This is a genomic window from Streptomyces sp. NPDC006516 (genome assembly GCF_040611875.1).
Classification (GTDB): Bacteria; Actinomycetota; Actinomycetes; order Streptomycetales; family Streptomycetaceae; genus Streptomyces.
Genome location: NZ_JBEXPD010000011.1, coordinates 51,093 through 108,763, shown reverse-complemented (window position 1 = coordinate 108,763; position 57,671 = coordinate 51,093). Strand labels below are relative to the sequence as shown.

Below are 57,671 nucleotides of genomic sequence, written 5' to 3'. Positions count from 1 at the left end.
CCCGGGCACTCAGGAATCGGCCCCGTCCAGGAACGCTGGTGGGACGGGAGCCGCTGGACCGACCAGCTGCGGCCGTCGCCCGCGACGGTCAGACGCCGCCGCATACGCATCGGGGCGGGCATAGCCGCCGGTGTCGTCCTGCTCGCCGCCGTCGGTGGCGGCGCGTACGTGCTGGGCGACAGCTCCGACGACCGGGGCGGCAGCTCGGCGGACGCCCCCGCAGGCCCTTCCGGGCCCTCCGCGAGCCCTCGCGTTCCGGGCGCACCGGGCGGCGGGGAGGACGGCGGCCAGGGTGGGGAGGACGGCCAGGGGCAGGGCCCCGGCCAGGAGATACCGTCCGAGGACGGCTTCGCCACCGACGCGGCCAGCGGGATCAGCATCCCCGTCCCCGACGGGTGGACCGGCCAGTCCGGCCCCATCGGCGCCGGCCTGACGACCGGTGAGTACGCCTGCCCGGGCGACGAGAGCCAGACCTGTGTGCGCGGCGGGGTGTTCTCCGCCCCGGCGCAGGCCCTGAAGGTCGAGGCGACCACGGCGAAGGCCGCGGCCGAGGCCGACATCGAGGCCAACGCCGAGGAGTCGTACGGGGAGAAGGTCTACGGCGGGATCACCTCGCACAAGGAGCTCAAGTCCGAGGCGGTCACCGTGGCGGGCCAGAAGGGCTACCGGGTGCGCTGGAAGGTGGTGACGAAGAACGGCGACGACGGCTACGTCGAGTCGCTCGCCTTCCCCTCCCCCCGCTCCGCGGACATGCTGGTCGTCGTCCGCTCCGGTTTCGACGTCCACGACAAGGCGCCGAAGCTGTCGGTGCTGGACGACATCACCGAGGGCATCAAGAAGGCCGCGTCGACCGGCTCGGGCCGGACCACCTGAGCCGGCCCCACACGGCCGCTGTCCAGGGCCGGGGCGTGGAACCTGTTCCACCCCGGCCCTGGCCCGCGCCCGGGTCACGGGCGCGCACCGGCTCGCACAGACCCTCACGCGCTCGCCGAATCCTCAGTCCTCTGCGGTATCGACGCCCAGCGCACGCGCTGCGCTGGGGGGTCCTGGGGCAGACCCGACCCCACCGGCTACGCCGCTCTCGCCGTCCTCACCGGCGTGAACAGCCTTTTTGGACGGCCACGACCGGCCCCGGATCCCTTCACTTGATCCGGGGCTCTCGCGTGCGTCAGGCCGCTGCAAAGCGGGCGCCGGCCCGTGCGAAGCCGCCTCGTGGGGTGCTCCGGACGCCGGACGGCCCAGGCCTCCAGAGGAAATCCGCACCCTGCCTTACTTCCCCGCGTATTTTTTATTTCCCGCGAACTTGCGGAACCAGGTATCTTGCATCGCATGGAACCAGGTGATTCGACCAAGCAGGCCAGGGCAGCCGCCCAGCTGCGTAAGGGCGTCCTGGAGTACTGCGTGCTCGCCCTGATGCGGGACCGCCCCCGCTACGGCGTGGAACTCCTGCACTCCTTGGAGGAGTCCGGCGCTCTGGCCACCAGCCAGGGCACGGTCTATCCGCTGCTCTCCCGGCTGCGCCGCGACGATCTGGTCACCACCACCTGGCAGGAGTCCGCATCGGGCCCTCCCCGCCGTTACTACGCACTCACCGACAGCGGCCGGGCCGCACTCGACGAGTTCACCCGCGTCTGGCCCGGCTTTCGCGACGCGGTCGACACTTTCCTGAACACCCAGCCCCCCTCCGACGGAGACCTCGCATGAAGACCTCTTCCGATCTCGTACGCGACTACCTCTCCACCGTCGAGCGCGAGGCCTCCGCACTCCCCGCCGACCGCCGGCAGGAACTCCTCGCCGACCTCACCGAACACATAGAGGTGACCCGGGCCGAACGCCCCAGCACCGCGATCGGTGACATCCTCTCGGAGTTGGGCGATCCCCGCACGATCGCGGCGACGGCGCTGTCCGAGTCGGGGAACGGGACCGCCGGGGTAGGGACCGGCGCCGGCGCACCGATCCGTCGCGCCAAGGTGCACCCCTTGGTCCCGCTGCTGATGCTCACTCTCGCGCTGCCGTTCGCCATGGTCTTCCCCGACCTCCCCGGGCCGGTGTTCGCCTTCGTGTTCCGCATCAGTGGCGCGGTACTCCTCTGCACCTCCGTGCACTGGACCACTGTCCAGAAGACCACCGGCGTACTGATCACCGCCGTCCTGCCGACTGCCGTCATCGCCGCCTGGAACCTGTCCGGCGGCGGCCCGGAGGGCGACACCCCGGCCCTCCTGGCCAACGTGGCAATGCTCGCCCTGCTCGTCGGCACGGCGGCATGGCTCTGGCGCACCCGCCGCGCCTGAGGCGCCGTGCCTGGTGTGCTGGCCCCCCGGAAACGGGCCCTCGTCTTGCCGTTCGTCGGCTGGCTGCCGTTCGACGTCTGCGCTGCCAGGAGGTCAGTCGAGCCAGATCACCATCGCGTGATCGGCGGAGGCTGCGGCCTCGAAAAACTCCGTCAGAGGGGTGAAGAGGTCGCGGGCCCATTCCAGCGAGGTCGGTGAGTCCCAGATCTGGGGATAGACCTCGGCTGCGGCGAGCTCGGCGTGGCCGACGCCCTGGATCAGCTCGTCGTAGGTCATCCCGCGCAATCTGCCGGCGGCGAGCCGTACCCGGTCGACGGTCAGATATCGCGGCGGCTCGTAACCCCAGTCGTCGGCCTCGGGGATGAGTTCCTCGCCGAAGATGACCCGCTGACCCGGTCGAGGTCGCCGGATCCCCACTGGTCCCCAGAAACGATCAAGGGCCGGTCTCGGATTTCTCCGAGACCGGCCCTGACCTACGACTCTCACGAGTCGGGACGACAGGATTTGAACCTGCGACCCCTTGACCCCCAGTCAAGTGCGCTACCAAGCTGCGCCACGTCCCGCTGTCCGTCTGACCTGGGCTTTCGCCCTGGCCGAACGCGCATGAGAACAATACCGCACTTGCACCGGTGCTCACGAACCCATTCCGGCGACTTGACCTCAACCTCGATTGAGGTTGAACGCTGGGGCGCATGACAGCCACGATTCCCGCGCCGCCCCACGGATACGACGACCTGGGCCGGCTCATGAGCCTCATGACGGGCGACGAGAAGCACGGTCCCGCCGCCACCTCCACCCTGGACGCCCTCTGGGTGCTCTACGACCGGGTGCTCCGGGTCTCGCCCGGCACCGTCGACGCACCCGGCCGTGACCGGTTCCTGCTGTCCAAGGGACACGGCCCCATGGCGTACTACGCCGTGCTGGCCGCCCGTGGCTTCTTCGGCGAGGAGCTGCTCCCGGGCTTCGGGGCGTACGACTCGCCTCTCGGGCACCATCCCGACCGGCTCCTGGTGCCGGGAGCGGAGATCGGCAGTGGATCGCTCGGGCACGGGCTCCCCCTCGCCGTGGGCAGCGCGCTGGGACTGCGGGCGCAAGGGCTCACGGACCCGCGGGTGTGGGTGCTGACCGGCGATGCGGAGTTGGACGAGGGCAGCAACCACGAGGCGATCGCCTTCGCCGGCCCGGCCGGCCTCGATCAGCTGCACACCGTGGTGATCGACAACGCCTCGGCCACGCACGGCAGGCGCGGCGGAATCGCGGCCCGGTTCGAGGCGGCGGGCTGGTCGGTCCGCACCGTGGACGGCCGGGACCACGAGGCGCTCTGCACCGCCTTCACCGCACCGCACCCCGGCCGGCCCCATGCGGTGATCGCATGCGTGGCGCCCAAGGGCTGACCAGCGCAGAGCACAGCGCACCTGTCGCATGACACCACGGAGGACACCGAACATGGACACCATGCGTGACCGCTTCATCGCCACCACCACACGACTGCTGGAGGAGGACCCCCGCCTGGCCCTGCTGCTGGCCGAGATCAGCCGGGACGGATTCGAAGGCGCCGCGAGGGCCCACCCCGACCGGGTGATCAACGTCGGGATCAGGGAGCAACTGCTCATCGGCGCGGGGGCCGGAATGGCCCTGACCGGGATGCGGCCCTTCATGCACACGTTCGCCAGCTTCCTCGTCGAGCGGCCGTTCGAGCAGGTGAAGCTGGACCTCGGTCACCAGGGAGTGGGTGGCGTCCTGGTCAGCGCCGGCGGCTCGTACGACTGGCCGGCCGGCGGCTTCACCCACATGGCACCGGGCGACGTCGCGCTCCTCGACACGCTCGACGGCTGGACGGTGCACGTGCCGGGCCACCCCGACGAGGCCGAGACGCTCCTGCGGCAGGCCGCCGCCGGGGACGACCGCGTCTACGTGCGGCTCTCCCTCCAGTCGAACCGTAGGGCCCGCCCGGTCGGCCCGGCTCTCAGCACGCTGCGCCAGGGGGCGGGCGGGGTGGTGATCGCCGTCGGGCCGATGCTCGACGACGTACTCACGGCGACGGACGGCCTGGACGTGACCGTGCTGTACGCGGCGACCGTGCGCCCCTTCGACGCGGCGGGACTCCGCCGCGCGGCCGGTGCGTCCGGCAACGCGGACGTGGTGATCGTCGAGCCCTACCTGGCGGGTACGTCGACCGCCGAGGCGAACGACGCCCTGGCGGACATCCCCCACCGTGTGCTCGGGCTCGGCGTGGGCCGGGCCGAGCTGCGCCGGTACGGGCAGATGGCGGACCATCTCGCGGCCCACGGGCTCGACGCGCGCACCCTGCGGCAGCGGATCGCGGGCTTCATGACCCTGTGACTCCTCAGCCGCCCTCGGAAGGCGGCCGCGCCGCCCCCGGGTGCGCCGAGTGGAGCCGGCGAGGGGCGGCCTGACGCCAGGAGTCGACGAGCACCGCCGTCAGCTCGGCGGTGTCGTCGAGGGCGGCCAGCCGCACCCGCAGCCAGGCGTAGGCGTCGTCGTGGCCCGGCCGCACGAAGAACTTCTGCGGTTCCGAGGCGATCAGCTCGGCCCGGTCCTCGATGGGGCATTTCACACCCATCGTCGCGTCGTCGTCACCGAGCGCGGCGAAGATCTTGCCGGCCACCCGGAAGGTGGGCTGCCCCCATGCGAGCTTCTCCGAGGTCTCGGGGAGGGAAAGCGCGATCGAGCGGACGTCGGCGGCGGTGGTGGGCATGCCCGGTCTCCCGTCTGACTCAGCGGTCACTCCGACGGTAGTCCGCAGCAACGAGGTTCGTGCACCGACGCGGGAGCCCATCGGGGCATTGACCCGACCATGCCATGAATTTACTCTGAACCACGCACCGGAGAAAGCGCTTTCCACACCTGTCGGCCCTCACCCGCACCGGGAGCGCCCTCATGAGCAGCAGCCCGTTACGCAGCAGCCCTGAGCTCCAGGCGTCCTCCCCGTCGTCGATCGCCCTCGTCACGCTCGTCACGATCCTGGCGCTGATCGTGGGTTCGGTGACGGGTGCCGCACTCCCGACGGATTTCCCGGCCGACTTCCGCGTGCTGGTGTTCTCCGGAAGGTCCGCGGCGACGACTCCGGACCCGGTCCCCGCCGCAGTCGCGGCGCTGCGGAAGCTCGGCGCCGAGAACGGGTTCGGGGTCGAGGCGACGGACGATCCAGCCGTCTTCGACGACGAGGATCTGGCGCGTTTCGGCACCGTCGTCTTCAACAACACCACCTCGGCGCAGAACGGCGCGCTCGACGCGGGCGAGCGTGCCGCCCTGCGGAGATACGTCCGGGCGGGCGGCGGGTGGGTCGGCATGCATGACGCCTCCGCGGGCACGGGCGACTGGGACTGGGACTGGTACGAGGGGCTGGTCGGCGCGGAACTCGACCGCGCCACACCGCCGCAGACGGGTCGGATCAGGGTCCTGGACCACGCGCATCCCTCCACGGTGACGCTTCCCGACCTCTGGGAGCGCACGGAGGAGTGGCCCAGCTGGCGGACCGACCCGGACACCACGGTGCACACCCTCGCCCGTATCCGGGTGCGCGACGGCGTCACCGGGCCGGGCGAGGGTGTGGATCACCCTTGGTCCTGGTGCCAGAACTACGACGGCGGGCGTTCCTGGTTCACGGCGGGCGGGTCCGTACCGTCGGCCTTCGAGGACGAGAGCTTCCTCGCCCACCTGCTGGGCGGCATCGAATGGGCGGCGGGCGCGGCGGAGGGCGACTGCACCGCGACACGGGCCGGCGCCTTCCGGCGGGCGGCCCTCGCGGCCGGGGGCCTGACCGATCCGGTCGACGTCGCCGTGGCCCCCGACCGCCGGGTGTTCGTCGCCGAACGCACGGGCGAGCTCAGGGTCATCGACCCGCGCACGGCCCGGATCTCCACCGCCCTCGACCTCGCCCACACGCCGGAGGCGGCCGCACGCTCCGACGGTCTGATCGCCCTCGCGCTGGATCCGGACTTCGAGGAGAACGGCCGGCTCTACCTGCTGCGTTCCGACACGACGGCGAGCCGGCTGCATCTCTCGCGGTTCACGATGCGCGGGGCCAGGGTCGATCCGGCATCGGAGAAGCGTCTGCTCTCCCTCCCGGGCCGTCGCTCCACGCGTGGTGGTGTCCCCGCCTCCTCCGGGTCGCTCGCCTTCGACGCGGCCGGTCACCTGTACGCCGCGACGGGCGACAGCACGCTTCCCTCCGCATCGGCGGCTTCGGCGGACCTGCGTGGGGCGATCCTCCGGATCACGCCTCAGGACGACGGCACCTACACCGTGCCGGAGGGGAATCTCTTCGCTCCGGGCACGGACGGGACCGCCCCCGAGATCTATGCGACAGGCATGCGAAACTCCTACCGCTTCACCGTGGACCCGAAGGGCGGCGCCCTGCTGATCGCCCACGACGGCGCGGACGGAGTGGTGGGGTACTCCCGGATCACCGCAGCTGGACGGATGGGCCGGCCGTACTGCGCCGGCGGTGCTCCCAGGGATCCGGTCTGCGCGCCCCGGGCCGCCGGTTCGCCCGGCGCCACGGACCAGGCCCTCGCCGCCGCTGCGATGAGCGGGCCCGTCTACAGCTACGATCCGGGCAACCTCTACCGGACCCGGTTCCCCGAGTACTTCGCCGGGAAGTGGCTGACGTACGACCGGACCGCCCGGCGTTTCCAGACACTCTCCTTCCAGCGCTCGGACCAGGTGTTCCCCTCCGGATTCCCGACGGCCGAAGCGGGTGAACTCCGTTCCGTGGACGGGGTGTTCGCGGACATGGAGTGGGGACGCCCGGCCGCTGCGGCCTTCGGCCCGGACGGCGCCCTGTACGTCATCGACGCGGGGCTCGGCAGTGGCACGGACGGTGAGGGCGGCAGCGAGGGTGCCGGCGTCTTCCGGATCGACTACGTCGGCGACGGCCGGCCGCCGGAGGCCGGCATCACCTCCGACCGCGACAACGGCTCCGCCCCGCTCACGGTGGCCTTCACGGGAAGGGCCACCAGTACGGGCACGGCCACGAGCGCGGGCACAGAGGCAAGCGGGCGTCCAGAGGCAAGCGGGCGCACCGGCGCGGGCACAGACGCAGGCGCGGATCCGGGTTCCCGCCCCGCAGCGGCAGAACGGGTGACGTACGCCTGGGACTTCGACGGTGACGGCGCCACCGACTCGACGGAGGCGGACCCTTCGTACACGTACCGCACGGCCGGGCTGTACACGGCGCGGCTCACGGTGACCGGGCCCGGGGGCACGTCGGCGACGGCAGGCCGGGAGATCGCCGTCGGCAACACGCGGCCCCGTGTGTCCGTCCGGCGGCCGTCGGACGGGGGCCTGTTCCGCTTCGGCGACACCATCGGATTCACCGTGGACGTACTGGACGAGGAGGACGCTGGTGGCCCCGAGCGCGGAGCGCGCGCCGGCGTCGACTGCTCACGGATCCTCGTACGATCACCCCTCGGCCACCCCACCAGGCTCCTGCCCCGTGCGGGCTCCTCGGGCTGCCACGGCTCGATCGCCACGAAGTCCGGGGCGGACACAGGTGCCGGGACCCACCGGGTGACGGTGGAGTACACGGACGAGGGCGCTCGTGGCGCGCCCGAACTCACCGGCTCCGCCTCCCTCACCCTGCGCACCGCTTTCCAGGAGGCGGAACGGTTCACGACGACCGGAGGCGTCCATGGCGGCGCCGTGGCCGGCAGCCGCGCGGGCTCCTCGGGCGGCAGGGCGCTGACCGAGATCGAGGACGGCGACTGGATCGCCTTCGCTCCGGTGCACCTGGCGGGGGTCCACTCGGTGACGGTCCGTGCGACGCCGTGCGGCCTGGGCGGCACCGTCCAGTTCCGGTCGGGCTCCCCGAGCGGCCCCCTGCTCGGTTCGCTGTCGGTGCCGGCCGCCGCGAAGGGTGGGGGTGCCACGAGCGAGGGCGGAGGCGTGTCACGTACGGCGGCCCTGAGGAGCCCCGGCGGTGACGCACGGCTCTACATGGTGTTCGTCAACTCCCGCTGGACGAGCGAGGCGCCGGACCTGTTCACGGTCGACTGGTTGCGGTTCGACGGGCCGCGCACCGGCTGACACTTCCGTGGCCGGTGCCGGAGCTGATGCCTGGAACGGCCCGGGGCCGGCAGCCCCGCGAGGTGGATCAGGGGCGGTGGTGGGTCTCCCGGTGCTCGATCTGCGCGACGATCTCCCGGGCGAGCAGCTTGATGACCTCCAGTCCCGCCCGTCCCCACGGCCGTGGCACGGTGTCCACGGCACAGACCGTGCCGAGCGCGACGCCCGTCCGGTCGATGAGCGGTGCGCCAAGGTAGGACCGGATGCCTATGTCGTCGACCACGGGATTGCCCGCGAACCGCGGGTAGTCGCAGACGTCCTCCAGCACCAGGGCCTTGCGCCGTTCCAGGACGTGCGGGCAGTAGCCGTGGTCCCGGGCCATGTAGCGCCTGCGGCTTCCGCCGGCCGCGGCAGCCGCACCGAGGTCCGCCCCGCGTGCCGTTCCGGAGGGAGTGTGCAGCCCTGCGAAGAACTGCCGGTTCTCGTCGATGAAGTTGACCATCGAGAACGGGGTCGCGGTCACCTCGGCCACCCGGTCGGCGAAGGCGTCGAAGCAGTCGTACGACGCGTCCGCCCGCTCCCCCAGCCCCAGCCTCCGCAGCCGCGCGCTCCGGCGGGGAGCGTCCTGGTCGACGGGGGTGAGCAACGGCCGGCCTTCCCCGTACGGAGTCACGGACGGGCCCCGAACCCCGAGAGCGGCGCGGGCGCCGTGGCGTTGATGAGGTGCTGGACGAGGGTGACCAGCGCGCCCGTGCCCGAACTGGCGATGCGGGCGTCGCACAGGACGACGGGCACCTCGGGCCCCAGGTCGAGCGCCGCCCTCACCTCTTCCGGCTCGTAGCGGTAGGCGCCGTCGAATTCGTTGACGGCGACGATGAACCCGATGCCCCGGCGCTCGAAGAAGTCGACGGCCGCGAAGCACTCCGCCAGCCGCCGGGTGTCCGCGAGCACGACGGCGCCGAGTGCCCCCTTGGAGAGCTCGTCCCACATGAACCAGAACCGCTCCTGGCCGGGCGTGCCGAACAGGTAGAGCACGTGCTGCGCGGACAGCGTGATCCGGCCGAAGTCCATGGCCACGGTGGTCGCCGTCTTGGACTCGATGCCTTCGAGGCTGTCCGTCGCGACGCTGACCTGTGTCAGGAGCTCCTCGGTGCTCAGCGGAGCGATCTCACTGACGGCACCCACGAACGTGGTCTTGCCGACGCCGAACCCGCCCGCGACCAGGACCTTGAGCGCGACGGGAAAGAACTCGGAGCTGTCAGAGCTGTCGTCGTAGACCATCGAGCACTGCCTCCAGCAGGGATCGGTCGGTGGGCATGTCATGGAATGCGGGAGCGTGCGCGGTGACCGCACCGCAGTCCACCAGGTCGGACAGGAGGACCTTGGTGATGACCGCGGGCAGTCTGAGATGGGCGGCGATCTCCGCGACGGACGTGGGGCCGTCGCAGAGTTCCAGGGCCACGGTGTGTTCGGGTCCCAGGTGGCCCTGTGGCCGCCTGCCCGTGGCCATCACCAGGGAGAGCAGATCGAGCACGGTCGTCGGCCTCGTCCGGCCGTTGCTCACGGTGTACGGGCGGATGAGCCGGCCGGCCGCGTCGTCGAGCAGGGGCCCGTCCTGCGGGGCCGGCATCCTCACAGCCCCGGGGTGAACGGCGCTCCGGCCGGCTGCCGGAGGGGCGTCATCAGGTAGGGCCGCACGCTCTTGACCAGCATGGCCATCTCGTACCCCAGTACGGCGGCGTCCGCCTCGCGCCCCGCGAGGACGGCGAGACAGGTGCCGGAGCCCGCGGTCGAGACGAACAGGAGCGTCGAGTCGAGCTCGACGACGACCTGCCGCACGTCACCGTTGTCGCCGAAGCGAGCGCCCGCACTGCGGCCGAGGGAGTACAGCCCGGCGGCCAGGGCCGCCATGTGATCGGCGCTGTCGGCGTCCATGCCATGGACGGATTTCACCAGGCCGTCCGCCGAGAGGAGGACCGCGCTGCGCGTGTAGGGCACGCGCTGGACCAGGCCGCTCAGCAGCCAGTCGAGGTCCGAGACCTGACCGGACGGCATTTCGCTCGTCATGTGGCATCTACTCCTTGAAGTTCTCGGTTCGTGGATCCGGTTCGGAGGGCCGGGGCCCGGGGTGGCCCGGGACCGGGCGCCCCGTGCCGGGAGTCGCGGTGGTGCCGCGGAACGGCAGCGGGGCGAGGCCGGGCGACCTCTGTGCCCCGAGGTCCGCTGTGGGAGCGGGGCTCCCTGCGGGCACGGTGTCCGGTGCGCCCCAGGCGGTCCCGGGGTCCTCCTCCGCCGTCTGCGCCTCGGCCAGGTCGACCCCCCTCCGGAAGGCGGCCATCAGCCCCGGGTCGTGCAATGCGTTCTCGTCCTCGGCCCGTTGTACGGGTGCGGCCCTGAGCTGCGGGGCCAGATGCTCCTGGTTGCTGCGCCTGGGCAGCTGGGGCCGGGCGTGGCCGGAGGGAGCTGCGGGGGTGGCCGGTGTTTCGGCGGGACGGCCGTGCTCCGCCTGGGCAGGCACGGGCGCGGGCGCGGCGGGCTCGGGGGAGGTGACCGCCTCGGCGGGCGCCACCGGCGCGACGGGGGCGGGCGGGGCGGGCCGCGCGGCGGGCGGGGATGCGGCGAGGTTGGGACGGTCGACCCGCTCGGCGCGCAGCGGCAGGGGCGGCCCCTGGTCCTGGCGCCGGGACTGGCGGGGTGGCTGGTCCAGCCGCAGAGGGGGCTGCGCCGAGGGGGCCTGCTTCTCGTCGTCGGCGGGCGGGCGGTGTACGGGGCCGGGGGTCGGCACCGGCGCCGCGCCGGGTTCCGTGGTGGTGTCGATGTCGATGCCCAGGAGTACCTCGGGCAGGACCAGCACCGCCTGCGTGCCCCCGTAGATGTTGCTCTGGAGCCGCACGGCGATGCCGTGCCTGCGCGCCAGGGAGGCGACGACGAACAGGCCGATGCGGCCGTCCTGCAGCAGGTGGGCGACATTGACCTGGTCGGGGTCGGCGAGCAGCGTGTTCATCCGCTTCTGCTCGGGGCCCGGCATGCCGAGTCCTCGGTCCTCGACCTCCAGCGCGAGCCCGGCGGTCACGCGCTGTGCGCGCAGCAGGACCTGGGTGTGGGGTGCCGAGAACACCGTCGCGTTCTCGACGAGTTCGGCGAGGAGGTGGATCACGTCGGCGACGGCATGTCCGCGCAGCGTGCCGTCGATCGGCGGTACGAGCTTGACGCGTGGGTACTGCTCGACCTCCGCGATCGCCGAGCGGAGCACCTCCGTCATGGAGACGGGGTTGCTCCACTGCCGCCGGGACACGGCGCCGCCCAGTACGGCGAGGTTCTCCGCGTGCCTGCGGATGCGGGTGGCGAGATGGTCGACGTGGAAGAGACCCTTGAGCAGGTCGGGGTCCTCGACCTCGTGCTCCAGTTCGTCGAGGATCTGGATCTCACGGTGCACGAGGGACTGGAGCCGCCGGGCGAGGTTGACGAAGACCTCGACCTTCTGTTCGTTCCCGTTGCCGCGGAACAACTGCGAGGCCTGGACGACCGCGGCCACCGCGTCGTTCTGCGCCCGGCCCATCTCGTGCGCGAGGAGGTCGAAGGCGTCGGCGTCGGGGGCGGCTCCGGGTACGGCCCGCCGGGCCGGCACGGGTTCGCCTTCACGCAACTGCTCGACGACGTGCTGGAGCTCGGCGTTGTGCTGGGCGCTGGCGCGCCGCAGCGCGAGGCAGCGGTCGAGCACGCCGCCGGCGACACGGCTGGCCCCCAGGTAGGCGGCGGCCACGGCCGCCACGGCCAGCGCCCCGGATCCTCCGAGGGCCGCCAGAAGACTGCCGGACGGGCGCACGCCGGAGGCCCGGATGGTGAAGATGACCGCCGCGGCGCCGCTGAGCACGGCTGCCACCGTGGGCAGGAGGGCGGTGCGCAGTACCTGGGGCCGCAGACGTGCGTCGGGGACGGGCCGTGCGGTGCGCGGCCGGTTCTGGGCCGAGTGCGAACGGCCACCCGGACGGCCGTGCCGTCCGCCTTCGCGGCGTTCCGGTCGCGCGGTGGGTGCGCGAAGTTGAGACATCATCGTCCTCGGTACGTGGGGCACCAGGAATCGGCATTCGTGTGGTGACACCTACGGTGGTCGGTCAGGCCCGGGTCAACGGCTGGGGCAGGCTCGACCGATATGAGCCCACCGTTGATCACCGGCCACACACGGTAGTCGTCAATCGTCCGTGCCCGGCGTGCAGTTGTCGAAGTTGCCCGCCATGCGTCCCGCTCTGGTATGACACCTCGCACGGGCAGCCGAATACCTCCGCACGCCGCTCCGGACGCACAGCCGAGTCCCGAACTCCTGCACGAATCGCGGGCGGGGCGACGCCCCGGCGGCCCACAGCACGCAGGAGGAGCGGGACCCCCGGACGGTCCGGGGTTCCCGCTCCTCATCACTCCGTACGCGCGCTCGGTCCGGACGCGGCACGGGCACCTGGAAGAAGTCGGTGCCTGACGCCGGGTAGCTGGGCTGGTTCTAGGTGGTCTGCTGCCGGACCCCCTCCACCCGGAGCAGGGAGGCGAGCAAGGTCGCGGTTCTCCGGCGGGTGGGTGGGGTGCGCCTCATCGAGGGTCTCTCCTCCGGCGGGGCGGGGTGGTGGCCGGGCGACGCCCGGTGGTCCGGGGCGGTTCAGTCACGGCGCAGGCCGAGGTCTTCCATGCGGACCAGGCGTCCGGTGGCCAGGGACGCGTAGACGCCGACGCCTGCGGAGCCGCTGCGCGGTCCGTCGGGCATAGCCCTCCCGGCGGGGCAGGGGTTCGCGTCCGGAGCTCTCGCGTCCGGCATTGCGGGGCGGGGCTCACTGCTGCCTCCATCGATACGGGTGGGGACTGCCGGTCGGCGGTGCGCCCTGCTCCGCCGGTGCGTTCAGCGCTCGTGCACGACCACGGACTCCAGCGGTGGCACCGTGACGCGCCCCACCGCGTCCTGTCCGCTCAGGAGTTCACGTCCCTCGGCGGGTACCTCGACGGCGCGTTCGGTGTGGTTGATGACGAAGAGGAAGCTGCTGCCGTCGTCGGCGTGCCGCCGTACCGCCTCGACGCCCTCCGGGAGACCGGCGACGACAGGGGCGACACCGGCCTCGGCGAGACAAGCGCCGATGATTCCGGCGACGCCCTCATCGTCCGGGCGTGTGGCGACGTACCAGGCGCTGCCCCGGCCGGCGTCGTTCCGGGTGACGGCCGGCAGACCCGCGAGAGGCCCGTCGGCCCAGGTGCGCAGCGCCTCGGCACCTTCGAGGTGCGTCTTCTCGCTCCAGAGATCGGCGCGCGTTCCGTCGTCCAGGGTCAGCACTTCGCCCTCCTGGAGCGGGTAGAACTCCTCGGTGCGCACGCCGAGGAGTTCACGGAACGCGCCGGGGTAACCGCCGAGCCGGACGTGGTCGTGTTCGTCGACGATTCCGCTGAAGAAGGTGACGAGCACAACGGCGCCCGCGTGCGCGGCCCCGGCGATGCGTGCGGCGTCCTCGTCGGAGACGGTGTGGAGCGTGGGGACGACCAAGGCCTTGTACGCCGACGCGTCGGTCGCGGCGGAGACGATGTCGACGGCGATGCCGCGCTGCCAGAGTGCGCGGTACCAGCGCATCACCTCCTCCATGTAGCCGAGGGCCTGGGTGGGGCCGCCCTCGGCCTCCGTACTCCACCAGGAGGGGTAGTCGACGACGAGCGCGACGTCCGCCCTGACACGGCTCCCCTTCACCGGGGCCAGCGTCTTGAGGATCCGGCCCAGCTCCACGGTGTTGCGCCACACGTCGGTGTCCCGGCCGGCGTGCGGGAGCATGGCGGAGTGGTACTTCTCGGCGCCGGCGGCCGACTGCCGCCACTGGAAGAACATCACGGCGTCCGCGCCGCGCGCCACGTGGGAGAGGGAGTTGCGCAGCATCTCCCCGGCACGCTTGGCACTGTTGCGCGGCTGCCAGTTGACGGCCGAGGTCGAGTGTTCCATCAGCATCCACGGCGCCCCTCCGGCGACGCCCCGGCTGAGGTCGGCGCTGAAGGCGAGCCCGATGTGGGCCTCCGGATCGCTTGCGACCAGGTAGTGGTCGTTGGCGACCACGTCCATGTGCTGCGACCAGGAGAAGTAGTCCACCCACTTGTTCGCGGTGGTCATCATGAAGTTCGTCGTGGTCGGCACGTGCGGGGTGACCTCGCGCAGCACCTCGCACAGCGCCCTGTAGTGGACGAGCTGTTCGTCGGAGGAGAACCGGGCGAAGTCGAGCCGCTGGGTGGGATTGACGAAGGTGGGAGAAGCCCTCGGCGGGAGGATCTCCTCGAAGGAGTCGTAGCGCTGCGACCAGAAGGCCGTCCCCCAGGCGGCGTTGAGCCCTGCGATCGTGCCGTAGCGGTTCTCGAGCCAGCCGCGGAACGCCTCGGCGGCGGCGTCCGAGTGGTCGTGCGGCACGTGACAGCCGAGTTCGTTGTCGACGTGCCACAGAGCCAGTGCGGGGTGCTCACCGTAACGCTCGGCCATCCGGCGGGTCATCCGCACGGCGTAGTCGCGGAACACCGGCGAGGAGACCGCGTAGGACTGCCTGGACCCCTGGTGGAGCACGGTGCCGTCGGCGAGTTCGGGCAGGATCTCGGGGTGTGTGCGTGTCAGCCACGGCGGCGGTGAGGCGGTGGCGGTGGCGAGAGCGACGCGTATGCCTCCGGCGTGCAGCCGGTCCAGCACCTCGTCCAGCCAGCCGAAGTCGAACTCTCCCTCGCGTGGCTCCAGTTGTGCCCAGGAGAAGATCGCGAGGCTGACGAGGCCGACGCCGGCCTCCCGCATCAGCTCCACGTCCTCCACCTGCACGTCCAGGGGCCATTGCTCGGGGTTGTAGTCACCTCCGTAGGCGATGCCGGCGGTGTGCAGGGGCCAGGGGCGTTCGGTCGGCATGCCGGTCGTTCCTCTCGCGGGCACGCGGTGCCCGTTCCGGTGTGAGTGATCTGTCGAAGCGGCGGTATGAAACGATTCACAAACGCGCTGCAAGACACGACACGTAGTTTCGATCGGTGACTGCGGCCGTCCCCTCACGGCCTTCGCACTTCGACGCGGCAACGGCCGGTCCCCTCCGGCCGGCCCGGGCCGCCCTCGAGGCGCGGGCCCTGCTCACAAGCCTTCCACGGAGAGCGATCCGCGGCTGGAAGGGCGTTCCTCCGTCGTCACGTCGGCCGCATCCCGCTTCGGCAGGAGCCTAGGCAGGGCGCTGTGTTGACGTCAACATGCGTGCACCGGGTCATGAGGTCCCCCCGACGGGAAGGCGCATGTGCGCGGTGTGGAAGGACTGCTGTCCACGTGAAGTCATGCCGCTCACGGTCCACTTCACCTGCTCCGGCGCAGCCCGTAACCGGGGCGGGGGTCCGCACGACCGGTGCTCGCCGGTCCCGCGTACCCCTCGCATACCCTGGCGGGATCACTCAGTACTCGGCACGGGCGCCCGGGAGAAGCCATGGACGGCGTGGAAGCAGAACTTGGGCGCGTCCGGCCGCGCCGACGTGACGCGTCCATCGACGACGTGGCACGGCACGCGGGCGTCTCCGGCCAGACCGTGTCCCGCGTGGCGAACGGCCGCAGCAATGTGGGAGCGGCCACCCGGGAGCGGGTGCTGGCGGCGATGCGGGAGCTGGGGTACCGCCCCAACAGCGCGGCCAGGGCGCTGCGCTCGGGACAGTTCCGGAGTATCGGCGTCATCGTCTTCACGCTCACCTCGTACGGGAATCTGCGCACCCTGGAGGCGGTGGCGGCGGCGGCCACGGAGCAGCGGTACACGATCACTCTGATGCCGCTGGAGCGCCCCACCCATGCCGATGTGGACGTGGCTCTCGACCGGCTCGGCGAACAGGCCGTCGACGGGGTCATCGTGCTCATCGAGTCACATCTGATCGGCGCGGCCGAGGCACAGCTGCGCCGCGGGATCCCGGTGGTGACGGTGGACGCGCGGGTGGCCGGCCACTCCCCCGTCGTCGACACCGGCCAGGTGGCGGGCGCGCGGCTGGCGACCGAGCACCTTCTGGGGCTCGGTCACGAAACGGTGTGGCACGTCGCCGGGCCCCGGGACTCCGACCCCGCCGGCCTGCGCCTGCGGGGCTGGCGCGAGACCTTGCGCGCCCATGGCCGGCCGGTACCCCGGCCTCTCCACGGCGACTGGTACTCGGATTCCGGTTACGCGGCGGGGCGCCGGCTGGCCGCCGAGCCGGGGGTGACAGCCGTCTTCGCGGCCAACGACCAGATGGCTCTGGGAGTGCTGCGCGCGTTGACGGAGGCGCGCCTGCGCATACCCGAGGACGTGAGCGTCGCCGGCTTCGACGACATGCCGGAGGCCGGGAACTTCATTCCTCCCTTGACGACCGTCCACCAGGATTTCGCCGCCATCGGCCGGACCGCCGTGCACGCGCTGGTCCAGGAGATCGAGGGCGGTCCCTACGCGGAGTACCGAGGGATCAGTCCGCGTCTGACGGTCCGGAGCAGCACCACCGGGCCCGCCGCCCACCGGATCGCCGGCGGGCCCGTGCCCCTCTGACCGGTGGCACGAGGAGCCGGGACGCGCTCCGAGCACCGGTGCTGCCCACGCGGCCGACGGTGTGGCCGGGCGGGCGGTGGTGCCGAGGGCGGTTACGGCGGCCCGCCGTGACCGGGAAGCGTGGTGCTTCCGGCAGGTGCCTGTTCTCGATATGCCGACGACATGCGGCGGCTCGTAGCATCGGACCATGCGTGTGCTGATCGTCGAGGACGAGCCCTATCTGGCGGAAGCGATCCGCGACGGCCTGCGCCTGGAAGCCATCGCGGCCGACCTCGCGGGGGACGGCGACACCGCTCTGGAGCTGCTGAGCGTCAACACGTACGACATCGCCGTCCTCGACCGCGACATCCCTGGACCGTCAGGTGACGAGATCGCCGCACGCATCGTCGCGTCCGGCAGCGGGCTGCCGATCCTGATGCTCACTGCCGCCGACCGTCTCGACGACAAGGCCTCCGGCTTCGGGATCGGCGCCGACGACTACCTCACGAAGCCGTTCGAACTGCGGGAACTGGCACTCAGGCTCAGAGCGCTCGACCGCAGGCGCGCCCACGTCAGGCCGCCTGTGCGGGAGATCGCGGGTCTGCGGCTGGACCCGTTCCGTCGCGAGGTCCACCGCGACGGCCGCCACATCGCGCTGACCCGGAAACAGTTCGCCGTACTCGAGGTCCTCGTCGGCGCCGAAGGCGGTGTCGTCAGCGCCGAGGAGTTGCTGGAGCGGGCGTGGGACGAGAACGCCGACCCCTTCACCAACGCCGTGCGCATCACCGTCTCGGCCCTCCGCAAGCGCCTCGGCGAACCCTGGGTCATCGCCACCGTGCCGGGCGTTGGCTACCGCATCGACACCCATCCGCAGGCCGGACACGAGGGCGGAGACCGTGGATAGGAGGCCTGGACCGAGCGTCCGCTTCAAACTCACCCTCAGCTACGCGGGATTCCTCATGCTGGCCGGCGTCCTGCTGCTGGCGGCGGTGTGGGTGTTCCTCCTGCGGTACGTCCCCGAGCGGGCGATGCTCATCAACCCCGATGACCGGCCCACGAACGGCGTCTTCCCCGTCCGGTCGAACCTCCTGGACGTCTTCGCGCCGAGGGCGGCCGCAGTCCTGGCCTTCCTCCTGGTGATCGGCCTCGTGGGAGGGTGGATCCTCGCGGGCCGCATGCTCGCCCCGCTGACCCGCATCACCGAGGCCACACGCACCGCCACGAGCGGATCGCTCTCGCACCGCATCCGGCTGCCGGGCCGCGAGGACGAGTTCCGTGAACTCGCCGACGCCTTCGACGCCATGCTCGAACAACTGGAAGCACACGTCGCCGAACAGCGGAGGTTCGCGGCCAACGCCTCCCATGAGCTGCGCACCCCGCTCGCGGTCTCGAAGACCCTCCTCGATGTGGCCCGCGCGGATCCCACCAGCGATGCCCACGACATCATCGAGCGTCTGCACTCCGTCAACAGCCGGGCGATCGACCTCACCGAGGCACTGCTCCTGCTCAGCCGCGCCGATCAGCGCTCCTTCTCCCGGGAAGCCGTCGACCTGTCGTTGCTGGCGGAGGAGGCCACCGAGACGCTTCTCCCGCTCGCCGAGAGGCGGGGCGTGACGATCGAGACCTCCGGGGACCTCGCCGGCACCATGGGCTCGCCCACGCTCCTGTTGCAGCTGACCATGAACCTCGTACACAACGCGGTCGTCCACAACCTGCCCGAGCTGGGCACCGTGTGGGTGAGCACGGGCGTCCGCCCCGGCACCGTGGTGCTCACCGTCGAGAACACAGGGGAGAGAATCGCCTCGCAGCTGGTCCCGACCCTCACCGAGCCCTTCCAGCGGGGCACCGAGCGTGTGCACACCGACCACGCGGGCATCGGCCTCGGCCTCGCGATCGTCGAACGTGTCACCCAGGCACATGACGGCACACTCACCCTCACGCCCCGCTCGGAGGGCGGGCTCCGCATCACCGTGGAACTGCCGGCAGCGCCCCCACGCTCCGGCGGGTGACGCACCCGCCCCTTTCTCGCAAACCCGTGCGATTCCGAGGTGCCAACGCGGGGTAATGCGCCCTCTGACGGATGGCCGAGAGGGCGGGGGCGTCGCATGGGACGGACAGGCCGGACGTGGTGGTGGCGGGTGCTCGGCGGGCTCGCCGTCCTGTGGCTCGCTGCGGGCCTGACCGCGGTCTGGCTGCTGTTCGGCATGCGGCTCGCCGCGCTGACCGGCATCCCTGGGCCGACGGGCACCTTCGTGATCTCCGGCTGCTACGAAGGGATCGACGACACCGACATCAGCTGCCGGGGCAGTTACACACCGTCCTCCGCGTCCTCGGCCACCGGGGCTCCGGCGGCCCGGCCGCTGGTGCTCCGCTCCGCCTCCGGCGAACTCCGCCCGGGCACCCGGCGCGATGTACGGCTCGTCGGGGACGCGGTCTTCGCACCCTCGCCGCTGGGCGCGTCCGAGTACCTCACCTTCGCCGGGTGGACGGCCGTCACCCTCGGCCTGCCGGGCCACTGGCTGCTCACCTCGGCCCGGCGAGGGAAGCTTCGTGACGGTGATGCTTACGTCTTCGTCTGGTTGTTCTCCTTGATGGGAGTCATCGCACTCGGCATCCTCGCGCTGCCGGTGTTCTGGTTCCTGACGCTCTTCCAGGGATAAACATCGAGCACGGGGCCTACGAGGAACTGATCGAAGCGGGCGGCCTGTTCGCGGAACTCGTCACCCTGGCCAAGGACCGGTAGGGAGCGGGCCGACCCTCGCGCAAGGCCGGCTGACCGCGCGGCTGCGGCCTCGCGCAAGGCCGGCTGACCGCGCGGGCCGTCGGCCTCCGTGAACGGCCGGCGGCGCCGCACTCCTCCCTCTCCCGGGTCAGGACGAGGCGTCGAGTGCGGCACGCCAGGCGGGGCTGTCGACGTAGTGGTTGTCGAAGCGCCGGGCGGACTCGGCGATCTCCTTGGGGTCCGCCTCGCCGCGCATGACCCTGCCGAGCAGCCGCAGGTAGGCGAACCGGTCCATGGCTCGGTCGAACACGAACAGGACCTCCGCGGTGGAGCCGGGGGCAGCGGCGAACGCGTGCGGGGTGTGGGGCGGCACCGCGAGGAAGTCGCCCTCCCGGAGGACCGTCACTTCTTCTCCCACGAGGACGCTCAGGGCGCCGTCGAGCACGAAGAAGAGTTCCGTCGCCTTGGTGTGGAAGTGCGCCGGGGCACCCACCGCCCCTTCGGCGAAGGTGGAACGGTAGCTCGTGAAGCCGCTCTCCGTGTTGCCGCCCTCACCGAGCAGGCGCATCACACTGCTCGGGTCCGCGCAGGTCTCGGCTTCGGCGTGGCGGGTGAGAACAGGGGCGAAGGTGTTCGTGTGGTCCGTCATGAGATCAACCCTAGGGCCCAACAGGCCCACTCTCCTGGGCCATTGAGGCTCTGGTCCACTGGGCCGATTCAGCGTGTGCGGAGACGGTGGAGCGCCTCGCGGCCCCCCAGCGCGCGCGCTCGGACTCACGCTCCGGCGCACTCCGCACACCCCGCGGTGCCTACCCGGACACCGTTACGGCCGCCACTGTCACCTTCTACGGTGGGACGGTTGGACGGCGCACGCCGCCGACCGCCGGCATCACCTACGGGACAGGGAACGGCCGGCGCGGCGCGTGGCACCACCGCACTGTCTGCCGCAGAGAGGGTGCTCTTGAGCAGCTACGACCAGACGGTCCTGTCGGACGAACCAGTGCTGTTCCTCGGACTCGGCGGAGCCGGGACCGAGGTCTCCCCGGGGGGACCGATCGCGACGTACCACGGCTCCCCCGGGCACACTCACCTGCCCAACGGCGACACGGCCACCTTGTTCGACGGCACCTCCGGCCAGTACGTCGAGGTACCGGACAGCGACGTACTGTCCGTCTCCACCACGGGGGCGCTGACCATCGAGGCGTGGTTACGCCCGGACGTACTCGTCTTCCCGCGTCCGGAGGGCTCCGGTTACGTCCACTGGCTCGGCAAGCTCACCTACGCCACCGTCAACCAGTGTGAATGGGCCGCGCGTATCTACTCCGCGGACAACACCGAGGGCCGCGCCAACCGTGTCTCCGGTTACGCCTTCAACCCGCCGGGCGGGCTGGGCGCGGGCTCGTACTTCCAGGATCCCTTGAGGCCCGGTGAATGGATCCACTACGCCCTGGTCATCACGACCGCACCGGACGGCCCGGCCGAGCCTCCGGGCCACACCAAGCTGTACCGGGACGGACGGCTGCGGGACCGCGACGCGCTGGCCGACTACAACATCGTCCCGGGCAACACGACGTCGCCACTACGCATCGGCAGCGCGGCGCTGCGCTCCTACTTCCTCGGCGGCATCGGCAAGGTCGCCGTCTACCCCCGGGAACTGTCCGCGGAGCGCCTCGCCGCCCATCACGCCGCCATGACCGCAGGCTGACGGTCAGGAAGTATCCGTGGCCGGCCCTGCGGGAACCGACGAACCGGGGAAGGCACGTTCCTCCTTCCGCCCCACCGGTCGGGGGCCGTCCACGCACCGGCTCCTCCACTACTCGGAAGCTGCCGGCGAAGGCGCCTCCGGTGCCTCCGCCGCTGCCCGCACAGCCTCGGCGAGCCCATCGGTGGCCAGCACCATGCTGACCGGGCCCGAACTGTTCAGGCACAGGCTGTGGCCCGCAGGGATACGGCCGAGCAGATCCGCGAACGGCACCTGTTCGGAGCCCAGCCGCCCGGCGGCCTGGAGGTAGCGCGGGGAGGTGAACACGGGGACCACCGCTGTGCCGTCTGGCGCCGCCGCGCTGACCGGCTCGCCGTCCGCCGTGACCAGTACGGCGACCTCCGCCACGGCCAGGGCGGCGACGACGTCCTCCGCCGGGCCGTAGCCCGTGGTGGCGAGCTGGACGGCGCGGTCCACGGCGTCGGCCGGCTCGGGCCAGCCCATGGCCTCGGGCGAGGGCCGGTACTCCTCGTTGTCCTCCCACTCGACGATCACGCCGCGGGAGTCGGAACGCCACTGACCGGCCACCGCCCAGGCCGGGGGCGGGCCCTCTCCCCGCCATGCGGGATCGGGCAGGTAGAGCCAGTGGTCCGGCGCCAGTTCGGCCGCCCGCACGAACTCCTCGGGAGGCACCGGGTCCACGGGAACGGCGGCAGTCACGGCACCCGAATCACTCATCTTGTCCTCGCTCACTGGGGATACCTGAGTCGCTGTCGTGACGTCCGTCCCGGGCCTGGGGCCGCATAGGGGTTCCTCCCACCGCGGTCTCCTGCGGTGCCCTCATGTCGCCCTCCGCCCGCAGTTCGTCGGCCGGGACGAGCACGGCGGCCGGGGCGGACGGACTGAGGAGCATCACGTCCCGGCCGGGCGGCAGCCGGTCGAGGAGGACGGGGAGCGCCATCACCACATGCGCGGGCAGGCGGTCCGGGTGCGCGCGGCCTGCCACCGGGAAGACGGGTACCGCGTGTGCGCCGCCCGGCGCCCGCGTCCACGTCGGCTCCCCGTCCTCGTCCACGCACACGGCGACCTCCCCGGCCTCGGCGAGCGCCTCGGCGACATCCGCGTCCGGCCCGTATCCCGTGGCGGCCAGGTGCAGGGCGGCGTCGGCGTCACTGACGGGCCGCGCCCAGCCGAGCGCCGCGGGCGAGGGGCGGTAGTCCTCGTTGGTCTCCCACTCGACGATCTCGCCGTCCGCATCACTGCGCCACCGGCCGAGCACGGCCCAGGGGGGCGCGGGCTCGCCGTCGGTCCCGCCGAGCCAGTGCCGGTCGGTCAACGACAGCCAGTGGTCGGGGGCGGTGCGGGCCGCCGCCACGATGTCTTCGGGTGGCACCGGGAAGTCCGGCTCGCCGCGCGGGACTCTGACGGCCGGACCCGCGGACACGAGCGACCCCGCGGGTACAGGCCGATGCGCGTGCCCGGGCCCGGCTGTTTCCGGGGCTGCTCCTCCGGAGACGCCCGGACCGGGGACGGTCGGTCCTCCGACGCCGGACGCCGCGGCCCTAGCGGGTGTCGGCCCGTGGGTGCCCTCCGGCGGGCCGCTATCGGTCGGCATGGGGTGCACTCCTGACAGTCACGCCGCGCGGATGCCCGGCTCGCGGAGGAGGGAGCGTGGACATCTCATCACCCGTGCGCATCGCCACCGTTCCCCGCCCCTCCTCCGGTACCGGGGGCCGGACGGCTCCATTCGGCCGTTCCGGCGTCCGGCTCGGCCCGCAACGCCCGTGCGTGCTCGTCCGGGAACAGCCCGTCGCGGGCGACGAAGGTGCGCAGCTCGTCCTCGGTCAGCGGGTACACGTCCCAGTACCGGCCCCAGTTGTTCACGTACACGGAGGCCGACGAGCGGTCGATCTCGTCCAAGGCGTGCTGGGCGCCGGTCATCACTTCGTGGAAGCTGTGGTGGCCTACACCCACCAGCACGCTCAGCAGTCCGGCTCTGATCAGACCGAGGTCCACGGGCACTCCGGCGAGCCGGCGCAGCCGGGCCACATGCGTGAGGATCCGGTATGCGCTGCCGGAGGTGCCGGTCAGCACCAGACCGGCGGAGTCCTCGGAGCGTGCCTGGAAGTCGGCGGACATCGGCAGCGTGTGCAGCAGGCCCGCGGGTGACCAGAGCAGGGTGCCCTCCCGTACCGCGAGGCGCCGTTCTGCAGGGCTGAGCGCCGGCCGGACCTCATGGGGCAGCAGCGGTGTCCGCAGCATCGCCTCCAGGTCCTCCATCCTCTGCGCCTCGTCCTCGGGGTCCAGCTCGGCCGCGAGGAGTTCGGCCTGCTGCTGCTCGAAGCGTTCGAGCTGCTCGCTCGTGTGCCGGTCACGGCGCTCCAGCGCGATCACCGGGTGCTGAGGCTCGACGCCGCCCATGAGGTAGGGGACGAGGTCCCTGGCCACTCCGTTGAACAGGAACGTCACCCGCTCGCGCAGGTTGCCGGACTCCACGACCCGGGCGAGGCTCTCGTACGAGGTGCCGACGGCGCCGCCGTCCTCCCCGCTGTCGCTGCCGAACAGCCGGTAGTCCGTGCGGTTGTGCAGGGCGATCAGCCAGAGCGCCCGCGCGACCTTGCCGAACTCCGCGTTGATCTGCTCATGGTCGCCCAGGTACGCGGCCAGCCGCTGCTCGAAGTACAGCGCCTCTTGTGCGTACCGGACACGTGCCAGGACCCAGTCCGGCGCGGCGAGTGGCCCTGGGGCAGCTTCCGGCTCGTCGGCCGGCTCCGGCTCCGGCTCCGAGTCGGTATCCGGGTCCAGGGACAGTGCCGGGAAGGATTCGAGCACGTCGGCGGCGCGCTCCGCCGGGCCGGCGAAGTCCGCGTCCGCGACGGGCGCCTGACCGCTGCCGCTGCCGACGACGGGGGACGGTGCGAAGTGCGGGTTGGCGACGTACGGACCGAGCGGCATGCCGTACGCCATCGGCTGCGCGCCCCGGATGTACCGGCGGTGGACGCCTCCGGGGAAGAGCACCTCTTGCTGGTCGGGGAAGGGCGATGCCAGGCCCAGGGTGGCGTTCACGTCGATGCCGCCGGGGACCTCCAGGTCGTAGCGCCAGCGGTAGCGGTGGTGGAGGGCGGGGGCGCTCATCGGGTTCGCGCGGGCGCTGTCACGGACGTAGTGACGGTTCGCTGTCGTGCTCGCGAAGACGGTGTGGGGGACGAGCGCACTGCCGCCGTAGACATGGTCGACGAGGTGCACCATGTCGGGGCCGTACGGCTTGAGTCCGTCGCGGAACACCTGCTCGGGCCCGTCGGGACTGAAGCGGTGGAGCGGGCCGTCGTGGTCCCGCCACAGCGCCTCGGGAAGCGTGCTGCCCGCCAGCGCCGCCGGATCCGCGGCGACGGTGGCCGGGGCGACGGGCGGGGTCGGGCTCACCGGTCCAGTGGCGGGCCAGCCGACCGGTACGGGCGAGGCGTCCGGCGTGCCATGGACCTGCGGCGCCGTCAGCAGACGGGAGGAAGCGACGAGTCCGCGGCCGGGCAGGTACCAGTCCCAGGCCGGGCCGTCGGGGTGCAGTCGCCCGGCCATGTCGGTGACGTTCCCCGCGGACGGGCCGTCCGGGTTGTACTCACCCCGCAGGCCGAGCTGCGGCATCTCGGCCACGAACACGTGCAGGTCCGGGTCGTCCTGACCGTAGCCCCACACCGTGTGCCGATCGGAGGACGCGGCGACGGGGAAGGCCTCGACCGTCTCGGCGAACCGCTGGTCGAACCGTCCGTCCGCCGAGTACGGCCGCTCCGCGAGCGGCTGAGTCGGGCCTCCGGTGCCCGCGTTCCACTCGGCGGTGTCCGCCGTGCGCACCGGAGGCCCTGGTACGGCAGGACGCGGTCCCGTCCTGCGCCATCCCCCGCCCCCCGGACGGGCAAGGGTGGTCACACGGCCCGGTCGCGTGGCACCTCCCCCGGACACGGTGACCGGGCCGTCGTAGCTCCACACGGTCCGGTCGTTCCTGAGCGAGTGCCGCTGCTGCGCACTCGACGGTCCCGCGCCCATCCCGGACACCAGCAGGACCAGGGGCCGTCGAGGGCTCATCAGCGAGTGGTCGGGGTCGGACTCCAGGAGTGCGAAGAACTCGCTCACGGGGACCTGCACGGTGCCGCCCGGCAACCGCAGGACCACGGCGCCGTCGGCGTTCGTCTCCGCGTAGACGAGATAGGGGACCGCGGCGCCCTCCTGGGTCCAGGGGGCGAACTCCGCTGCGGACGCGCTTCCGTCGGGGCCCGCTCCGGCCACGTACAGACGTGAGGAGTCCAGTCCGCCGGGCGTCGGCGTGGGGCCCCAGTTCCGGCCCTGGAGAATTCCGCCGGGGGTGCGGATCCGGCCCTCTTCGCCGAACGCCCCCAGCGTCTCCAGGTGGAAGACGGCCAGCTCGCCCGGGTGGCCCCCATCCCGTCCTGCGGCGACGGCCTGTTCGGCGAGCTCCCGCAGCCGGGCCTCGGCCGAGGCGTCCCACGGGGCGCCGGCGGGCAGGTGCAGCGCCGCGCGTCCCATGTGCTCCCGCGCCGCCGGGGGCATGGCGTCCAGCAGCGTGGAGGCCCTGGTCATCGCCCACAGCGCGCGGGCGTACCCGCGCGGTGCGGGCGGACCCGCCGTCGTCCGCAGCACGGCGAGCACCTCCGCGTCGCCGCCCCCGGTGATCCGGTCCAGGGCGGTCCGCAGCGCGGGCACGTCCCATACGGCGGTGAGCGCGGCGTCCCGGGGGGCGGCGAGGGCCTGGTCGAGTACGGCCTCGTAGTGGGCCGGTCCGGGGGCCTCGTGGTCGTCAGGCCGCTGCCTTTCGTCACCCTCCGGCCGCGCTGACTCGCGCTCGCCCGCCCGCTGCCCCTCGCCCTCGCCGGGTCGCTCAGCGGATTCACCGTACTGCGTGGCGAGGAGTTGCCAGAGCTCCATGCGCAGCGGGGTGAGCGCGCTCAGCGCCGGGTCGTTCGCCCGCAGCGTCTCCAGGGCGCCGATCCCGCGCAGGAGTCGCTCGTGACGGCCGCCGGGCACGCCGCGGTCGGCTTCCACCTCGTTGCCGAAGACCTGACGCAGCGCCCGTACCAGCCGCAAGGCGCGCGGCCCCTCGTCGTCCCAGGCGGGGAGGCCCGTGGGATACGGGAGGGGGCGCAGACCGGCCGCTTCGGTGACTTCGGCCGTGGCGGCCACCGGTTCGGGTACGAAGGTCTCGATGCGGGCCAGGGTGCCGTCGGGCGTCGCGGCGAGCAGTCGCACGGTGTCGTTGTAGCCGGTTCGGCCGGTGGCCGCGGTGGTGATCCGGCCGCTGTGGTTGGCGGTGTGCTGCGCGAGCGCGACCTCCTCCAGCGGATCCTCGACGAGCGGTGCGGGCCGGACGAGGGACTGCTCGCGCAGCGGGTCGCCGGCCACACCTCCGTAGCAACTGGCGACGTGGAGTTCGTCCCCGGCTGCCCGTGCGACCACCTCGGGCAGTCCGCCGATGTACCGGCCCCCGTCCTCGGCACCGAGCAGCAGGACCCGGCCGCGCCTGTCGGCGAGCTTCAGCCCGCCGGGTACGCCGTGGGCGTGGAACGTGTAGACCGAGGCCTCCGGATCGGGGGTGGTCTCCTCGGTGCCGACGGTGTGGAAGGTGTCGCCGAGGCGGAGCACGTGCGCACGCTCCCGCATGTCCCGGTACAGCCTCAGCCGTCGTTCCCTCAGCCGCCTCCGGCCGTCGTCGGGCATCGACTCGCGGCCCTCGAAGCGGTGGTCGCTCCCGACCAGCGGTCGGGTGTCCACGTCGCTGTCGCGGAAACGGATGCCGTCGACCGTGACCCATTCCCGGTCCGCGGACTCCCCGGGCCGCCGGGCCCCGTCCGCCGGCGGATCGAACGGCACCCAGTCGCCGTACGCGTCGCCGGGATCGGTGTCGAGGAGCGACGGCACGTGCGGGAGGGATCGGGCGGCGGTGACGTCGGCCGGGGCTTGCGCCGAGGCCGGGTCGCTCTCTGTGGCGGTGAGAGTGGTCCCTGTGAGACGCCCGTCGCCGCTCGGCGCCCAGACCCTACGGCCCAGTCGCTCCGCCACCGCCCGTGCCGAACGGCCGTACTGGGCGCCCGCGTACGGGCTGACCAGGACCACAGGGACGTCGCGCGGGAGCAGCGTCAGCACGGGATCTGCCGCGAGCAGGTCGGCCACCGTCTCCGGATCCAGCTCCCGGCCTTCGGCGACCACGGACTCGTCGTAGCCGCCGTCCGCTGCCACCACATAGGCCCCTGCCCCCCAGGGTGCCGCCTCGTCCGCGACCGTGCGGAACTCGCCGTCCCGCAGCTCGTGGAGCTGCACCCGCGAGGTGTCGACGTTCCTGATGCCCGAGCCGGTCCAGTCCCGCCCGCGTGGGGTGCCTCGGTCGTCGGTCATCAGCGTGGCGTCCGACAGCAGCGGGTCCGCCGCCGGGCCGGCCGCATCGGCGGGTGGCAATGAGCCGGGGGACCACGATCGGGGCGCGGAAGAGAAGGAGGAGGGGGCGGGTGACGGCGGTGTAGCCGAGGCCGGGGCGGACGACGTGGCGAAGGCCCACTGGGCGTCCGCTCCGGACGCACCGCCCAGGGGGGCCGCCGGCAGCGGTGGCTCGACGGGGCGCGGTCCTTCCTGGGTCCCGGCCGGGTCGACAGGACGTGCTTCCCTCCAGTCGGCGGACGTCGGGCTCGTCATGGTGACCAGCGAGTCGACGAGCGTGGGCACCTGGGTGCCCGTGTCGTCGGTCCCGGAGAGGTCCGCCGGGAAGGGACTCCACCACACGCTCCGTCCCAGCCTCCGGGCGATCACGTCCGCGAGCCCCGGCGGCGGCCCGCCGACACCGGTCAGCACCAGAAGAAGGGGAGTCGTCAGATCCTTGCGGCTCAACACGGGGTCTGCTGCCAGCAGTTCGGCGAACTCCGCAGGGCCGACCGAGTAGGAGGCGCCGCCGAAGGCCACCTGGAGCTGGTCACTGTCCTGGAAGTCCACGTACGCCAGGACCAGGTGCGGAACGGGCCGGTCCTTGCCGTACGCGTCCTGTCCGGCCCACGGAGCGCCGGTGAGCCCGCTCGGCGTCCGGAAGGTGCCCAGCTCGGACAGGAGCGCCGTTCCGTTCTGCCAGTCCCGGCCGCTGCCCATGGCGGGGCCCACCATCGTGAGCGTGGCCTGCCGGCCGAAGGCTCCCCGCGTCTCCAGGTCGTACGCGGCGGCGACGTCCGGGTCCCTCATGTCCCGGCCCGCCGCGAACCCCCGGGTGAGCAGCGTGAGCGCCTCGCCGCGCAGCGCGTCGTCCACCTCGACGGCGGGGTCGAGGTGCAGCACCCTCGCGGCGTGGGCGTCCGCGCCCGGGTGCACGGCGGCCCGGGCCTCCTCGGCCTCGACCCGCGCCCGGAACATCCGCGCACGCTCGGCCGGGCCCACGTCGCCGTGGCCGGAGAGGTTCAGCGCGGCGACGGCCGCGTCGTCCACCGCAGCCGTGTCCTGGAGCCATCGTGCGGCCGAGTGCAGCACCGGCAGATCCACGAACCGGCTCACGGGCAGGGAGGCCCCGGACTGCCACGCGTGTGCCGCCGCCGCCAGCACCCGCCGGATGACCTGACGGTCCACCCCGGACGCGGCCTCCGGATGCGCGGCGACCACCCGGCGCAGCAGGTCCGGCGAGATCGGGCCGGTCCGCCCGAGGTCCGGGTCGGCCTGCCACATGCTGACGAGCGCGCCGGCTCCGCTGATCAGGTCCACGAAGTCGGCGGCGTCCTCCACGTCGTGCCCGAGGAGCAGCTTCAGTGCCCGCACCAGGCGCAACAGCTCGGTCCGGCTCCGCGGCGACGGCTCGCCCGGGAACCCTGCGCGCGCCGCCAGCCGGTCGAGTTCCGCGTCCGTGGGCTCCGGACGGCTGGTCTCCCACCACCACCGGCGTCCGCGCGCGTCGGTGAACAGCACCCGCACGGGGTCGCCCTGGTAGTTGAACACCCCTTGCAGGGCGTAGGACAGACGCACCGTGCGCCTGGTGACGTTCGCCAGATGCTGGCCGAGGGAGAGGGCGTCGTCCGCGAGCGGATCGGCTGCGAACGGTACGGGGAACGAGTCGCCGGCCTGCGTGAGGTCCTGCGCGGCGCTGTCCTGCGGGGTCGAGGAGTAGCAGACCACCATGTCGATCCAGTGGTCCTCGGGCATGCTCGAGAGGCTCTTGCGCCGCCGGAGCCACTCCCCCGCCTCGTGCCGGTCGGCCGACCTCGATCCGCCGCCGGCCAGCGGCAGCACCAGGCGGCCCGGCAGACCGTGGCCCGCCAGGTGGTACGCCTTGTCCTTCGGTCCGGGATCGTCCAGCGGAAGGGTGGCGGAGTAGGTGCCGGTGGCGCGGTTGTAGTGGACGTACAGCGTCATCTGGTCGAGACGGCTGAAGTTGTCCTCGCGGCTCCCGGCGAGTTCACCGGGCTCGTGCAGGCTGCGGCCGATCTGCCGGCCGGTCAGGGCACTGATGATGGGCTGCGTGAGCACATCGCGGTGCCAGGCCGGGGCACCGTCCTGGGCGTCCGGCGCGAGGCCGGGCCGGACCGGGACCCAGGAGCCGTGCGGGAGCCCGTCCTGCCGGATCACGGCGACGGTGCTCGGGGCGGCCGGATCGGGGTGGCGCCGCGCCAGGCCGCTGTGGACCCACACGGTGCGGCCGGTGCGCTGCGCGAGTGTCCGGGGCAGTTCCAGGTAGCGGTCGCCGGCGAAGGGTACGGCCATCACGATCGGGGTTTCGTCCGGCAGCCCTTGCCACGCCGGGTCGTTCGCGACCAGCTCGGCGAACTCGTCGGGGCCGAGGTCCCGCGTCGTTCCGTCGGGCAGTCGCGCCGTCACCGTGTCGTGGCGCCCCTCGGCCAGGACTGCGTACGGGGTCACGTCCCACGGCCACGGGGAGAGGTCCAGCATGCCGTTCTGTGTGGACCCGCCGGCCTCGTCGGGCTGGAGCTCCTCCACGGACATGCTGTTCAGCTCGGCAACCTCGGACCCGGTCCAGTTCAGGCCCGGCACCCGCGTTCCGTTCGCGGACACGTACCGGGCACGGTCGGCGGCGAGGACGCCCTCCTCCTCCATGGCGAACGCCTTGAGGGCGGCCAGGCTGTTCGCCCGCCCGGCGGCAAGCGCCCTCTCGACCTTCCCGTAGAGGTCCCTGAGCGTCTCCGGGTCGACGAGGGCGAAGGGGCCGAGGTGGAGAACGCTCCGGGCGACCGTGGCCGCGTCGAACGGCCCGGCCCGCAGGGCCGGTTCGTCGCGCCGCAGCGTGTCCAGGGTCTCGACCGCGGCCGCGTGCCCCGGGGACGTGACGGCGATGGTGGCCTGGCGGCCAAGGTCCGCGCGGTTGGCCGTGCCCGGCAGGCCGGTCGTGACGGCCTGGCCGGACAGGCGCGCCCGGCCACGCGAGGTGATCTTGAAGTCCCTGGCGTTCAGCCTCCTCTGTCCCGCCGCCGGGTTCTCCTGGAGGACGCCCAGCGCGTGGTCCAGCCTGCGTACGAACAGTTCGTGCGCGGCCCGCGCGCGCTGATCGCCCCTCCTGCGGGCGGCCTGCTCCCGCTCCTGCGCGGTGCCCGCTCCGCGGGCGTCGGCGCCGTACCCGGCGATGTCGGCCCTCGGCAGCGGCACTCGTGCGCGCAGGTTGCGCAGTCCGGCCCCGGCGACCTGGAACGCCAGCCGGTCTACGCTCTCCTGCGCCTCGGCCGACGGTCGTGTCTGCCCCTGGGCGTACGCGACGAGGCTCAGCCGGGGCAGCGGGCCCAGCGGACGGTCCGGTGCGGTGGCCGCCGGGGCGGCGAACACCGGACGCCCGCCGCCCGTGTCCAGCGACGTCATGTCCGAGGCGGGCACGACCGAGCGGGTCATGTCCAGGCCGGTCATGTCCAAGTCGGTCGCGTCCAGGCCGGTCGCGTCCAGGTCGGTGAGGCCCGTGCCGGGAAGGCCGAAGCCGATGCCGCTGAGGCCCACCCCGTGGTCGAGGTCGAGGTCGTTCCATGCCGACATGTCGACGTCGTCCGGGTCGCCGGTGGTGTCCATGCCGAGGCCGTCCAGGCCCGCTTCGTCCAGCATCGACGGGTCGAGATCGCGCATGTCGGCGTCGGCGCCCGACTGCGCCGCAGGCCCCGGCTCCGCGTCTGCGTCGACGGCTCGGGCGCTGTCCGTGGCGGACGTGGTCCAGCGCTGCCGCAGGCCGAGACCGACGCGCAAGGCGTCGGCCAGCTCCGTGGCCGACGCCGGGGCGGCCCCGGCGTCGGCCCCCGCCTCCAGCAGGTGGGCGGCGACCTGACGCACCGCGTCCCGGAAGGCGTCCCCTGCGTACCGCAAATCAGCGAGGACGGGGTGCGGCTCCACCGGCAGCACCAGGGAGACGGCGGCCTCCCAGGCACGCTCGGTGGCTGCCGCCCCGGGACCTTCGGGCGCCGCGCCCTCGAAGTCGGCGTAGGCCCGCGCCCACAGCCGCCGTGCCGCGAGCGCGGCCACCGTGTGCGTCCTGAACGACCAGGCACCGTGCGCCGCCGCCCGCACCCGGGCCAGCTCCAGCGGCGACAACGCGCTCGCGGGCAACCGGCCGTCGCCGCTCAGCGCCATCTCGGTCCGCAAGCGGACGGAGAGCGTGACGCCCGCGGCCTGAAGCTCCTGCGGGCCCACGGTTCCCGACTCCTCGGGATCCGTGTCCCCTTCCTGGACTCCGGCCTCCGACAACAGGTCGTCCTCGGTCAACTGGCGCGCGATCCAGTCGCGTTCTCCGGCATCACCCGGAACGACCGGGATCGCCTCACCGGCGCGCAGGCCGCCGCCCCCGGCGGATTCACGCGCCGCGCCCAGTGCCTCCGGAGCGACACCCAGCGCCCAAAGCCGCGCCTCGGCGTCCTCCGCACCCCGGCGCGCCTCGTCGACCGCTGTCCAGGCGTCCGCCGCCGCCGTCCCGTCTCCGCCTGCCCGTTCCGCAGTCGCCGCCTCGGCGGCGGCGCCGCCCAGCGCGGTCAGCGCCCGCGCATGCGCCTCCCACGCCGCCTCCAGATCCGCGACGGCGGTGTCCTGGCCGGTGGCGGACGGTCCGGGCATCTGCGCCACGGGGCGGTCCGGCTCGGCGGCGACGGGGCGGGTGAGGACCTGGCGGACCTGGCCTGCACGGTGCGGGAGGGCGGCACGGGGGCCGGCCTGACGCGTGCCCGTCTCCGTGGCGCGCCCTGTCCCGAGCTCGTCCAGCAGGGCCTGGGCGTGCTCGTCGGGGAAGAGCCCGTCGCGCGCGACGTTCTCCCTCAACTCCCGCTCGTCAAGCGGGTAGATGTTCCAGTACCTGCCCCAGTTGTCCGTGTAGTCCAGGGCCGGGTCGTGGCCGGGAACGTCGTCCAGCGCCAGCTGGGCACCGCGCATCACCTCGTGGACGGTGTGGTGGCCGACCGTCAGCGAGATGGCCAGCATCCCGGCCCTGATCATGCCGAGGTCCAGATCGAGGCCCCACTGCTCACGCATCCGGGCGGCGTGCAGCACGAAGCGGTAGGTGGATCCGGCGGTGCCGGTCGCCACGAGGCCGCCCGAGTCCTCCGAACTCCCCTGGAAGTCCGCGCCCATGGCAATGTCGTACACCGAGGTCGCCGGCATCCAGGTGAGCCCCGCGTCGTCGACCGCGAACCGGCGCTCCGCGTCGCTGAGCGGCGGGCGGGCGGAGTCCGGGCGTGCCGGGTTCTCGACAGGCTTCGGCAGCTCCGCGATCGCGGCCGCCTTCTGCGAGGGGGTCAGGTCCGAGGCCTGGATCTCCGTGGCGCGCCGCATGTACTCGGCGTAGGCCTCGCGCTGCCTCCGGCTCGGCCGTTCCGCGGCGATCTCCGGATGCTGCTGCTCCGCGCCGCCGAGCATCTCCGGTACGAGATCGTTGGAGATGCCCTCGTACAGGAAGGCCACGAGCTCCCGCAGGTTGCCGCTCCTCACCACCCGCTGGAGCGCCTCCCGTGAGGTGCCGACGACACCCGCCTTGAACTTGCTGGTGTCACCGAAGGTCGCCAGCGCGCGGGGGTGCTGCCGGCGTGCCGCGGACCACGCCGCGCTCGCCATCTTCCGGAACTCGGCCGTGACGGCCTCGTGTTCCGCCAGGTACTCGCCCAGGCGCCGGTCGAAGGCGACGGACTCCTCGGCATAGCGGATCCGGGCCAGGACCCACGGAGGGGCCTCGCTGTTCCTGCGCTCAGGGCTCGGCCGCGCGGAACGGCCCGGCGGCCGGGGCCCGGCACGCTCGGCGGCCCTCGCGGAGGCCTCGGCGGCACCGGAGGCCTCGGGCCGCACGGTCGGCCGCTCGCCGGTGGTCTGGTTCCGCTCGGCGGCGGCGGGGGCAGGGGCGGAGACCGTGGCCGGCGGTCCGGTCACCGGCTCGGCGGTCGTGCTCGGGCGGCCGGTGGTCTCCGGTGCCTGCCCGGACAACGTGGCCGGTTCGCCCACGGGGGTGGTGCGGCCGGAGGGCCCCGGTGGGACCAGGCGCTGATCGTCGATCTCGATCGTCACCACCCGCCCCTGGGCCGGATCGGTGGCGCTGCGCACCCGCTTCGCGGACTTGGTCAGGCCGAAGTCCCGTACGCCTACGCGCGGTCCGCCCGTGCCCGCCTGGAAGGTGCTCAGGACCTGGGTCAGCCGGGCCGCGAGCGACCTCGCGACGGCGTCGGCCCGCGCCTGGCCGCTGGCCTGCGAGCGGTTTCCGTGCCCGGTCACGGTGACCGCGGGCATCGGAAGGCCATGGGCACGGTTCCACAGCCCCGCACGGGCCAGCGCGTGGGCCAGAGCGTCGATCGTGCCGTCCGCGTCGGTGGGGGTCCGGTGCTCCCTCTCCTCGAAGCGGATCGTCCGCCGGAACCGGGGCGGTGTGTGACCGTGCAGCACCACCGTCGTCAGCGGGTTGGCCACCGCCGGCGAACGATCCGTCAGCAGCGCCGCGTGTACCTCGTGCGCGGACTCTCCCGGCCGCTTGCTGTACGCCTGGAAGAACCACAGATCCTTGTCGTCGATCACCGGCGCGGCCGTCCGGATCAGTTCCCTGGCGCGAGCGCGCGCTTCGGCGATCTCGCGCTGGGCCAGCGCGTGTTCGGGCCGGTCCTCGTCGAAGTAGTGCGGCAGTTGCTCGGCCTGATGGACATCGGCCAAGGCCCTGGCCACCCGGGCGAAGCTCTCCAGGCGCGTGGTCTCCGCCTCGTCGGCACCGCTTCGCCGCGCCTCGGCGGCGCGCTGCCCGGCCTCGACGGCCAGCCGGTCGAGTTCGTCCTCGCCGTAGCGGTCGAGGTTCTCGTCGATGACGTCGTCGAGGAGCCCGGCCGGGATCTCGCTCCGGGAGTGGCTCTCGTTCTCCAGCGTGATCTGGTGCGTGCCGTCCTCACTGTCCAGCACCACCTGCGCGAAGTGGTAAGGGGTGTGCGGGCCCACCCGGTCGCCGGGCTTGGCGTGGTTGTGCGTGAACAGCTGTGCGCCGCTCTCGTTCGTGGTGCTGATCGACTGGATCAGATACCCCTCGCCGACCCCGGCCCACGCGTACTCGTTGACGCCGATGCGCCGCGCCGCCGAGGCCAGCCTGGTGCGGCGCGGGTTGTCCTGCGGCTCGTAGCTCAGGGCACGGCCGTAACGCTCACCGGGCAGGGGCGCTCCCACCACACCTCCGGTGAAGCGGTCGTCCCGGCCCGTCCGGCGCGCGGCCCAGCGCGGGGTGACGCCGGTGGCGGGCAGCGCGCCCTCGGCGACCTCCGTCAGCGCACCGGCCAGGTGGTGGGTTCCGGTGACTTCCCTGCCGTGCAGCCCGTTGACGGGTGCGGTCGCGACGATGCCACCGGTGGGGCCCCGGAACGCGATGTGCGACAGGGGCGCGGACGCCGCGCCGGCCACCATCTGGGCGAAGTCCCGCGTGAAGACGTGTTCCGGTCCACCGGATGCAGTCAGGAACTCCGGCTCGACCCGGAACAGCGGTTCTCCGTACGAACCGTCCTCCTTCGGCAGCAGCACAGCGACCGACTCGTCGGCCCTGAGCCGCACACCGGCGCCCGCAGCGGCCAGCCGGGCCGACGAACGCTCGATCGCCGCCCGGGTGGCGTACGCCTGCTGGCTCCGGCCGCCCGCCGCGTCCTCGGCCGCGAGCATCGCCAGCGTCCGGTCCTCGGAGATGTGCAGGGGCGGCCGGTCGGCCATGAGGACGTTCCCGCGCTCCTGACGCGGCAGGACCAGCGTGAGCGGACCGCTCCCTGTGCCGTCCCCGGCCCGGACCTCGCCGACGGTGCGAGGGAGCGGCGGGGTGGACAGGATCCCGCTGCCGTTCCTGTCGATGACGCCGTAGTCCCGCGTCGTCAGCGGCCGGGGCCGGCGCGCGTCGATCTGCCGTTCCAGGACGGCCTGGTCGGCGAGGCGGTCGAACTCCGCGTCACCGTCGCTGCTGGACACGTCGTCGTCTTCGGACACGTCGTCGTCGCTGTCGGCGTCGGAGAGGCCGTCGGTGCCGCTCTCGCCGCTGAGGTCCCGCGCGCCGGGCAGGCCGCCGTCCGCGGGCGGTTCCGTCGAGGCCCAGCCGGCACCGGTGCGCCCTTCGCTCAGGTCCAGCATGAGGTGGCGGGTCCCGGCCGTCGGATGCGTGGCCACGCCGGCCGGAGCCTCCGGGTACCAGACGCGGCGGCCCGTCGTCCCGGCGACGAGCGACGCGACGGTCGCGGCGTACTCCGGCGGGAGCACCAGGACGATGTCCGCGCCTCGGGGCCGGCGGGTGTCGTACGCGATGAGCATGGCCAGCTCGTCCGGGTCCTGCACACGGAAGGTGCGTCCTGGTACGGCGATCTCGACCGCAGGACCGGCCGCGGCGGCCACGACCAGATAGGGGTTGCGCCACGGAGCGGGCCGGGGAACCACCCGGCCCCTGGCCCGTACGGCGTAGGAGGCCGTTTCGGGGGCGGGGTGCCCCGGTCCGGTGAAGTCACGGCCGACGGCTTCGCCCTCGTCGTCGTGCAGGAGTGTGGCCTCGTCGTGGGCGCCGCGACCGGTCTCGATCTGCCGCTCGATGAAGTACAGGGCGAGCCCCTCGGCGCTCTCCATGTCGTCCGAGGACGCGTCGAGTGCCAGCGAGCCGAGCAGCAGGAAGTCCGCCGCGCCGGGCCTCGCGCCGCTCTCCATGTGCAGGACCTGCCGGGTGAGACGTATCAGCCCGTCGCGCAGCGCCTGAGACGTGGGGTGGGCACCGGCCTCCGCCCGGACGAGGCCGTACAGCGCCTCGGACGTCTCCCGGAGCCGCGTGGGTGGAAGGTCGCCCCGCCGGGGGCTGAACAGGGTGTCCAGCCAGCCCGGTCCGGCCCACGGCGGGCGCTCGGCCTCGTCATCGGAGTCCGGCTCGGAATCCGACTCGCCGGACGCCTCCGCGAGTGGGGACAGGGCGCGCCCGGGCGGCAACGGGGGCGGCACCGCGCCGTCCGGCCCGGTCCGGGGGGAGGAGGCGGGGAGCGACACCGGGTCGATCCACACTGGCTCCCGGCGCTCGGCGTCCGCGTGTGCGCGCGCCTCGGCCCAACTCGCCCCTTCTGGCGCGGTGGAGGGCTCGACGTCTCCCACGACCGCCGACCACAGGTGGAGGTGGCGGGGGCGCAGGCCGCTCTGCACGAGGCCGTCCGGGGCGGGCTCGCGGAACGGGCCGAGCAGGCTGCCCGGCGCGTGGAGCCGGCCGGGGTTGCTCGCGTCGCGCGTCTCGTCCCGCAAAAACAGCTGGTGGGCCAGCTCGTGCGCGAAGTCCACCGGATCGGCGTCGGGCCACCAGGCGCGCTGGTCCATCGGCTGGTCCCGGCCGACGAGGTCGACCGTCAGGTGAGGGTCCTCGTCGGTCCCGACCGGTTCGACGGTGACGTGCAGCCGGTCCCCGCCGGGCAGCCGGTGGCCCGGGCCGTTGTAGAACTCCTCCACGCCCTTCAGTACCCGCGCCAGCACGGCGTCGGTGTCGGCCTGCCCGTCCCCCGGGCGGACGGCGAGCCGCACGGTCAGGTCGGTGACGGTCTCCCCGTTGTGGACGAAACGCCGCACGTCGAAGGCCGACCGGACGACGAACCGCGGCCGGTCGTCGGGGCGCGGGCCCGGCACGCGGGACGGGGCGGCCTCCGCCGCCGAGCCCGAGGACGTGCCGGAAGACGTACCGGAGGAGTCGGCGGTCTCCCGCAGCGGGATGCGCAGGGCCGTGCCGCCGTCGCCTTCGGGCACCAGGTACAGGGCCGTGGAGTCCGCCGCGACCTTGTACGGCGCGGAGTCCTGGTCCAGATCGGCCATGACGCCCGCCAGGGTGTCCATGTTGTCCACGCGGCCGATCCAGCCGCTGTCGCCCCGCAGGATCACCCCCGCCGTCCCGTGGACGAAGTCGTGGCCGAACCGCGTCCAGCCGGTCGGCGGGATCTCCTCTCCTCCGGGGAGCCTGATGTGCCCGCTGTCGGCGACCTCGTAACGGAACGGCTCCGAACGGGACTCGGCGGCTCGCGTGTAGGTGAACCACCGGCGGGGCTGCGGGCCCGTCGTGGCCGGTGTGCCGCCCGCTGAGTCGACCGCCTTGCCCTTCGCGGCCCGGCCGCCGACGGTCCGCGAGCCGGTGGCCGCCGCGTCGACGACGGACGGCACCGACGCGCCCTCGGGGACCGGCACAGCCGTCGTGGGCACGACGAAGTCCGGGCCCACGCCGTAACGGGGCCGCATCACGGTGACCGGGCGGCCGATCGGCCACTGCTCGGCCACCGGGTCGAGGCCGTCGTCGCGCGAACCCCCGGGCAGGCCTCCCGGCAGGGCGCCGCCGCGCGGGCCGCGGGTGGCCACCTGCCGGGGCCCGCCCCTGTGGTCGTCCACCGTGACGTCCACGGTGGCGGTGCCCGCGTCGCCGGTGGACAGCCTGGAACCGCGGACGGCGACCGCTTCGACCGTGAACCGGTCGGCGGTCACGTGGGGTTGCGGAGTTCCCTCCTGGTACGCGGCGAGGGCCGCGGCCAGTTCCTCCCGGAAGGACGCGGCGACCGCCTCGGTACGCGCCTTGGTGAGGTCCCGGCCGATGATGCGGGCGCCGCGCAGCCCGCTGACCCTGACGTCCGGCAGCGGCAGCCCGTTCGTGGCGTTCCACAGCCCTGTCCTGGCCACCCCCTTCGCCAGGTGCCGCAGGGGGTGCTCGGCGGCTGCGGGGGTCTGCCGGGCGTCCTTGGCGAAGGTGACGGACACCGGCAGCGCCTGCTGGCCACGGAGCACGACGGCGGTGAGCGGATTGGCCTCGGCGGAGGGGCCGGTACCGAGGAGTTCGGCATTGGTGTCGTGGGCCGACTCGCCCGGGCGCTGGGCGTACATCCGCATGTACCACTGGTTCTTGCCCGCGATGACCGGTTCGAGCTGTCCGATGCGGAGCGCGGCGGCGCGCGTGGCGCCTTCCAGCTTCCTCTCCGCCGTGGCGCGCTCCGGCGATCCGGCGGGCGCTGCGCGCAGCTCCGCCTGAGCCTGTTTGGCGGCGGCGAGGGCCAGCGCCAGATCGAGGTGCCCGCGCAGCTCCGCGAGGTGCTCGTCGGTCCCCGCTTCCTGGCGCCGCTCGATCTCCTGGCGCAGTTGCGAGGCGATCTCCCTCAGTTCCCCCAGCTCGTGGTTGCGGAGGTTCGCCTGGACCGCCTTGGTGTGCCGGTGGTTGCGTACGGAGGCCCGTGCGTGGTTCTCCAGGGTGATCTGGTGGGTGCCGTCCTCGCTCGCCAGGACGACGGTGGCGAAGTGGTATCCGAAGTGCGCGCCGCCGGGCTTCGTCTGCGGCTTGGCGTAGTTGTGTTCGAGGCTCGGCTGGCCCTGGTCACCGGACGCCGCGACGGACTGCACGACGTAGCCCTCGCCGATGTCGGCCCACGCGTGCTCGTTGACCCCGATCCGGCGTGCCGCGTCCGACAGGGCGTCCCGGCGCGGGTCGACCGGCTGGGCGAGGCTGAGCGCCCCGCCGTACGCGCGTCCGGGCAGGGGGCCGCCGTCGCCGCCGGTGGGCCGGTCGTCCCGGCGGACGAGCGAGGCCGCCCACCCCGGGTCCGCCGTGTCCGGTGGCGTGTCGCCGTCAGCGACGCCGCTCAGGGCCTCGGCGAGGTGATGGGTTCCGGTGACCTCGACCCCGTCGGAGGCGTTGACCGGTGCCGTGACCGTCCGGCCGCCGCCCGGAGCGCGGAAGACCAGGTGCGACGTACGGGCGTTGTCGGCCAGCATGTCGGCGAAGTCCCGGCAGACCTCCTCCGTGGACGTGCCGGAGCGGGTCAGGAAGTCGGGGGTCACGAGGAACAGCTGCCTGCTCCCCCCGTCGTCCGTGGGCAGGATGACGCTGAGGTCCGGGTCGAGTGTCAGGCGCACCGCGGCGCCGGCACGCGCCAGCCTGGCCGACGCGTGGGCGACGGCTTCGGGCGTCGCGAAGACCTGCTGTCCGTACGCGCCGTCCTCGACCGCGAGCGTACGGTCGGAGGAGATCCGCAGGGCGGGGCGCTCCGTGACGAGCGTCTCGTGGTACTCCTGCACGGACATGGCGAGTTCGGGGGCATCCTCCGTGCCCGCCAGCGCCCGCGGCGTGTGCCAGGTGCCCCGGATCCCACCGGGCCTGCGGAAGAACACGCCGTCGTCACGGCTGCTCATGAGGCCGTAGTGCCTCGTGGTCAGCGGCTCGGCCCGGCGCGCGCCGACACCGTCGTCGGGGTCGGAGTCGCTCTCGTACAGGCCGACGATGTCCGCGACGTCCCCGTCGCTGTCGGTCTCCTGGCCCGGCCGGACGGAGTCCCACACGGCGCCGCCCCCGGCGGGGACGGGTCCCAGCATGATGTGCTCCGCACCGGTACGCCAGTCCGTGGACGGCCGGGGCGCGTGCTCCGAGAACCAGACCCTGGAGCCGGTCAGTTCGGCGACCTGGCGTGCCAGGGACGCGATGTCCGGGTGGGGGAAGGCCAGGACGACGTCGGCGCCCGCCGGTCGCGACGGGTCCCGTGCGACGAGCCGGGCGAACTCCCCGAGGTCTTCCGTCGTCACCATGCCCTGGGGCGTGGTGAGCTGGACCGATTCCGCGCCGGCCTGGGCGAGCACGACGTACGGGTCCGACCAGAGCGCGGGCCAGGTACTCACCCGGCCCTCCTCGCTCTCCACGGCGTACGAGTCCAGGGGCGGCACCTGGTCCCCGGTGCCGGTCCAGTTACGGCCGGTGCCGCTCTCCGAGACCAGCCCGGTGGCCCGGTCCAGGGCCGCGTCGTGGCGCGTCAGGTAGGCGGTGAGTGCGGTCGCGTCGGCCAGTTCCTCCGGGGAGGCGCTGAGGGCCAGCGACCCGAGGAGCAGGAGGTGCTGCTCGCGTACCGGGGCGGCCGGTGCGAGGCCCAGCACCCGCCTGGTCAGGTCGCGCAGCTGGTCGGGGGTGCCGGTGGCGGTGGACGGCCCGTCCGCGTTGCGCCGTGCGAGTTCTCGCAACGATGCCGCGGTGCCGACGAGCATCTCCGGCGAGTGGCCCTGCCGGGTCGCCGGCCCGAACAGGAGGTCGAGCCACGTCTCGTACGGGGTGGCCTGGGGGCTGTCCTCGCCGACGGGTTCACCGTCCGGTTCACTGTCCGAATCACTGTCCGAGGAGCTGTCGGAATCCGCGGCGTCGTCGGTGAACCGGAACCGGGCGAGCGCCTCGGTGTCGCTGTCGTCCGTGAACCTGAACTGCGCGAGCGCCTCGGCATCGGAGCGCTGACGGCCCGGCCGGCCGGACAGCGTGTCGAGCTCGTACGCCTCTTCCTCGCCCGGAAGGCCGGGCGGATCACCGGCGGACGGGGACGGCGAGGGCCGGGACGGCGACGGGGGCAGCGGTACGGATGCCGGGTCCTGCTGCGGACGTCGTGCCGACGCGAGTTCCGGCGCGGACGTGCCGGTGCCGCCGGAGGACGTGACCGTCGGCGTCGGCGCGTCCTTCGCCGTCGACACGTCCTCGGTCGTCGGCAGGACCTTGGGTGCCGGCACTCGCTGGGTCGTGCCGCGGGGCCGCGGGGTCTCCTGCGGGGCCGTCCGCGTGCCCGCCCCCGCCGTCGCCGGAGTACGCGGCACGAGAGGGACGAAGTCGCCGCCGCGACGGCGGAGCCGCAGGTGCGGGCCGCTCGCGCCTGCGGGACCGGGATAGGTGTGGGCGGTGCCGTTCTCCTCGATCAGCGTGACGGTGGTGCCGGTGGCGGCGGCGGCCCACTCGGCGACCGCCCGGTCGGCCCCTGGGCCCCAGAGGGCTCGGGCGAGATGGCGGCGCAGATGGCCTTCCAGGGCTTCCGTGCTCGGCCCGGGTGCGCCGCGGCGGGTCACCATGGGTGGGGGCGCGAACAAGGAATCCCGCTCGGCTCGCGCACCGGGGAGGCCGTTGAGCCGCATCAGCCGGGCAGGGGCCCACCCGGCCCGCAGCCGCAGCCTCGTGGCCTCGTGGCGGTCCACTCCCGGCCGCCCGGCCGCCTGACCCAGGGCCGTGGACAGCGCGCCGAAGAAGCCGTTGCCTCGGCCCGTGGGCGTGCCCTGCGTATAGGTGGAGCCGTCGGGCGCCGTGAGGACTCCGTCGGGGGCGAGGCGGTAGCGCGGGGCGGTGCTTTCGGCGGGCGGCAGCCAGGGCGCCGCGGGGTGGCTGCGGTGCACGGGCGGCGTGGTGGGCTGCCCGGTCGTGGTGGAGCCGCCTCCCGTGCCGGAAATCCCGGCGGTGTGCGGGGCGGGCAGCGCGGCGGTGGCCGGGGCCGGGGTGCCCGGCGGTAGGGCGGCGTGGAAGAACCCGTCGGCGGAGAACAGCACCGGGTCCGATGCCGGATCGACGGCGGCCGGGTCGGCGCCGTGCGGGAGGAACAGCTGATCCCGGCCCTCACCGGTCACCACGGTCAGTGGGGTGCCGAGCACCCGTGCGGCGAGGGCGGGCAGCAGGTCGGCTCCGCCGTGGTCACCAGCGCGGCGCTCGGGCGGGGGCGGTACCCCGTCCGTCCGTGCGGATCCGGTCGGCTGCGGCTCGCTCGTGAACGGACGGGACAGGGCGGCGGTCGCCAGGGCGACCCGCTGGGCCGGGGTCGGCCAGAAGGTCAGCGGAAGACGGCCGAAGGCGTCGAACTCGGCCTGCTGAGCCGGGGTCAGCACCACTGCCGCGGCGTCCAGTTCGCCCTGGGTGAAGGTGTCCTGGACATCCAGGGCGAGAGCGTCGAGCAGATCATCGTTGCCGTCCTCCCCGAGCGCCCAGGCGAGGCGGTCGCGAGCGGCACCGACGGCTTCGGCGGTGACCGCCGGGTCCCCGGAGGCACCCAGGAACCGCCTGGCGAGCTCGCCGCCGAGCAACTGGGGCAACCGGCCCCGGGCCCCGGCGACGGCGAGCAGCGCGTGGAAGAACGAGGCGCCGTCGTGCGGCACGGTGTGCACCTCGCGCACCGTGGCCCCGTCCGGCGAGGTGAGGGTGCGCGGCACGGAATTGGTGCTGTCGGTGATCCCGTACGGTTGCGGCGCCTCGGAGCGCCATCCCGGCGCGGCGTACTCCTGCGGCTGGTCCGCGACCGGGACCTGGACCGAGCCCTGGTGGTGTGCGGTGAGGCGGGAGGCGGCGAGGTGCAACCGGTGGTGATCCGCCGCTGCCGTGCCGGTGCGCTGCTCCCACAGTCCTGCGGCGTCGCGCGCGGCCTGCCAGGCGATGACCGCCGGCGCCTCGGCGATGTCCCTCGGCAGTACGGTCGCCGTGCGGGGGTCGTCGTCGCCGAGTGCGGTCCGCTGCCCCGGGCTGAGGGAGAGCCATGCCTCCCGGGCCCGCGCCCGGGCTTCGTAGTACTCCTTCTCGGCTGTGGCGAGATCGGCGGCGGCCTTCGCCATGTCGTCCCAGGCCGCGCGGGCCTCGGCGGGGAATGTGCTGTCGTCGAGAAGTCCGTGGTCACGTGCGATGTCCTCACGCAGCCAGACCAGCGCGGTGGTCTCGGCCTCGGCGGCCCGTGGTCCGCGCCTGGCCTTGCCGAGCGCGCGCAGGGGGCGGCTGTCGGTGATCCGGTGGTCCGACTCGGCCACGGCCAGCCAGCTCACCGGGATCGCGAACAGCATGCTGCGGTCGGTGGACACCTTGACGTGGGTGCCGAGGGTGGTGTCCGCCGCGCCCTTGAGCGCGGTGCTGTCGTTGGCGCCGCCGATCGGGACCGTGGCGCCGGGGTTGGTCACCCCCGCGTTGCTGTTGCCGGCCAGTGGCGCGGTGCCCGCCGCTCCCTCGACGTTGTCGGTGATGCCGGCCTCCAGCGCATCGGAGGTCTTGCGCCGCTGCATGGCCTCCATGCGGGGCTTGCTCTCCACGGCGAGCAGCCGGGCACCGGTACGGTGCATCTTCGCGTAGAGGCGGGAGTCGACGGTGTGGACCTGGCCGAGGACCCGCGCGGAGGACTGGGCGGGCAGCCGGGAGCCGTCCGCTCCGAGGGCCTCGCGGAACGCGGCGGTCAGACCGCCCTGCGAGGTCGCCTCCTGCTGTGCCTGCCCGGGCGCCGTGCCCAGCCCGGTGAGGGGGGTGTGGCGGGCGATGCGTACGCGGGCGCCGAGGATCTCGCCGGTGTGCCGTCTGCCGAGATCGGTGTCGCCGAGGCCGTCGGCGCGGGCGGTGGCGAGCGTCAGCGCGTCGTGCACGCCGGCGGCGCCACGGATGTCCACGGCGAGGATGCCGGAGCCGATCCGGTCGTCGAAGCGGAGGATGTCCGTGCCGTCGTCGTCCGTGCCCGCCCCGCCCCTGCTGCCGCCGTCCATGCCACGTCCGTTCACGGCGTCGGCGTTCAGCCTGTCGCCGTTCGCCCCGTCGCCACCCAGCCCGTCGCCGTCCAGCCCGTTGCCGGACGTGCCGTCGCCGGAGGTGCCGGGAGCACCGGAGGACCGCCAGGCCGCTATGCCTTCCGGCCTCGCCTGGTCCGCGGTAAGCAGGCGTACGGCGCGCTCCGGTTCGGGCACGTTCTGCTCGGTGAGCGCGCCGTCGCCGCCGTGGCCCACAGGGGTGAGAAGCCCCACCGGGGCGATCTCGTCGAGGGTGCCGACCTGGGCGACGGCGCGCGGCGGGAGGGGGTCCCCGGCCACGTCCGTCATCGTGACCGTCAGGAGGTAGCTGGTGACGATCTCCGCGTGTGCCTGTGTGGTGGCGATGTTCGGCATCGCGGTGCTGCCGTCTGTCTCGGTGCGGTTGCTCGCCCGCTGCTTGGCCGCCGCGCCCTGGAGCGAGGGGTTGGCGACGAGGACGCCGTCGCCCGCCGCGCGCTCACCGGCGCTCAGGGTGAGGTCCGCGCCCCGGTCCTGGGAGGTGCCACCGGCGTCGTCACGGGCGATCGTCCGGTAGTCCTCCAGTTCGTACCCCGTGCGCAGCCGCCGCACGGTCGTGGTGACCGGCGTCAGTTTGAACCGGATCTGGCCGGGGCTGCCTCCGACCGGCAGGTGGTGCGGGCTCGACCATGCCCGGTAGCGGACGGGCAGGGTCATCCCGTCGGTGGTCAGCTCGTGCAGGTGGGCGCGGAGGAAGTCGGGCGAGAGCCGCTGCAGCACCTGCTCCCGGTCGTGAGAGGGCACCCCGATCCGCTCCAGGCGCGGCAGCAGGTCGCGCGCCGCCCGTCCGGCGTCGAGCCGGCCGCTGGGATGGGTGGGGAAGCGCCTGCCCCGCAGGAAGCCCGGCACCCGGTAGCCGCCGCCGAGGTTGTCCGGCGTGGTGGTGCCCAGCCCGTCCGGAGCGAGCCCCGCCTCGATGGCGTCCAGTATCGGCAGGTGGAACATCACCGCGTCGCGGATCCGTTGGAGAGCCGCGGCGGCCGGGCGCGGGGACAGGCCGCGTCCGAGGCGTCCGGACAGCCGGCCGGCCACGGCGCTGACACGGGCCCCGGCACGGGTCCCTGCCGTCCCCATCGCGGCCGTCCAGCGGTCGCGCACGGCGACGGTCTCGACGGTGTCGGCGACCACCAGGTACATGCGCCCGGCGTAGGTCAGAGTGGTGTTGCGTCCTCGGGTGAGGGCCTGGGAGACACCCCGGCCCTTGCCCCAGGCGTACTGGAGCGCGGTCGCGTACGAACCGACCAGCGCCTGCTTGCCGGGGACCTGCTGGAGCGGCATGTAACCGCCCTGGACCCCGAGCGTGGTGCGCGAGACGGTGCTCGCGCTGCCGGCGACCCGGTGCTCGTTGCCGATGGTGTTCTCGAGGCTGGCCGGCTTCGGATCGCTTCTGACCCGGAAGTTGCCCAGCTCGCCCCGGACCGCGGCCTTCAGATAGTGCGTACGGAACGGCCCCGCGCCGTTCAGCCCGGTGATCCTGGAGCCGAAGGGGCCCAGGTACTGACCGAGTTGGGCGGCCACACCGAGGTTGGCCATCGCCCGGCGCAGGGCGGTGCGGACCGGCGCGCCGGGTGCGCTGACGTGCCAGGAGGTGCCCGAGGCCCGGTCGGCGGTGGCCTGCATCAGCCGGCTTCGCTCCGGGCCGCCCTCGGCGCTGAGCACGGCGTGCGGCGCGCGCAGCAGGCGCTCGGCGAGCCTCGCGCCGTCCGGGTCCGCCCCGGTCCGGGGAAGGGTGCCGTCGAGGAGCTGGTCCGCCTCCGTGGCGGAGAGGCGCCGCGGCGCGGGCACGGGAGAGGGCGTGGGTGCCGCACCGCCGGCGGGCGGGGCGACGGGAGCGTGGCGGTCGGACCCGTGTGCGGCGGGCACGGCCAGCTCCACCCGGCCGACGGTCTCGGTCCCCCGGCTGAACAGCGGACGTTCCTCGACCTTGCTGACGAAGACGCCCGTACCGAGGAGCCCGAGTGACAGCAGCCGGGCCCAGCCGCGCGGGCGGCGGTGGCCCTCGAAGGAGGCGCCCAGTTCCACCTGGTAGCTGTAGAGGTCGGCGCCGTTCTGGAAGGTCAGGTGGTCATGGGCGACCGTGACCGTGTTGCGGGTGGTCTTCTGGTAGGTGCGGGCGTAGCGGGCGCCGACGGAGACGTTGCCGGTCCGGCGCGGCAGACCGGCCTCGGGTGCCTTGTCGTGGTCACGCGGCGACACGCCGACCTCGGCACCGGCGGAATAGGTGCTGGACTCCTGCTGCCCCTGACCGGAGACCTCGTTGCCGATCACCGCGTTGCGCAGCGACCGCTCGCTCATGGTGGTCTCGAACCGGCGGTCGGTCAGCCGTGCCCGCAGGATCAGCGTGTGGTGGCCGCGGCGTACCGTGCCGTCCTCGGTGAGGGTGACCGGAACGCCGGTGGTGGTCAGCTCGTCCAGGCTCTGCGTGATGGTGGGCCGGTTCAGGGCCTCGCGCACCTGCCGCTCGTTGTGCAGGGCCGTCCGCAACCGGCCGTCGCCGTACCGGAAGCGCGCCAGCCGGGGGTGACGCAGCATCAGCGGCGGCACGAACAGCGACGGGTACGAGCGGTGCAGGGTGTCCAGGACGGTGTCCGCGAAGACCCGCATGGGGTCCTGCTGCGCGGCGGGGAGGGGCGCCTGCTGGGTCGGGGGCTGCCCTGCCTGCGCTCGCGCCTGCGGACGGAAGCCCTCCGCGCGGACCTGGCCGCCGAGGTGCACCGGGTCCTCGCGGGTGAGATACCAGGGCAGCGGCGGCTCGGCGTCCGGATTCGGTCCCGTGCTGCCGGGTGTACGGCTGTCCCAGCCGGCCAGCCGGCGGGCGTCCTGGGTCGAGATCCAGTCCAGGCTGACCACCCGCACCGGCCGGGCCGCGGACGAGGGCTCACCGGCCTTGCGGACCATCAGGGTGCGCTCCACCTGGTAGAGCGCCATGGGGTGGTTGCGGACCCTGCCGGTGACCTTGCGGGCCGCGTCGGCACCCAGGTAGTGGCCCCGCCCCGCGGTGAGGTCCGCGCGGACCAGCGGCCCGCCTTGGAGGCGTACGTCGGTCTCGGGGCCGAGGACGGTGTAGTTCGGCCCCGCGGTGACCTGGAATCCGAACCGGGTGTCGCGGATGTGTCCACGCTGGTTCTGGTACGTGGTCTGGGTGAGGTCGCGTACCTCCGCCTTGAGTGACTCGGTGACCAGCACCGCGCGGTGCGGCAGCGACCTCTCCACGACCAGATGGCCCAGGGGGTGCTGCCCGCTGCCCTGCGTCAGTTCGGGTCCGCTGACCGGACCGGTGAGCCGCCCGAACAGCCCGAGCAGCCGTCCGGGGCGGACGTAGGAGACCAGGGTGCGGTGTGCCGAACTGCCCGGTCGTGCGCCGGAGACGGCCAGCGCGAGCTCCTCCGGCGGGGTCGTCAGGTGGAGGCCGGTCGTGTCGGTCAGCCGTGGCTCCGCCCCGTCGGGGAAGGTCAGGGTCTCCGGCGCCCGGCGGGGCCCGGTGAACGGCACCGTCAGGTCGTCCGGCAGCCGCCAGCTCAGCCCGTCCCGCATGCCGAACCCCGCGGTGTGCACCTGGGTGCGCAGCCAGTGCGGGCGCTGCCCGGACGTGTCGGTGCGGGACGTCGTCCGGCTGTCCGTGCCGGCGGGGTCCGGCGCCTCGGTGACCCGCTGCACCCGCACCCGGTAGTGGACGTCGTCCAGGTGCAGGTGCGAGCCCTCGTGGGCGCGGTGCTCGCCCTGTGCGTAGGCAGAGGTGCCCTGGGAGTAGTCCGTCCTGCGGCTCCAGCCCAGCGAGAAGCCGATCTTCAGCAGCCAGTTGAGGGGCGGCCCCATGCCCAGGCCGGCGGCGATCCGGCGTCCGAAGCCGACGCTGCGCCCGCCACCCGTCCCGGCCTGCCCGCGCCGCATCGTGTCCAGGCGGACCGTGGCGCCGCCCACGTCGGCGAAGCGTTCCCACCGGTGGTACGGGAGGGCCTCGACCGTCATCTCCAGGCCGACCCCGGACTTCTCCCGGCCCACGATGCGGGCCCCGCGCGGGGCGGTGAACGCCGAGGGCTGGTCCGTCAGCAGACGCAGCAGCTCGGTCTCGTCGAACCGCGCGCGTACCGGCTCCGGCAGGCGGCCGAGGATCTCCCTGGCCACCTGCTCCGGCGAGCGGAGCGTGAGTACACCCGGGCCGGCCAGCAGCCCGGTGGGCGAGCCCTGCGCTTCCCAGCCTTCGGCGGTGTCACGGGGATCGGCGCCCGGCCTGATCAGGACGGCGGGCAGCCTGCTGCCGTCGTCGAAGGTGACCGTGCGCGGTGCCGGCCCCGGCGGGCGGGCGTCCTCGCCGGTCAGCAGACGGGCCGGACGGTGGCGTTCGAGCTGGGTCTCCAGCGGCACCGGGTCACCCGGGTCGGGGGTCTCCCCCTCTTCGGGACCGGAGATCCCCGCCATGCTCCGCAGCCACTCCCCGAACGGATCGGAGGCGTCCGGCTCTTGTGGCTCCTGCGGCACGGTGGGCGTGAGCGGGGCGGGCTCGGAAGTCGGCACCAGGGCGTCGTAGTGATCGGTTCCGTTGTACGCCAGGTGCAGGGTGCCGCCGGTGCCACCCGGATGCAGCGCGGTGACGAGGACCGCCCCCGGCGCCTGCGGACCGGGCCGTACGAGGCGCAGGTCCAGGTCGAGCGTGTGGGCCAGGGCGTCGGGCAGCAGGTCGGCGAACGGGGACGACCACAGGCGGGGGCGCTCGGCGGCTGCGGCGAGCAGGCCGCGCCCGCCGAGCCGCCGGGCGTCGGCTGGGCTGGGTGCCACGTCGGCGAGCTGCGGATAGTCGCTGTCGGCGAGGATCTGCCGCCACCGGACGGCGTCGCCGTCGGTGACGACCTCGCGGGCGAGGCGATTCCACTCCTCCGTGATCCGGCGCTGGTCCTCCGCGTCCTCGGCCCCGGCCAGGGCGCGCATCCGCAGGTCGTCCACGACGGTGAACACCGGGTCCGGTACGGCGGTGTCGGCCACGGCGCCCAGCTCGGAGCCGTTGACGCGGTCACGCACCAGAGCGCGCAGTCCGGCGATGCTGCGCGCGGCCCACGCGGGCGGCACGTCCCGGCCCCGCGCGCTGTCGAGGACGGCGCGGAAGAGACAGTTCCCGTCGGCCCGTGCGCGCACCCGGCGGAAGGCGAGACCCTCCGCGCGGACGAGCCCTTCCGGAGGGGGCGCCGTCGCGGGCCCCGGGCTGAACAGGGTCGTGCTCTCGGCGAGGCTCTCCGTCCTGCTCGGCGAGGGCGCCGGGCCGGTCGTCGTGAAGGACTCGGCCCGGCTGGGCTGAGCGTCTGCGTCGCCGGGACGTGACCGGAGCGGTGCCTCGGAGTCGGAGCTGTGCAGGCGGCGCGCCAACTCGGCGGTGTCCGCCGGGCCGAGGCCCAGGTCGGACAGCGGCAGCGGCGCACTCGACAGCGACCACGCGATCTCCGCCGAGGGGGCGTAGGAGAGTCCCCGCGCGTCCTCCTTCGACACCGGCGTCGACGGGGGCAGCTCGGGTGGCGGCGGGGGCAGCAGGTCGCCGAGCTCGGTGCCCGGGCCCGCACCGGCCCTGAGCGCGGCTGCGGCGCGCAGGAACGCGGTGTACTGCCCGGGCGTGGGGCCGGCGGCCGGATCGACGGCCGTGGCACCTGTCGCGGTGTGCCAGTCGGTGACCATACGGCGCAGCAGGTCCGGGGACATGCGGCCGTCGGCGTACCGGGCCGCGCTGTCGGCGCCCAGCCAGCGCAGACCGTCCACATAGGCGAGGCCCGCGAGCAACTCATGGTTCTCCGAGCGCTGTTCGGCATCCGGCCCGAGGGCGTCGCGCAGCGTCCGGATCTGCTGGAGCGTACGGGCACGGGCGAACGCGTCGGCCGGGCCGGGGCCCGCGTGCAACCCCGCCTCGCGTGCCGCACGGTCCAGGTCGGCCCCGCCGGGTTCCGGGGTGAAGAGCCGCCACCGCCCCGGCCCGTCGGGGCCCTCGGTGAGCACCGCGCGGACATCGCCGTCGCGATCGCGCGCCGTACCCACCTCGGTGGTCGGCGCGTACACCGAGCGGCCGGTGCGGTTCGCCACGTGCTGCGCCACGGGCAGCCCGGCCGTCTCCGGCTGTCGCCCGGTCTCGCAGGAGTACAGCACGAGCGGACGGTCCTCATCACCGTCCGCCGCCCACGACCTGAGCACTTCACCGAGTTGCACACCGCTGACCTTGACCGCCGGTCGCGCCGAGTCGTCGGTGCCGAGAGTGACGGTACGGGGAGTGCCGTGTCCCACGAAGTAGTCGGCGCCCCGCTCGGTGCCCGCGCCGGGCAGCGGGGCCGCCGGGCCGGTGAACACCGTGCGTCGGGCAGGCAGTTGCGTTCCGGCCACCGGGAGGGAGTCCGCCGGCAGGGGTGGGGACTCGGGGGCGGGCGTGGACACGGTGCGTACGCCCCGGAAGGTGTCCTGACCGAGCAGCGCCCTGCGCCCCGCGTCACGGGCCGTGCCGTCCTCGGCCGGGCTCTGCGAGATGGTCACCGTCCGGACGGCACGACCCGGTGGGGGCTGCACCGTCGCGTCCGGCACCAGGCGCCGCAGCCGGCTGAGGGGCACCGTGTGGCCCTCCAGAGTGGTGACGGCCGGTTCGCCGAGGGGCCGCCCCGTGCCGTTGGCCTCGCCTCCGGAGACACCACCTCGCACCGGGCGTACGACGATCCGGGCCTGGGACGGGCTGTGTGCCACGGGCGGCGGCACGGGGGAGGTCTCCGGTGCGAGCGGCGGGGGCGGGGTGCCTCCGTTCCGCCCCCCGTGCCCTGCGCCGGTGAGGGAGGCCGGGCCTGCGGGCTCGGTACGGGCGCTGTCACCGTCACCCGGTTCGAGGTACACGTCGGTGGCGGTCTCACCCCAAGGGCGGGACAGCGTGGAGAGCTTGACCTGGCTGGGGTTGGTGACGGCCGTGGGGCCCGGTGCCGTTCCGTCGTCGTGTACGGGCGTCGCCTCTGCCGACGGCGCTACCGGGGGCGTGACGGGTGGCGTGACCGTGGAGGCGGCGAACGGGGCGCTGTCGGCAGCTTCCGAGCTCTGGGTGGCGGGCCGGGGCATCGGGCCCAGGGCGTCGGCGAGCGGCAGCAGCACGTCCGAACCGGGAAACGCAGTGCCCGGGGTGCCGTCGCCCGTCGTCGCGGGGCCGGTGAGCGTGCGGACCTGTACCGGGGCGCCGGGCCCCTCCCGGGTCAGCTCGACGGCGGCACGCACCGGACGCCCCGCCGGGTCCGGCACGACCGCCGGTCCGAGCACCACGGCCCGATCCGTACCGGCTCCGTCCAGCAGCTGTGCGGCCTCCGGCGACCCCACCGGCGGTGGCGTGGCCGAGACGACGATCGTCAGGGGTTGTTCCGGGGCGGAGCGGGAGGCGTCGGTGAGCGCGGGGGCGGTCTTCACGTCGGCGGGGGCGCGAACGTCAGTGGAGCCGCCTGCCTCCGCGAACGAGCCGACCGTACTCACCTTCGGCGGAGCGGCGGGGGTGTCGACAGCCTGCGGAACGGCAGAGGTGTCGACGGCCTGCGGCGCGAGGGTGACTCCGACGTCCGGGGCGGGAACGCGCGCCTCGGAGTTCACCTCGGCGTCGGGGCCGGCGAGCGGGTCGGCAGAGGGGCCGGGCGCCAGGTCGGCGGACTCGGCAGAGGGGGCGATCTGCGGGGTGTCGTCCGTCGCGGCCGGGGCCTCGTCCCCCGGGGCAGCACCCTCGGGGGTACGGGCGCCCTGCGAGGCGGCGGGAGTCGAAGCGCCGCCGCCGGGCGCCGGGATACCACCGGGCCTGCCACCGCTCGCCGTGCCGGGGGTGGAGGGCGCCGTCGGACCACCGGTGGCGACGGGCGCGCCGGCACCCTGGCCCGGGGTCGTGGCCGTACGGTCGCTCCGGTCGGCCGTCCCCGGCTCGGTGACGGTCGGCTCGGTGACGGTCGGCTCGGTGACGGTCGGCTCGGTGACGGTCGGCTCGGTGACGGTCGGCTCGTCGCGCTGAGAGGGGTCCTGGAAGGCCTCGGATTGCCCCACCGTCTCAGGGGTCTCGGAGGCCCTGGTGGTCCCAGAGGGCTCAGGGTTCCCGGAGGTCTCGGAGGTCCCGGAGGTCTCGGAGGTCCCGGAGGTCCCGGAGGTCCCGACTGCCCCAGGGGTCCCGGTGGTCCCGACGGTCCCAGGGGTCCCGGTGGTCTCAGCGTTACCGGTGGTCCCAGCCGTCCCGGCGGTCTCACCGTTCCCGGCGGGCCCCGAAGCCGCAGTGGACGCGCCCACCGTGATCGGCGCATCCACCGTGACCTCGGTGCCGAATCCACCAAGCGCGCGGCGGACCTCGTCCGTGTCGATCTGGGTGGCGGGGCTGTTTCCGGCGGGAACCACCCGGACCTCGGGCAACTGCGCCAAGTTGCCGTGCAGGCTGTCGCGTACACCGATCTCGGCGCTGCCCGGCGGCTGGGCGCCGCGCAGGGCGGCCAGGTCACGCAGCGCCTGCTCGCGGACCTCGGCGGGACCGTGGTGGACCTGCTGCCACAGCTCGTTCTCGACGGCGGTCACGGGCAGAGTGCCCGGGGAGTACGCCGGCGGGGCCAAGGGCGCGTACGGCGGCGGGGCCAGGGGGGTGTTCACCGACGGGTTGTCGGCGGCGTACGGCGGAGGGCTGTCGGCGGCGTACGGCGGGGGCGTCTGGCCGGTACCCGCGGGCCCCTGACCGGTGGTCTGCTGGACGACCGGCAGGGGCGAGGAGGGCGCGGCACCGGCGCCGCCCGTGGTGTCCGTCCGCGAGGGGCCGTCGGTGCGGTCGGCACCTCCACCCGCGCGCGGGGATCCGCCGGAGTCCTGCGTGTGCGAGTCGCCGCCGGAGACGGTGGGCGGCTGGTTGCGCAACGTGTCGATGAGGTGCCGCAGTTCGGCGGCGCTGTTCACGGCGGTGTCGCTGAGGGTGGCCTCGACCTGGCTGCTGATGCCCGCGCCGACGAAGGTGGACCAGCTGGTGGACCAGTCACCCTCGAAGGCGCCCTTGATCAGGATCTCGGCGAGCGCCTCACCGGAACCGGCGGCGAGGAAGTCGGCAGTCCCCTTCAGCGCGTAGTGCCCCGCCAGGGCTCCCGGCCGGTCGGCGTTGTTGCGCAGGATCTGGCTGTTCCGCCACAGCTCGGAGTTGTTCCGGAAGGACAGCGGGTCGTTCCGGAAGGTGACCGGGACGTTGCCGCCGGGGCCGGGGCCGGGGTTCGGAGTGGGATCGGGGTTCGGCCTGGGGTCCGGGTTCGGCTTGGGGTCGGGGTTCGGCCTGGGGCCCGGGCCGTGGTTGCCGAGGTCGAGGTCCGGGTTGTTCTTCAGGTTGGGGTTGTTCTTGAAGTCGAGGTCCGGGCTGTTCTTGAGGAAGTCGTTGTCGTAACTCTTGACGATGTTCTTCGCGAAGGAATCGAAGACGCTGGTGAGGAAGCCCGCCGCGGCGCCGAACGCGGCGGCCTTGCCGATGTCGCTCCAGTCGATGCCGTCGGGGCGGCGGCCGTCCGGGGCGAAGTTCATCATCGCGAGCCGGACCGCGAAGGTGGTGAAGGCCTCGGCGAACGCCTCGGTCAGCGAGGGCGCCAGGTGCAGCCGCTGGAGCAGGTGGGTGAGCGTGGTGAGGATGAAGAACCGGCTGCGCAGTTTGGCCATCATGATCTGGCTGGCCGACGCGCCGCCGGTGAAGAAGGACATCGCCAGGTAGATGGCGATCTCGATGAGCAGCCGGATGACCTCGGCGATGACCTGCCACTTCGACTCCATGATGTCCATGGAGGTCTTGCGCCGGCCTTCGGCGATCTTGTCGAGCTGATCCGAGAATTCGCGCAGGTAGTTCTTGCCGCCGTCGTCGATGAGCATGCCCATCGCCTTGCCGTACGACTTGGCGAGGTCGTCCGGCATCGACTCGCCGATGTCGTGGATCGACTTGTCGATCAGCGACGACAGCTTGTCCAGCTTGCGGCCCAGGCCGGAGTAGGGCAGGCGGCTGTCGTAGGCGAGGTCCTCGTCGGCGTCCATGAGCTTCTCCCCGGTGAGGATGAAGATCATCGCGTTGACTTCCGGCGACACATGGATGCTCATCGGAAGCCGCCCTGGAGGACGCGAGGGCAGGGCGGGGTGGCCGCTCCCGGCAGAACGCGGGAACGGCCGGCGGTGCGGAGGTCAGCGGCGGCCATGCCCGCCCGGGCCGCCGTCGAATCCGTTGGTGTCGATATGGCTGGTGCCCTGCTCGACGTTCTCGATGTTGTGGTCGCGGGTGTCCTTCATCATCCGGACCTGGCTGACCGTGGCGTCGGTGATGCCCACCAGCGCGTAGCGGATGGACATCATGGTGTCCTTGGTGGTCTGCCGTTCCTTCTGCTCCTGCGGCTTGGCCTTCTCGGCGAACTCCCCTTCCGTACCCGGCCAGTTCACCGTGGGGGCCAGCTCGTCCAGGAACTCCTCGGTCATGCTCCTGGTCAGGGTGCCGATCTCCTCCAGCTGGCGCGCCAGGGCCTCGATGCGCTGCGGGTCCGCGTAGTACCGCTGTCCCATCGTCAGTCCTCTCCCTCTTCGCCGAGCGCGTCCCGCCAGGTGGGGGCGGTTTTCTGACTTCCCCGTGCCGTGTCCTCGGCGTCCTCGCGGAGCACCTCGGGGCCGAAGATGCGCTCCCAGTCCAACTCGAAGCCCTTCAGCTCCGGCACGTTGCTGCTGGGCTCGGTGAAGGGCTCCATCGCCTTCATCACGTGCCGGTGCATCTTGAGGCGGGCGGCGCTCGCCGCCTCCAGCACGCTGGCTGCCAACTCCTGCGGAGACATGTCGCGGTACCTGTTCTCCAGGAACTCGATCCCGCTCAGCTCCCCCTGCGGGCCGGCCGTGGCACGGACCGACCGGTCGGAGGAGAGCGCGCTGAACGACGTCGACCGCAGCTCGCGCTCGGTCCGCGCGACCGCCTCCTGGGCGGCCTGGAGTTCGGCCATGGCCTTCTCCAGGCGCTTCTCCAACGGTTCCGTCACGGCCGCTCCCCTCTCTCCGTCACTCTTTCCGTGCGTGCTCGCGTCCGGACGTCCATGCGTCCGGCCCTGGTCACCGGTCCGTCGACTACGCTTTTGATCATGCCTGGTGCGGCTTCAGGGACGGAAGCCGGGGCCGGGACGCGCCCCTTCTCCAGGCGGAGTCCGTGCGGTCGCCGCATGAGGGTCACCGGCCGATGACGGCCGGGGTACCGCCCTCCTCCGTGCCCCACACATCCGCGTCCTCCTCCAGGTAGTCGGCCGAGCTGGTGGCCCTGCGGCGCGGCTCCGACTCCTCCTCCGGGGAGTCGCCGCCGGTGGTCGCCACCCGGGACGCCGGGGCCAGGAAGGTGTCGCTGTCCTCCTGGCGGTTCCACGGACTGCGCCGACGGCGGTTGCGGCGTTCGCTCTCCTCCGCGGCGTCGACGAGGACGGCACGCACGCGCTCACCGTTGCCCTTCTCACCACCCCCGCCCATGCCGCCCATGCCGCCGCCCATCGGCATGCCGGGGCTTCCTGGCATACCCGGGGAACCGGGTGCGCCGGCCGTGGCGGCCGCCGTCACCGGGCTGCCCGCACCGGCGGGACTGTCCGAGAGGGGGGCGACCGAACCCACACCGTCCGTGGAGAGAGTGCTCGCCCCGGAGTGGTCACCGCCCGAAAGCCCGGCGCCCGGCTGTCCGCCGCCGATACCCAGCTCGGAGAACGGCACGTCCTGGCTGATGGTGCCGCCACCCGCGCCACCGCCGGTGCCGTTCAGGCCGCCCGGACCGCCCAGCTCGCCGAGCTCGCCGAGCCCGTCGAGGACGCCCGAACCCCCCTGCCCACCCGATGTGTTGAGGCGGTTCAGGTCCACCGTCTCCGTCCTGCCCTGCGGGTCGGTGACGGTGGCGATGCCGGTCTCCGGATCGATGACCTGAGTGGTGCCGTCGGGGAACGTGGTGCTCAGCCGGCCGTTGTCCAGGAAGGTGGTGGAGCCGTCGGGGTTGGTCACCCGCGCTCCGTGGGTGAGATCGGTCTGCACGGTCGTGCCGTCAGGGCCGGTGCTGGTGAACATGCCGCTCTCCGGGTCGAACACGCCCCTGCTGCCGTCCGCGAACGTGGTGGCGAAGTCGTCGCCGACGAGCGCGGTGTTCCCGCCGGTCGGGGTCTCCAGGCCGGAGACGCCGGTGTCCAGGTTCCCGAGGTCGCCGAGATTCCCGAGGTCCCCGAGGTCCCCGAGGCCGTTCTGCCCGTTCAGGCCCCCGAGGCTCCCCAGGTTCTGCGTCGTGGTGGTGCCGTCCGGATCGACGGACGTGGCCTGGCCCGTCGTCGGGTCGACCACCTGCTTCGTACCGTCAGGGAACGTGGTGGTCAGCTTGCCGTCCTCACCGAGCGAGGTGACCGACCCGTCAGGATTCGTCAACCGCGCACCGCTGCCCAGATCCTGCGTCGTGACACTCCCGTCCGGATGCGTGGTCGTGACCACCCCACTGTCCGGATCGAACGTACTGCTGCTCCCGTCCGCGAAATCCGTCGTCAGCCCACCCTCACCGAGCTGAGTACTCCCACCGGTCGGCGTCTCCAACGAGCCACCGGCACCACCGTTCAGGTCGCCGAGGTTGCCTGTCGACTCCGTGGGCAGTTCGGCGTTGATGTCGCCGAGGTCACCGAGATTCCCCAGGTCCCCGAGACCGTTCTGCCCGTTCAGGCCCCCGAGGCTCCCCAGGTTCTGCGTCGTGGTGGTGCCGTCCGGATCGACGGACGTGGCCTGGCCCGTCGTCGGGTCGACCACCTGCTTCGTACCGTCAGGGAACGTGGTGGTCAGCTTGCCGTCCTCACCGAGCGAGGTGACCGACCCGTCAGGATTCGTCAACCGCGCACCGCTGCCCAGATCCTGCGTCGTGACACTCCCGTCCGGATGCGTGGTCGTGACCACCCCACTGTCCGGATCGAACGTACTGCTGCTCCCGTCCGCGAAATCCGTCGTCAGCCCACCCTCACCGAGCTGAGTACTCCCACCGGTCGGCGTCTCCAACGAGCCACCGGCACCACCGTTCAGGTCGCCGAGGTTCCCGAGGTCCTGGGTGATCGCCCGGTTCGCCTCGTCGGTGGCCCGGTTCGCGCCGGCCGGGCCGTTGTTGAGCCCGCCGAGATTGCCCAGGCTCTGGCTGACCGGGGCCGGTGTCGCGAACTGCTGATCCCCTTCCCCGCCCGTGCCGTTCACGTCACCCAGACCGTCGAGGCTCGTGGTGGCGGGGTTGTTCGCGTCTCCGAGGCCGAGGCTCTCGGTGACGGGGAGGTTCTCGTTCAGCAGGTCGTCGAGGTTGCCCAGGTCCTGTCCGCCGGTCGCGTTGGGATCGTTGAGTCCGCCGAGGCTCTCCTCCACGGCCTTCTGCTGCTCTTCCGCCTCTCGCTTGGCTTCTTCCTGCTCCTTGCGCTGCTCCTCGCGCAGCTCGTCCTGGTACTTCTTGTCCTCGTCACGCTGCTGGTTCTGCTCGTTGCGCAGATCGTCCTGGAGCTTCTTGGCTTCTTCCTGCTCCTTGCGCTGCTCCTCGCGCAGCTCGTCCTGGTACTTCTTGTCCTCCTCGCGCTGCTGGTTCTGCTCGTTGCGCAGATCGTCCTGGAGCTTCTTGGCTTCTTCCTGCTCCTTGCGCTGCTCCTCGCGCAGCTCGTCCTGGTACTTCT

General features: G+C 73.1%; 25 protein-coding genes, 1 tRNA gene and 1 pseudogene (1 of these 27 only partly in view). 11 read left to right on the top strand and 16 right to left on the bottom strand.

Features of this window, described 5'->3' with window-relative positions:
* From ABZY45_RS26010 to ABZY45_RS26000, 3 genes are all read left to right on the top strand, one after another.
* Positions 1-873, top strand: partial view of a DUF2510 domain-containing protein gene (locus tag ABZY45_RS26010; RefSeq protein ID WP_356743804.1) — the 3' portion only. Its footprint begins 27 nt before the window's first position; 873 of the gene's 900 nt are visible here — the last part of the coding sequence; its start codon lies off the left edge, out of view; its stop codon occupies positions 871-873.
* Between the two features lie 456 nt (positions 874-1,329).
* On the top strand, positions 1,330-1,704 hold the full coding sequence (locus ABZY45_RS26005; RefSeq protein WP_356743502.1) for a PadR family transcriptional regulator: 375 nt from the start codon (positions 1,330-1,332) through the stop codon (positions 1,702-1,704).
* Positions 1,701-2,291, top strand: a complete 591-nt coding sequence (locus tag ABZY45_RS26000) for a hypothetical protein (RefSeq protein WP_356743501.1) — start codon at positions 1,701-1,703, stop codon at positions 2,289-2,291. Before ABZY45_RS26005 ends, ABZY45_RS26000 begins: the two co-directional genes overlap by 4 nt.
* Positions 2,292-2,384: 93 nt before the next feature.
* Here the strand turns inward: ABZY45_RS26000 and ABZY45_RS25995 are convergent, their stop codons facing one another.
* Complete coding sequence (locus ABZY45_RS25995; protein ID WP_356743499.1) at positions 2,385-2,708, bottom strand: DUF1877 family protein; 324 nt, start codon at positions 2,706-2,708, stop codon at positions 2,385-2,387.
* Between the two features lie 72 nt (positions 2,709-2,780).
* Positions 2,781-2,854 (bottom strand) — tRNA-Pro (locus tag ABZY45_RS25990).
* A 129-nt stretch (positions 2,855-2,983) separates the two neighbouring features.
* On the opposite strand from ABZY45_RS25990, the gene ABZY45_RS25985 reads away from it, so the two are divergent.
* Together ABZY45_RS25985 and ABZY45_RS25980 are read left to right on the top strand one after the other, a co-directional pair.
* Entirely contained in the window at positions 2,984-3,685 is a 702-nt protein-coding gene (locus ABZY45_RS25985; protein WP_356743498.1) for a transketolase, read from the top strand.
* A gap of 52 nt (positions 3,686-3,737) precedes the next feature.
* A complete protein-coding gene (locus tag ABZY45_RS25980) occupies positions 3,738-4,634 on the top strand; it encodes a transketolase (RefSeq protein ID WP_356743496.1) in 897 nt (298 codons plus the stop codon).
* A gap of 4 nt (positions 4,635-4,638) precedes the next feature.
* Here the strand turns inward: ABZY45_RS25980 and ABZY45_RS25975 are convergent, their stop codons facing one another.
* Positions 4,639-5,010 carry an MmcQ/YjbR family DNA-binding protein gene (locus ABZY45_RS25975; RefSeq protein ID WP_356743495.1) on the bottom strand — a complete coding sequence of 124 codons (372 nt, stop codon included), beginning with the start codon at positions 5,008-5,010 and terminating at the stop codon, positions 4,639-4,641.
* A gap of 182 nt (positions 5,011-5,192) precedes the next feature.
* Between ABZY45_RS25975 and ABZY45_RS25970 the strand changes: the two genes are divergently transcribed.
* Positions 5,193-8,342 carry a ThuA domain-containing protein gene (locus tag ABZY45_RS25970; RefSeq protein ID WP_356743493.1) on the top strand — a complete coding sequence of 1,050 codons (3,150 nt, stop codon included), beginning with the start codon at positions 5,193-5,195 and terminating at the stop codon, positions 8,340-8,342.
* A gap of 67 nt (positions 8,343-8,409) precedes the next feature.
* Here the strand turns inward: ABZY45_RS25970 and ABZY45_RS25965 are convergent, their stop codons facing one another.
* From ABZY45_RS25965 to ABZY45_RS25940, 6 genes are all read right to left on the bottom strand, one after another.
* Positions 8,410-8,994: a GAF domain-containing protein gene (locus ABZY45_RS25965; protein WP_356743491.1), complete on the bottom strand. Its 585-nt coding sequence runs from the start codon at positions 8,992-8,994 to the stop codon at positions 8,410-8,412.
* The gene (locus ABZY45_RS25960; RefSeq protein WP_356743489.1) at positions 8,991-9,602 is read right to left on the bottom strand and encodes an ATP/GTP-binding protein; all 612 of its coding nucleotides are present in this window, start codon (positions 9,600-9,602) and stop codon (positions 8,991-8,993) included. The genes ABZY45_RS25965 and ABZY45_RS25960 overlap by 4 nt, the downstream gene beginning before the upstream one ends.
* A complete protein-coding gene (locus ABZY45_RS25955) occupies positions 9,580-9,951 on the bottom strand; it encodes a DUF742 domain-containing protein (RefSeq protein ID WP_356743487.1) in 372 nt (123 codons plus the stop codon). The genes ABZY45_RS25960 and ABZY45_RS25955 overlap by 23 nt, the downstream gene beginning before the upstream one ends.
* Positions 9,952-9,953: 2 nt before the next feature.
* Positions 9,954-10,388, bottom strand: coding sequence for a roadblock/LC7 domain-containing protein (locus ABZY45_RS25950; protein ID WP_014152748.1), 435 nt, complete (start codon positions 10,386-10,388; stop codon positions 9,954-9,956).
* A gap of 7 nt (positions 10,389-10,395) precedes the next feature.
* Positions 10,396-12,372: an ATP-binding protein gene (locus ABZY45_RS25945; RefSeq protein ID WP_356743485.1), complete on the bottom strand. Its 1,977-nt coding sequence runs from the start codon at positions 12,370-12,372 to the stop codon at positions 10,396-10,398.
* An 834-nt stretch (positions 12,373-13,206) separates the two neighbouring features.
* Positions 13,207-15,216 (bottom strand): beta-galactosidase, encoded by a 2,010-nt coding sequence (locus ABZY45_RS25940; protein ID WP_356743483.1) that lies wholly within the window; start codon positions 15,214-15,216, stop codon positions 13,207-13,209.
* Positions 15,217-15,778: 562 nt separating this feature from the next.
* Between ABZY45_RS25940 and ABZY45_RS25935 the strand changes: the two genes are divergently transcribed.
* The 4 genes from ABZY45_RS25935 (at position 15,779) to ABZY45_RS25920 (ending at position 19,479) form a co-directional block, all read left to right on the top strand.
* Positions 15,779-16,840 (top strand): LacI family DNA-binding transcriptional regulator, encoded by a 1,062-nt coding sequence (locus ABZY45_RS25935; RefSeq protein ID WP_356743481.1) that lies wholly within the window; start codon positions 15,779-15,781, stop codon positions 16,838-16,840.
* A gap of 187 nt (positions 16,841-17,027) precedes the next feature.
* Positions 17,028-17,723, top strand: a complete 696-nt coding sequence (locus ABZY45_RS25930; protein ID WP_356743479.1) for a response regulator transcription factor — start codon at positions 17,028-17,030, stop codon at positions 17,721-17,723.
* Complete coding sequence (locus tag ABZY45_RS25925) at positions 17,716-18,828, top strand: HAMP domain-containing sensor histidine kinase (protein ID WP_356743477.1); 1,113 nt, start codon at positions 17,716-17,718, stop codon at positions 18,826-18,828. The genes ABZY45_RS25930 and ABZY45_RS25925 overlap by 8 nt, the downstream gene beginning before the upstream one ends.
* A 96-nt stretch (positions 18,829-18,924) precedes the next feature.
* Positions 18,925-19,479 (top strand): hypothetical protein, encoded by a 555-nt coding sequence (locus ABZY45_RS25920; RefSeq protein WP_356743475.1) that lies wholly within the window; start codon positions 18,925-18,927, stop codon positions 19,477-19,479.
* A gap of 210 nt (positions 19,480-19,689) precedes the next feature.
* Here the strand turns inward: ABZY45_RS25920 and ABZY45_RS25915 are convergent, their stop codons facing one another.
* Positions 19,690-20,190 (bottom strand): cupin domain-containing protein, encoded by a 501-nt coding sequence (locus ABZY45_RS25915; protein WP_356743473.1) that lies wholly within the window; start codon positions 20,188-20,190, stop codon positions 19,690-19,692.
* Between the two features lie 312 nt (positions 20,191-20,502).
* Here ABZY45_RS25915 and ABZY45_RS25910 point away from each other — a divergent pair, with 312 nt between their 5' ends.
* A complete protein-coding gene (locus tag ABZY45_RS25910; RefSeq protein ID WP_356743471.1) occupies positions 20,503-21,246 on the top strand; it encodes a LamG-like jellyroll fold domain-containing protein in 744 nt (247 codons plus the stop codon).
* Between the two features lie 108 nt (positions 21,247-21,354).
* Here ABZY45_RS25910 and ABZY45_RS25905 read toward each other — a convergent pair whose 3' ends face one another.
* From ABZY45_RS25905 to ABZY45_RS25880, 6 genes and pseudogenes are all read right to left on the bottom strand, one after another.
* Positions 21,355-21,981, bottom strand: coding sequence for a type VII secretion system-associated protein (locus tag ABZY45_RS25905; protein ID WP_356743469.1), 627 nt, complete (start codon positions 21,979-21,981; stop codon positions 21,355-21,357).
* The gene (locus ABZY45_RS25900; RefSeq protein WP_356743467.1) at positions 21,974-22,636 is read right to left on the bottom strand and encodes a type VII secretion system-associated protein; all 663 of its coding nucleotides are present in this window, start codon (positions 22,634-22,636) and stop codon (positions 21,974-21,976) included. The genes ABZY45_RS25905 and ABZY45_RS25900 overlap by 8 nt, the downstream gene beginning before the upstream one ends.
* A 290-nt stretch (positions 22,637-22,926) precedes the next feature.
* A complete protein-coding gene (locus tag ABZY45_RS25895) occupies positions 22,927-54,093 on the bottom strand; it encodes a lonely Cys domain-containing protein (RefSeq protein ID WP_356743465.1) in 31,167 nt (10,388 codons plus the stop codon).
* A gap of 81 nt (positions 54,094-54,174) precedes the next feature.
* Positions 54,175-54,546, bottom strand: coding sequence for a hypothetical protein (locus tag ABZY45_RS25890; protein WP_356743463.1), 372 nt, complete (start codon positions 54,544-54,546; stop codon positions 54,175-54,177).
* A 2-nt stretch (positions 54,547-54,548) separates the two neighbouring features.
* Positions 54,549-55,007 carry a YbaB/EbfC family nucleoid-associated protein gene (locus tag ABZY45_RS25885; RefSeq protein WP_356743462.1) on the bottom strand — a complete coding sequence of 153 codons (459 nt, stop codon included), beginning with the start codon at positions 55,005-55,007 and terminating at the stop codon, positions 54,549-54,551.
* Between the two features lie 184 nt (positions 55,008-55,191).
* Positions 55,192-57,671, bottom strand: a pseudogene (locus ABZY45_RS25880) (hypothetical protein); the annotation flags it as partial.

What these genes read in the sequence shown, in the direction of transcription:
- ABZY45_RS26005 (WP_356743502.1), top strand. Translation starts at nt 1,330, where the DNA reads ATGGAACCAGGTGATTCGACCAAGCAGGCCAGGGCAGCCGCCCAGCTG.
- ABZY45_RS26000 (WP_356743501.1), top strand. Translation starts at nt 1,701, where the DNA reads ATGAAGACCTCTTCCGATCTCGTACGCGACTACCTCTCCACCGTCGAG.
- ABZY45_RS25985 (WP_356743498.1), top strand. Translation starts at nt 2,984, where the DNA reads ATGACAGCCACGATTCCCGCGCCGCCCCACGGATACGACGACCTGGGC.
- ABZY45_RS25980 (WP_356743496.1), top strand. Translation starts at nt 3,738, where the DNA reads ATGGACACCATGCGTGACCGCTTCATCGCCACCACCACACGACTGCTG.
- ABZY45_RS25975 (WP_356743495.1), bottom strand. Translation starts at nt 5,010, where the DNA reads ATGCCCACCACCGCCGCCGACGTCCGCTCGATCGCGCTTTCCCTCCCC.
- ABZY45_RS25970 (WP_356743493.1), top strand. Translation starts at nt 5,193, where the DNA reads ATGAGCAGCAGCCCGTTACGCAGCAGCCCTGAGCTCCAGGCGTCCTCC.
- ABZY45_RS25960 (WP_356743489.1), bottom strand. Translation starts at nt 9,602, where the DNA reads ATGGTCTACGACGACAGCTCTGACAGCTCCGAGTTCTTTCCCGTCGCG.
- ABZY45_RS25955 (WP_356743487.1), bottom strand. Translation starts at nt 9,951, where the DNA reads ATGCCGGCCCCGCAGGACGGGCCCCTGCTCGACGACGCGGCCGGCCGG.
- ABZY45_RS25950 (WP_014152748.1), bottom strand. Translation starts at nt 10,388, where the DNA reads ATGACGAGCGAAATGCCGTCCGGTCAGGTCTCGGACCTCGACTGGCTG.
- ABZY45_RS25945 (WP_356743485.1), bottom strand. Translation starts at nt 12,372, where the DNA reads ATGTCTCAACTTCGCGCACCCACCGCGCGACCGGAACGCCGCGAAGGC.
- ABZY45_RS25940 (WP_356743483.1), bottom strand. Translation starts at nt 15,216, where the DNA reads ATGCCGACCGAACGCCCCTGGCCCCTGCACACCGCCGGCATCGCCTAC.
- ABZY45_RS25930 (WP_356743479.1), top strand. Translation starts at nt 17,028, where the DNA reads ATGCGTGTGCTGATCGTCGAGGACGAGCCCTATCTGGCGGAAGCGATC.
- ABZY45_RS25920 (WP_356743475.1), top strand. Translation starts at nt 18,925, where the DNA reads ATGGGACGGACAGGCCGGACGTGGTGGTGGCGGGTGCTCGGCGGGCTC.
- ABZY45_RS25915 (WP_356743473.1), bottom strand. Translation starts at nt 20,190, where the DNA reads ATGACGGACCACACGAACACCTTCGCCCCTGTTCTCACCCGCCACGCC.
- ABZY45_RS25905 (WP_356743469.1), bottom strand. Translation starts at nt 21,981, where the DNA reads ATGAGTGATTCGGGTGCCGTGACTGCCGCCGTTCCCGTGGACCCGGTG.
- ABZY45_RS25895 (WP_356743465.1), bottom strand. Translation starts at nt 54,093, where the DNA reads ATGAGCATCCATGTGTCGCCGGAAGTCAACGCGATGATCTTCATCCTC.
- ABZY45_RS25890 (WP_356743463.1), bottom strand. Translation starts at nt 54,546, where the DNA reads ATGGGACAGCGGTACTACGCGGACCCGCAGCGCATCGAGGCCCTGGCG.